The sequence below is a fragment of the Paenibacillus oleatilyticus genome, from assembly GCF_018998565.1.
GTDB lineage: Bacteria > Bacillota > Bacilli > Paenibacillales > NBRC-103111 > Paenibacillus_G > Paenibacillus_G oleatilyticus.
In genome coordinates, this window is record NZ_JAHNZO010000001.1 from 653050 (window position 1) to 710720 (window position 57671).

The 57671-nt window shown below is 55.0% G+C and carries 55 protein-coding genes (2 of these 55 only partly in view); 24 read left to right on the plus strand and 31 right to left on the minus strand.

Annotation, left to right across the window (positions count from 1 at the left end; genetic code table 11):
- The 13 genes from KQX66_RS02795 to KQX66_RS02855 form a co-directional block, all read right to left on the minus strand.
- Nucleotides 1-402 carry the start of a TolB-like translocation protein gene (locus KQX66_RS02795; protein WP_216789379.1) on the minus strand. 1119 nt of this gene lie to the left of the window's left edge, so 402 of the gene's 1521 nt are visible here — the first part of the coding sequence; it begins with the start codon at nt 400-402; its stop codon lies beyond the left edge, outside the window.
- An 18-nt stretch (nt 403-420) separates the two neighbouring features.
- On the minus strand, nt 421-1956 hold the full coding sequence (locus KQX66_RS02800; protein ID WP_216789381.1) for a hypothetical protein: 1536 nt from the start codon (nt 1954-1956) through the stop codon (nt 421-423).
- 397 nt (nt 1957-2353) lie between these two features.
- Complete coding sequence (locus KQX66_RS02805) at nt 2354-4021, minus strand: glycerol-3-phosphate dehydrogenase/oxidase (RefSeq protein ID WP_216789382.1); 1668 nt, start codon at nt 4019-4021, stop codon at nt 2354-2356.
- A gap of 28 nt (nt 4022-4049) precedes the next feature.
- Complete coding sequence (locus KQX66_RS02810) at nt 4050-6536, minus strand: glycoside hydrolase family 31 protein (RefSeq protein ID WP_216789383.1); 2487 nt, start codon at nt 6534-6536, stop codon at nt 4050-4052.
- 24 nt (nt 6537-6560) lie between these two features.
- A complete protein-coding gene (gene glpK, locus KQX66_RS02815; RefSeq protein ID WP_216789384.1) occupies nt 6561-8048 on the minus strand; it encodes a glycerol kinase GlpK in 1488 nt (495 codons plus the stop codon).
- 78 nt (nt 8049-8126) lie between these two features.
- Nucleotides 8127-8948 carry a carbohydrate ABC transporter permease gene (locus tag KQX66_RS02820; RefSeq protein WP_216789385.1) on the minus strand — a complete coding sequence of 274 codons (822 nt, stop codon included), beginning with the start codon at nt 8946-8948 and terminating at the stop codon, nt 8127-8129.
- Nucleotide 8949: 1 nt separating this feature from the next.
- On the minus strand, nt 8950-9849 hold the full coding sequence (locus KQX66_RS02825; RefSeq protein ID WP_216789386.1) for a carbohydrate ABC transporter permease: 900 nt from the start codon (nt 9847-9849) through the stop codon (nt 8950-8952).
- Nucleotides 9850-9889: 40 nt separating this feature from the next.
- Nucleotides 9890-11182, minus strand: coding sequence for an ABC transporter substrate-binding protein (locus KQX66_RS02830; RefSeq protein ID WP_216789392.1), 1293 nt, complete (start codon nt 11180-11182; stop codon nt 9890-9892).
- A 61-nt stretch (nt 11183-11243) separates the two neighbouring features.
- Nucleotides 11244-12107: an AraC family transcriptional regulator gene (locus KQX66_RS02835; protein WP_216789394.1), complete on the minus strand. Its 864-nt coding sequence runs from the start codon at nt 12105-12107 to the stop codon at nt 11244-11246.
- A gap of 641 nt (nt 12108-12748) precedes the next feature.
- The gene (locus KQX66_RS02840; protein WP_216789396.1) at nt 12749-12889 is read right to left on the minus strand and encodes a hypothetical protein; all 141 of its coding nucleotides are present in this window, start codon (nt 12887-12889) and stop codon (nt 12749-12751) included.
- Between the two features lie 64 nt (nt 12890-12953).
- A complete protein-coding gene (locus tag KQX66_RS02845) occupies nt 12954-15068 on the minus strand; it encodes an ABC transporter ATP-binding protein (RefSeq protein ID WP_216789398.1) in 2115 nt (704 codons plus the stop codon).
- Nucleotides 15065-16873, minus strand: coding sequence for an ABC transporter ATP-binding protein (locus KQX66_RS02850; RefSeq protein ID WP_216789401.1), 1809 nt, complete (start codon nt 16871-16873; stop codon nt 15065-15067). The genes KQX66_RS02845 and KQX66_RS02850 overlap by 4 nt, the downstream gene beginning before the upstream one ends.
- 89 nt (nt 16874-16962) lie before the next feature.
- Nucleotides 16963-17286, minus strand: a complete 324-nt coding sequence (locus tag KQX66_RS02855) for a hypothetical protein (RefSeq protein ID WP_216789403.1) — start codon at nt 17284-17286, stop codon at nt 16963-16965.
- Between the two features lie 102 nt (nt 17287-17388).
- Here KQX66_RS02855 and KQX66_RS02860 point away from each other — a divergent pair, with 102 nt between their 5' ends.
- On the plus strand, nt 17389-18372 hold the full coding sequence (locus KQX66_RS02860; RefSeq protein WP_216789405.1) for a metal-dependent hydrolase: 984 nt from the start codon (nt 17389-17391) through the stop codon (nt 18370-18372).
- Between the two features lie 100 nt (nt 18373-18472).
- Here the strand turns inward: KQX66_RS02860 and KQX66_RS02865 are convergent, their stop codons facing one another.
- Nucleotides 18473-18700, minus strand: coding sequence for an alpha/beta-type small acid-soluble spore protein (locus KQX66_RS02865; RefSeq protein ID WP_036693330.1), 228 nt, complete (start codon nt 18698-18700; stop codon nt 18473-18475).
- Nucleotides 18701-18853: 153 nt separating this feature from the next.
- Here KQX66_RS02865 and KQX66_RS02870 point away from each other — a divergent pair, with 153 nt between their 5' ends.
- The gene (locus tag KQX66_RS02870) at nt 18854-19030 is read left to right on the plus strand and encodes a DUF5325 family protein (RefSeq protein WP_161783592.1); all 177 of its coding nucleotides are present in this window, start codon (nt 18854-18856) and stop codon (nt 19028-19030) included.
- A 53-nt stretch (nt 19031-19083) separates the two neighbouring features.
- Here the strand turns inward: KQX66_RS02870 and trpS are convergent, their stop codons facing one another.
- A complete protein-coding gene (gene trpS / locus KQX66_RS02875) occupies nt 19084-20073 on the minus strand; it encodes a tryptophan--tRNA ligase (RefSeq protein WP_216789407.1) in 990 nt (329 codons plus the stop codon).
- A gap of 526 nt (nt 20074-20599) precedes the next feature.
- On the opposite strand from trpS, the gene KQX66_RS02880 reads away from it, so the two are divergent.
- The 5 genes from KQX66_RS02880 to KQX66_RS02900 all read left to right on the plus strand — a co-directional run bounded on the left by KQX66_RS02880 (nt 20600) and on the right by KQX66_RS02900 (nt 25545).
- Entirely contained in the window at nt 20600-21808 is a 1209-nt protein-coding gene (locus KQX66_RS02880; RefSeq protein ID WP_216789408.1) for a permease, read from the plus strand.
- Between the two features lie 35 nt (nt 21809-21843).
- Nucleotides 21844-22812: a TIGR03943 family putative permease subunit gene (locus KQX66_RS02885; protein WP_216789409.1), complete on the plus strand. Its 969-nt coding sequence runs from the start codon at nt 21844-21846 to the stop codon at nt 22810-22812.
- Nucleotides 22813-22910: 98 nt separating this feature from the next.
- Nucleotides 22911-23864 carry an aldose 1-epimerase gene (locus tag KQX66_RS02890; RefSeq protein WP_253956847.1) on the plus strand — a complete coding sequence of 318 codons (954 nt, stop codon included), beginning with the start codon at nt 22911-22913 and terminating at the stop codon, nt 23862-23864.
- Between the two features lie 191 nt (nt 23865-24055).
- Complete coding sequence (locus KQX66_RS02895) at nt 24056-25255, plus strand: CapA family protein (RefSeq protein ID WP_216789410.1); 1200 nt, start codon at nt 24056-24058, stop codon at nt 25253-25255.
- Between the two features lie 128 nt (nt 25256-25383).
- The gene (locus tag KQX66_RS02900) at nt 25384-25545 is read left to right on the plus strand and encodes a hypothetical protein (protein WP_216789411.1); all 162 of its coding nucleotides are present in this window, start codon (nt 25384-25386) and stop codon (nt 25543-25545) included.
- Here the strand turns inward: KQX66_RS02900 and KQX66_RS02905 are convergent.
- Complete coding sequence (locus tag KQX66_RS02905) at nt 25542-26021, minus strand: hypothetical protein (RefSeq protein WP_216789412.1); 480 nt, start codon at nt 26019-26021, stop codon at nt 25542-25544. The genes KQX66_RS02900 and KQX66_RS02905 overlap by 4 nt on opposite strands.
- A gap of 98 nt (nt 26022-26119) precedes the next feature.
- Here KQX66_RS02905 and KQX66_RS02910 point away from each other — a divergent pair, with 98 nt between their 5' ends.
- The 3 genes from KQX66_RS02910 to KQX66_RS02920 all read left to right on the plus strand — a co-directional run bounded on the left by KQX66_RS02910 (nt 26120) and on the right by KQX66_RS02920 (nt 27001).
- Nucleotides 26120-26347, plus strand: coding sequence for an alpha/beta-type small acid-soluble spore protein (locus KQX66_RS02910; protein WP_036693306.1), 228 nt, complete (start codon nt 26120-26122; stop codon nt 26345-26347).
- A 181-nt stretch (nt 26348-26528) separates the two neighbouring features.
- Nucleotides 26529-26726, plus strand: a complete 198-nt coding sequence (locus KQX66_RS02915) for a helix-turn-helix transcriptional regulator (protein ID WP_161782253.1) — start codon at nt 26529-26531, stop codon at nt 26724-26726.
- Between the two features lie 74 nt (nt 26727-26800).
- Nucleotides 26801-27001: an aspartyl-phosphate phosphatase Spo0E family protein gene (locus KQX66_RS02920; protein WP_216789414.1), complete on the plus strand. Its 201-nt coding sequence runs from the start codon at nt 26801-26803 to the stop codon at nt 26999-27001.
- Nucleotides 27002-27016: 15 nt separating this feature from the next.
- On the opposite strand, the gene KQX66_RS02925 is transcribed toward KQX66_RS02920, so the two are convergent.
- Complete coding sequence (locus tag KQX66_RS02925) at nt 27017-27538, minus strand: GNAT family N-acetyltransferase (RefSeq protein WP_216789721.1); 522 nt, start codon at nt 27536-27538, stop codon at nt 27017-27019.
- A gap of 559 nt (nt 27539-28097) precedes the next feature.
- Nucleotides 28098-28481: an O-methyltransferase gene (locus KQX66_RS02930; protein ID WP_216789416.1), complete on the minus strand. Its 384-nt coding sequence runs from the start codon at nt 28479-28481 to the stop codon at nt 28098-28100.
- Between the two features lie 297 nt (nt 28482-28778).
- Between KQX66_RS02930 and KQX66_RS02935 the strand changes: the two genes are divergently transcribed.
- On the plus strand, nt 28779-30038 hold the full coding sequence (locus KQX66_RS02935; RefSeq protein ID WP_216789418.1) for a methyl-accepting chemotaxis protein: 1260 nt from the start codon (nt 28779-28781) through the stop codon (nt 30036-30038).
- Between the two features lie 579 nt (nt 30039-30617).
- Here KQX66_RS02935 and KQX66_RS02940 read toward each other — a convergent pair.
- A complete protein-coding gene (locus KQX66_RS02940) occupies nt 30618-32408 on the minus strand; it encodes a M3 family oligoendopeptidase (protein WP_216789419.1) in 1791 nt (596 codons plus the stop codon).
- A 158-nt stretch (nt 32409-32566) separates the two neighbouring features.
- On the opposite strand from KQX66_RS02940, the gene KQX66_RS02945 reads away from it, so the two are divergent.
- Genes KQX66_RS02945 through KQX66_RS02955 form a run of 3 tightly spaced genes read left to right on the plus strand, consistent with a single transcriptional unit; the run spans nt 32567 to nt 34126 of the window.
- Nucleotides 32567-32758 carry a YycC family protein gene (locus KQX66_RS02945; protein WP_216789421.1) on the plus strand — a complete coding sequence of 64 codons (192 nt, stop codon included), beginning with the start codon at nt 32567-32569 and terminating at the stop codon, nt 32756-32758.
- A 4-nt stretch (nt 32759-32762) separates the two neighbouring features.
- On the plus strand, nt 32763-33008 hold the full coding sequence (locus KQX66_RS02950) for a hypothetical protein (RefSeq protein ID WP_216789423.1): 246 nt from the start codon (nt 32763-32765) through the stop codon (nt 33006-33008).
- A 29-nt stretch (nt 33009-33037) separates the two neighbouring features.
- Nucleotides 33038-34126 (plus strand): GGDEF domain-containing protein, encoded by a 1089-nt coding sequence (locus KQX66_RS02955; protein WP_216789425.1) that lies wholly within the window; start codon nt 33038-33040, stop codon nt 34124-34126.
- A gap of 52 nt (nt 34127-34178) precedes the next feature.
- On the opposite strand, the gene KQX66_RS02960 is transcribed toward KQX66_RS02955, so the two are convergent.
- Nucleotides 34179-34880 carry a DUF2225 domain-containing protein gene (locus KQX66_RS02960; RefSeq protein ID WP_216789426.1) on the minus strand — a complete coding sequence of 234 codons (702 nt, stop codon included), beginning with the start codon at nt 34878-34880 and terminating at the stop codon, nt 34179-34181.
- Nucleotides 34881-34925: 45 nt separating this feature from the next.
- Nucleotides 34926-35321 carry a globin domain-containing protein gene (locus KQX66_RS02965; RefSeq protein ID WP_216789427.1) on the minus strand — a complete coding sequence of 132 codons (396 nt, stop codon included), beginning with the start codon at nt 35319-35321 and terminating at the stop codon, nt 34926-34928.
- Nucleotides 35322-35661: 340 nt separating this feature from the next.
- Between KQX66_RS02965 and ylbJ the strand changes: the two genes are divergently transcribed.
- Together ylbJ and glgP are read left to right on the plus strand one after the other, a co-directional pair.
- On the plus strand, nt 35662-36918 hold the full coding sequence (ylbJ, locus tag KQX66_RS02970; RefSeq protein ID WP_216789428.1) for a dipicolinic acid transporter SpoVV: 1257 nt from the start codon (nt 35662-35664) through the stop codon (nt 36916-36918).
- Between the two features lie 91 nt (nt 36919-37009).
- Nucleotides 37010-39571, plus strand: a complete 2562-nt coding sequence (gene glgP / locus KQX66_RS02975; RefSeq protein WP_253956848.1) for an alpha-glucan family phosphorylase — start codon at nt 37010-37012, stop codon at nt 39569-39571.
- A 12-nt stretch (nt 39572-39583) separates the two neighbouring features.
- On the opposite strand, the gene KQX66_RS02980 is transcribed toward glgP, so the two are convergent.
- The 4 genes from KQX66_RS02980 to KQX66_RS02995 are packed head-to-tail and all read right to left on the minus strand — an operon-like array spanning nt 39584 to nt 43007.
- Complete coding sequence (locus KQX66_RS02980) at nt 39584-40192, minus strand: response regulator transcription factor (RefSeq protein ID WP_216789431.1); 609 nt, start codon at nt 40190-40192, stop codon at nt 39584-39586.
- Nucleotides 40189-41331 carry a sensor histidine kinase gene (locus KQX66_RS02985; protein ID WP_216789433.1) on the minus strand — a complete coding sequence of 381 codons (1143 nt, stop codon included), beginning with the start codon at nt 41329-41331 and terminating at the stop codon, nt 40189-40191. The genes KQX66_RS02980 and KQX66_RS02985 overlap by 4 nt, the downstream gene beginning before the upstream one ends.
- Complete coding sequence (locus KQX66_RS02990; RefSeq protein WP_216789435.1) at nt 41332-42072, minus strand: ABC transporter permease; 741 nt, start codon at nt 42070-42072, stop codon at nt 41332-41334.
- A gap of 29 nt (nt 42073-42101) precedes the next feature.
- Nucleotides 42102-43007, minus strand: coding sequence for an ABC transporter ATP-binding protein (locus KQX66_RS02995; protein WP_216789437.1), 906 nt, complete (start codon nt 43005-43007; stop codon nt 42102-42104).
- 313 nt (nt 43008-43320) lie between these two features.
- Here KQX66_RS02995 and KQX66_RS03000 point away from each other — a divergent pair, with 313 nt between their 5' ends.
- On the plus strand, nt 43321-44004 hold the full coding sequence (locus KQX66_RS03000; protein WP_216789439.1) for a flagellar brake protein: 684 nt from the start codon (nt 43321-43323) through the stop codon (nt 44002-44004).
- A 31-nt stretch (nt 44005-44035) separates the two neighbouring features.
- On the plus strand, nt 44036-44848 hold the full coding sequence (locus KQX66_RS03005; RefSeq protein ID WP_216789441.1) for an NAD kinase: 813 nt from the start codon (nt 44036-44038) through the stop codon (nt 44846-44848).
- Nucleotides 44849-44939: 91 nt separating this feature from the next.
- On the opposite strand, the gene KQX66_RS03010 is transcribed toward KQX66_RS03005, so the two are convergent.
- The gene (locus KQX66_RS03010; protein ID WP_216789443.1) at nt 44940-45623 is read right to left on the minus strand and encodes a YutD family protein; all 684 of its coding nucleotides are present in this window, start codon (nt 45621-45623) and stop codon (nt 44940-44942) included.
- 18 nt (nt 45624-45641) lie between these two features.
- On the minus strand, nt 45642-46517 hold the full coding sequence (lipA, locus tag KQX66_RS03015) for a lipoyl synthase (protein ID WP_054974066.1): 876 nt from the start codon (nt 46515-46517) through the stop codon (nt 45642-45644).
- 157 nt (nt 46518-46674) lie between these two features.
- Between lipA and larB the strand changes: the two genes are divergently transcribed.
- Together larB and larC are read left to right on the plus strand one after the other, a co-directional pair.
- Nucleotides 46675-47613: a nickel pincer cofactor biosynthesis protein LarB gene (gene larB, locus KQX66_RS03020; RefSeq protein ID WP_216789453.1), complete on the plus strand. Its 939-nt coding sequence runs from the start codon at nt 46675-46677 to the stop codon at nt 47611-47613.
- Nucleotides 47610-48680, plus strand: a complete 1071-nt coding sequence (gene larC, locus KQX66_RS03025; protein WP_216789469.1) for a nickel pincer cofactor biosynthesis protein LarC — start codon at nt 47610-47612, stop codon at nt 48678-48680. Before larB ends, larC begins: the two co-directional genes overlap by 4 nt.
- A 136-nt stretch (nt 48681-48816) precedes the next feature.
- Here the strand turns inward: larC and larC2 are convergent, their stop codons facing one another.
- A complete protein-coding gene (gene larC2 / locus KQX66_RS03030) occupies nt 48817-49293 on the minus strand; it encodes a nickel pincer cofactor biosynthesis protein LarC2 (protein ID WP_216789472.1) in 477 nt (158 codons plus the stop codon).
- Nucleotides 49294-49419: 126 nt separating this feature from the next.
- On the opposite strand from larC2, the gene KQX66_RS03035 reads away from it, so the two are divergent.
- The gene (locus KQX66_RS03035) at nt 49420-50496 is read left to right on the plus strand and encodes a M23 family metallopeptidase (protein ID WP_216789474.1); all 1077 of its coding nucleotides are present in this window, start codon (nt 49420-49422) and stop codon (nt 50494-50496) included.
- Nucleotides 50497-50581: 85 nt separating this feature from the next.
- Here KQX66_RS03035 and yunB read toward each other — a convergent pair whose 3' ends face one another.
- From yunB to KQX66_RS03050, 3 genes are all read right to left on the minus strand, one after another.
- Entirely contained in the window at nt 50582-51361 is a 780-nt protein-coding gene (gene yunB, locus KQX66_RS03040; RefSeq protein ID WP_216789491.1) for a sporulation protein YunB, read from the minus strand.
- 165 nt (nt 51362-51526) lie between these two features.
- The gene (locus KQX66_RS03045; protein WP_284439769.1) at nt 51527-54001 is read right to left on the minus strand and encodes a heavy metal translocating P-type ATPase; all 2475 of its coding nucleotides are present in this window, start codon (nt 53999-54001) and stop codon (nt 51527-51529) included.
- A gap of 172 nt (nt 54002-54173) precedes the next feature.
- A complete protein-coding gene (locus KQX66_RS03050; RefSeq protein ID WP_054972207.1) occupies nt 54174-54536 on the minus strand; it encodes an ArsR/SmtB family transcription factor in 363 nt (120 codons plus the stop codon).
- A gap of 207 nt (nt 54537-54743) precedes the next feature.
- Between KQX66_RS03050 and KQX66_RS03055 the strand changes: the two genes are divergently transcribed.
- The 3 genes in view from KQX66_RS03055 to KQX66_RS03065 are tightly spaced (at most 55 nt apart) and all read left to right on the plus strand, a layout consistent with a single transcriptional unit that may run on beyond the window.
- Nucleotides 54744-56465, plus strand: a complete 1722-nt coding sequence (locus KQX66_RS03055) for an alpha/beta hydrolase family protein (protein ID WP_216789493.1) — start codon at nt 54744-54746, stop codon at nt 56463-56465.
- A 55-nt stretch (nt 56466-56520) separates the two neighbouring features.
- Nucleotides 56521-56910, plus strand: a complete 390-nt coding sequence (locus KQX66_RS03060; protein ID WP_216789496.1) for a GntR family transcriptional regulator — start codon at nt 56521-56523, stop codon at nt 56908-56910.
- A gap of 12 nt (nt 56911-56922) precedes the next feature.
- On the plus strand, nt 56923-57671 hold the 5' portion of the coding sequence (locus KQX66_RS03065) for a DUF1648 domain-containing protein (protein ID WP_216789498.1). The gene runs 367 nt beyond the window's last position; the window shows 749 of its 1116 coding nt (coding positions 1-749); the start codon lies at nt 56923-56925; its stop codon lies beyond the right edge, outside the window.

Below are 57671 nucleotides of genomic sequence, written 5' to 3' on the forward strand. Positions count from 1 at the left end.
AAACGAAATATTCGCATTATGTAAAAGCAAAGGCGGCTCGGAAGTAAACCCTATGTCCGTTTCTTGAGTACTCTGCTTGCCTTCTCTGAAAGGCTTCGGCGGCTCTTGGGCTTGGTTAGCCGGTAAAGCCGCTTCCTCAGCCCCATCTGCTTGCTGCGCCGCCTGTTGCGGTTTCACGGCCTCTCCGTCAGCGCTTGTTGTCTGTTGCGATGGTTCAGATTCAACCGATTTCGGCTTTACATCACTTTTTGGTAAAGCTTCCGTTTGTTCCGCAAACTGATCTTGATTAGACGCATATTTTTCCACGGATTTCTCACCCGCGACTGGTGGCTGCACAGCTTGACAAGAGCAGACCGTGATCGAAATCAAAATGATGAACAAATAAATCAGCGGCTTATCCATCCGTCCGACTCCCCCCATTTATTTGGTTACCCCCGATAAGGAAACTTGATAAATCTCAAATTTTCTGGGATAACCGTCTATTCTCGTTTCTTTGGTATACACGAACAAGGAGACATCGTCCGAAAAAGAATGCATGGTTGTGCTGATATATCCGTAATCGACCGGGATACGCTTTTTACCTTCGGTTTCTGCCAGCCACAAGGTCGAAAAAGGAACATCATTACTTATGCTCGATCCCTCCTGAGGCATGGTTGCACTTTGGTTAAAGGCGATCCAGCGGCCATTGTCTGTTATTCTTAAGCTTTCGCGTAAACTGTAGGAATAATCAAATGTCATGAGCGTGTTTGCCGATCGAAAATTAAAATATTGCGGATTTCTGCCAAAGCTCGTCCCATGATCAAAATTCATTTCGCTAAATCCGGCGCCTTGGCTCAAATCCGACGTCAGAGTGAGGCTGCTCAGGCCCACGGGAATCGTTCCAACCCATGTTTCCTTCTTGTCCTGCACGGCAACGTCAAACACCTGGCCATCCCTCCGGATTTGCCGAAATATTTGGGGTGTATCCTCAAAAGGCTTCAGATAGCCGCCAAAGCTCCCCTCAAGCTGAATATGACTTCGGGTACTTATATCAAACAACTGGGGCACGTAGCTCTCCTTCTTTTTATCATAGGTTCCCACTAGTATTTTTTGGCTGTTTGCCGACCAAAGAATAAAGTGGTCCAAGAAAGAATCGAACTTTTCTTCCCAGATTTCATTTTTCGGCAAGTCATAAACAAATAAACTGCTGCCATTGATATAAGCCAGCTGCCGATTGTCATGGCTCCACCTCCATTCCGGAAAAAGCGAATCACTTATGCTCGACACCCGCTTCGATTTATCAGCTTTAACATCGTAAATCATCAATCCTCCACTCTCGTAGTAAGCGATATACTTACCGTCATATGAGAGAACGGCATTTTTGCCATCAACCAGCTTGCGTGGCTCGACCTTCGCGCTGCCGGCTCCCAAATCATTCATAAGTTGAGGGAGCCGGCTGCTCTCCTTCCCCCGCTCCATTGCCCGATGAATGTAATGAATCGCATCGTAAATCAATCCGTTGTCATACATTGCTTCTCCGTATCTCAACAAATTTTCGCCATTGAACTCCAGCTTTAATATTCGTTCCGCCTCCTTCAGGCTTGCCCCCTTGACACCTGAGAGTTGCTGCCTATCGGGAGGAGAGGAGTCAGGCTTTTCCCGTTCGCTTCCAAGGGTATTGCCGCTGCTGCTCGGGTCCTCATTCTTCGGCTGGATCTCATCTCCATTGGATGGAGACTGGGAACTGGAATTGGCATTGGATACTACGGGATCAGGTGCCGCCGGAGGAACCGAGGTAGGACTCGGTGCCGTCCCCGCATCCTTTGGGGCATTCGACTTTTCACTTTCGGTTTTTTCAACAGCGGATTGGGCGGGCAACCCGTTATTATTTATCCGAGTCGTCGTATCTGTGGAACATCCCGCTAACAGTATGCCTGCCAGCACTCCGGGCAAAATATTCCTGCTTGTCCTAATCATCCTAAACATCCTTTCCTGCTGCTAACTGCCCAAATTTACTGGGTATCTTTTAATATTTCGGTAAAAATAGATAGAGAATTTACCCTTATTTCCATCACCGAGCATACAAGGGCAGATTGTCATAATTGATGAGAATATCCGCTAAGTGTGGAATGTATATTTATGCGTTTCAAACATGCTGTTTTTGGAGGCGGAAGTACAAAAAGTGCTTGCCTTTGACTTATCAGAAAGCCAATGGCAAGCACTTTTTGTATGCGATATAGAAATATACAGTAGGTAAAGAGCCTGGTCAATGCCTCTTTCCGATGTTTGAGCATTGAAAATCGTTCCGCCCGCAGCGCACTGGCAGCCCCAAGCAGGCTTTCACGTGAGACCCATGACTGCACAATCTGAATTGTTATCTAACATCTACAGGGACAACAGCCTCGAGAAGCTGCTTCTCCAGCTCTTCCCTGTACTGTCGTGTCTCCTCTTCGCTCCAATGCAAATACTGCTCCATAAATGCAATAACCGGCGTCTTGAATTCATGCACCCATGAGATATTAAAGAGCAGCGCGCCCGTACGCCGGTTAAAGAAATCGATCGGTTTCACCGTCATTTCCTCTTCAATAGCGTAGACAATCATGGCCAGCACGTCTAAAGGAAGCCCGAAGTCCGAACCATTTTTTCCATAGGTAAAAGCCAGCTCGTACAAACGATCAATATTCGAGCCGTATTTTCGAACAAGCTTCTCCGCTTGCTCCTTGCTGAACCCCCGCTTTATGCCCTCCGCCGTTTTCCGCTCGATAAAGGTTGGGAATCGATCCGGTCCGCCTACATGTCCGCCGGAGATCGGCATGGTTTTGGTGACGCAGGGGGTAAATCGGGTTACTCCTTCTTTCTTGAACAAATCGTTCAAAAGATCGACGACCATTTCCGCCATTTTGCGATAACCGGTGAGCTTGCCACCCGCAATGGTAATTAATCCGGACTCCGACTGCCAGATTTCATCCTTGCGGGATATTTCCGACGCCGTTTTACCTTCTTCAAAGATAAGCGGGCGAAGTCCCGTCCAACTGGATTCAATATCCTGAATGCCAAGGTTCAATGTGGGAAACATATAATTAACGGCATTAATGATATAGTTGCGATCTTCGGAAGACATTCTCGGATGAGCGATATCTCCCTTGAAGACAGTATCCGTGGTGCCTACATACGCCTTACCGTCCCGCGGAATAGCGAATACCATCCGCCCGTCCGGCGTATCGAAATAGACGGCTTGCCGCAGCGGAAACCGGGATTGGTCGATCACCAAATGTACTCCTTTGGTCAGCTGCAAATGTTTCTTGGTTTTCGATTGATCCATCTCCCGAAGCGTATCTACCCAAGGCCCGGCGGCATTCACGATTTTGCGGGCAAAGATCTCATACCATGCTCCGTGGATCGTATCCCTGACTTTCACTCCAACAACTTTGCCGTTTTGATAAATAAACTGCTCCACCTTGGCATAGTTTACGGCCTTCGCTCCACGCGCGAACGCTTCTTTCATCACCTCGATGGTGAGACGGGCGTCATCGGTACGATACTCGACGTAGACGCCACTTCCCTTTAGCCCTTCACGCTTGACGAGCGGCTCACGCCGTATCGTTTCCTGAACGCCGAGCATTTTCCGCCGCTCGCTCCGCTTCACTCCCGCCAAAAAATCATAGAGCCTCAGTCCCAGAGAAGTACTGAACTTTCCGAACGTACCGCCTTGATGGAACGGAAGCAGCATCCATTCCGGAGTGGTCACATGAGGGCCATTCTCATACACAACCGCGCGTTCTTTCCCGACCTCGGCGACCATTTTTACCTCAAGCTGCTTCAAATAACGCAGCCCTCCATGGACCAGCTTGGTGGATCGGCTGGAGGTTCCCGCTGCGAAATCCTGCATTTCCACCAGCACCGTGTTCATCCCCCTGGTCGTCGCATCAAGCAGAATACCGGCCCCGGTAATCCCGCCCCCGATGACAAGGACATCGAACGTTTGCTTGGGTAAGGCTTGTAATATTTCTGTCCTTCTGTTACTTGAAAAGGCTTCCCCCATCTTGCATCCCTCCTTCGATGATCACGAGTTAAATGGAAATCAAGTCTTTTATATCGAAGTTAACTGCAATTTCATAATCGGCTTGGCTGTTGTCGTACTTGATTTTTGCCGTTTTAAGCTCCAGATCGTAGTACCAGCCTTCTTCCTTCGCTTTCCACTCGGCGGGATCGAGAAACATCGGAAGCTTTCTGCCCTGCAGCATCACTTGAACCGGAGCAATTTGGTTACATACCAAATCAATGACGATTCGTTTCACTGTGCTGGCGTACGCTCCGTCTTTCTTGAAAGAAATCACGGTGTTTCCATCCGTTTCGACATTGATCGTTGTTTTCAGATAGTCGCCGTTCTTGTAATTGTTCGTTACCCCGTCGTCCTCATACAGAACGAAGCTTGCGTTCTCGGACGGCTCGATCAGCAAATGCAGCTCTTCTATACGGTCGTTATGAATGTTCTGCACATACGGCGCGAGCGGAATAACAGCCCCGCTGCGGATAAACATCGGAATCGAATCTAAGGAAACCTTAAGCCGAATCGTCTGTCCCCCTGCATAACGCTCTCTTGTATGCCAGTCAACCCATTCGCTGCCTTCCGGCAGGTACACCGTTCTCGTTTCCGCCCCTTTTTCCAGAACATTGGCGACCAGGATCGACCTTCCCAGCATGAAATCGAAGCTTTCCTCCCAAGTGGCAGGGTCATGCTGAAATTCATACACCATCGGCCGCATGACCGGAGAGCCCAGGACGGAAGCTTCGTACAGTAAAGAGTAGAAATAAGGGATCAAACGGTAACGAAGCTGAATCGCCTCCCGGATATATGGAGTATACGAAGGATACATCCACGGCTCGGTGACGGTATTGTCCGTGTTGCAGGAATGGATGGAGAACCTCGGTTGGAAAATCCCGTTCTGTACCCAACGGACGAACAGCTCCGGTTCCGGGGCAGGGCCGAAGAAGCCGCCAATATCGCAGCCCTGGTTCGCTACACCGGACAGTCCCATTCCTAAAATAACAGGAATATTGAATTTTAAGCTGTGCCAGCTCGTATTGTTGTCTCCGGCCCAGGTTTGGGCATAACGCTGAATGCCGGCAAATCCGGCGCGGTTGACAATATAAGGTCTCGTATTCGGCGCAGCTTCGGCGATCGCTTCCTTGGCCGCTTGAGCCATAAGATTGGGAAGAAGCGGCCGCAAGGCGCTGATTTCTTTCTTGCCGCCTTCAAACTCACACAACGCATCCGGATTGTTAATTTCATATTCGTTATTGTCGTTCCAGATGGAAGTGACCCCCAAGTTAATAAACGATGCTTTCAACTGGTCCTTCCATAATTGTCTGCCTTTCGGGTTGGTGAAGTCGACGAAAGAAGCTTGTCCTCCCCAATAACGGTCGGTTTGGGATTTGTCCCCCTTATCGTCTTTTATATAGGCACCCGCCTCGTCAAATTGTTTATATAACGGGTGAGTAAGCAGCATACCCGGCTTTATATTAGGGGCCAATGCCGCCCCCTTGCTTCGCATTTGTTCGATAAAGTTTTGCGGATGAGGGAATCGTCGATTATTCCAGTTAAAGACATACCTTTTCCCGTCTTCGCCAGTGGTGTAGCCTGAAGACATGAAGAATCCGTCGCAGGGAATTCCTTCCGCCTTGCATCTATCCAGAAAGTTCAAAATCGCTTGATCCGAATCCCGGTCCAGTTCGGTATAGTACATGGTGGAGCCCATATATCCAAGCGAGTATTGCGCCGGCAAAATCGTTTTGCCCGTTAGATCCGTGTAGTGGCGGACGACATCCTTTATTTGCGGACCGTACATGAAGAAGAGATCCAGTTCCCCGCCGTCCGCGCTAAAATAACTATACTTGTTCCAGTAGCCGCTGCGTTCGCATCCCATATCAAAAGTGGATGCATGGCTGTTGTGATAGAACAAACCCGTTGCAGACTGCGTCTTTCCGTTAAATTTAATATAGAACGGGATGTGCTTATACAGCGGATCCGTATGTTCCGAATCGTAACCGATCGTATCCACGTTATGCATCCGCAGCCTTCTCTTCTTTTTATTCAAATGCCCGCTTTTCTCACCGAAGCCGTAGTAATGGTCTTCATCCGTCAGGTTTGAATAATGATACAATCGGCCGTGCTTATCTTTCACATAGGGGCGCTCTTTCAAATCCTCATGGAGCATTCGGCCTTCCGCATCCGTAATTTCAATGGCAAAAGGCTCCCGGTGTATCATCAGCCGTAATTGATTCGTGCGGAGCAGCAAGCGGGTACCCAAATCTTCATACTGAGCCGGAAGAGCCGCCACTCTCCTGCGATCCTCGACCATCCCATCCATCTTGTCATCCCATGCGGTCATGGTCAGCGTATACGAAGCTTCTTCGGCAAACTGTTCGTCGAAGGTGCAGCGGATTCGGATCACATAATCATTCATCAGATAGATGCGATACTTGGCTTCATCGGTCACGAGGTCCAAATAATGATGCCCTTCCACGACCTGCAATAACTTACTGCTTACTCTCATGATTTACCTCCACATTCCTATCCGTTATTTAAAAGCCCTCGTTGCATGAACGGCTTTTTTCCATCCGTCGTACAAGTTACGACGCTTGGCATCGTCCATATTCGGCATGAAGGTTTTATCTCGTTTCCATTGTTTCACGATGTCCGACTGATCGGCCCAATACCCTACAGCCAGTCCGGCCAAATAGGCCGCACCCAAAGCTGTAGTTTCATTAATTACCGGGCGTTCGACAGGCACATTCAGGATATCGCTCTGGAACTGCATCAAAAAATTGTTTTTTACCGCTCCGCCATCCACACGCAGCGAATGCAAAGTAATCCCCGATTCCTCTTCCATGGCGGCGAGTACGTCCTTGGTTTGATAAGCGAGAGCTTCGAGGGTTGCGCGTATGAAATGCTCTTTGGTGGTTCCGCGGGTAACCCCGAATACCGCTCCCCTGGCATCGCTGTCCCAATAAGGGGTTCCGAGCCCGACGAGCGCCGGTACCACGTACACCCCTTCGGCAGATTCCACACGCGAAGCAAACGCTTCGCTTTCCTCGGCGCTCTTGATCATCCTAAGCCCGTCACGCAGCCATTGGATCGCAGAGCCCGCCACAAAGATGCTGCCCTCAAGCGCGTATTCCACCCGGCCGCCTATGCCCCAGGCAATGGTCGTGAGCAGCCCGTGTTTCGAGTAGACCGCTTTACTGCCGGTATGCATCAGCATGAAGCATCCGGTTCCATAGGTGTTTTTGGCCGCTCCTTCCTCAAAGCACGCTTGTCCGAATAACGCGGCCTGTTGGTCGCCGGCCGTCCCTGCAATCGCAATCTCCCCGCCAACGATTTCCTTATCCGTTACGCCGTAGATGCAGGAGGAGGGCTTGACCTCGGGAAGCATCGATTCCGGAATGTTTAACCGTTTCAGCAGCTCTGTATCCCACTTCAATTCCCGGATATTAAACATCATCGTACGGGAAGCGTTGGAGTAGTCCGTCACATGAACCTTGCCTCCGGTCAATTTCCAAATCAGCCAAGTATCGACGGTACCGAACAATAATTCTCCCCGCTCCGCACGCGCTCTGGCGCCGGGCACCTCGTCAAGAATCCAGGCTGCTTTAGTCGCCGAGAAATACGCGTCGATCAGGAGGCCGGTTTTCTCATGGACCAGGTCCTGCCATCCCTGGGATTTTAACCGCTCGCAGATTGGAGCGGTTTGCCTGGATTGCCATACTATAGCGTTGTAGATCGGCTTTCCCGTCATTTTGTCCCAGACGATCGTCGTTTCACGCTGGTTGGCAATACCGATTGCCACCACTTGACTCGGTCCGATACCTGCTTTCGACAAGCACAATGAGATGACAGAAACGACCGATTCCCAAATTTCTTCCGCATCCTGCTCAACCCAACCGGGCTGCGGGTAATACTGGGTGAACTCCTTTTGCACCGCTGAAACAATCCGGCTGTCATGGTTGAACAATATCGCTCTGGAACTGGTGGTTCCTTGATCTAATGACAATATGAAGCGTTCCATCCCCAAGCTCCCCTAAAAAATCCCTTCACCGACAGAGACAACCGGCCCCTGTGGTGGAAGGGAATTGGATTTTTGCAATTATTTCATCCCGGATGTCACCATACCGCTGACGAATTGACGCTGGAATATGACGAAAACCACAAGCACCGGAATCATCGTAATGACGGACATGGCAAGCAAGCTGCCCCAATCAACGTTAAATTCTCCTATAAAGTTGGACAAGGCCAATTGAATCGTATATAAGGACGGATCGCTAATTCCGATAAGAGGCCACAAGAAATCGTCCCATCGCCACATGAAAGAGAAAATCGCAAGCACCGCCAAGATCGGCTTGCAGATCGGCAGAATGATTTGCGAATAAATCCGCCATTCCGATGCCCCGTCCATCCGGGCCGCCTCAAGCAGTTCATCCGGTACGGTAAGCAAATACTGCCTGATCAAGAAAACGCCTGTCGGCGTGGCTGCCGGCGGAATGATAAGAGCCAGCAGGCTGTTGAACAATCCGAGGAAGCTGAGCACCTTAAAGATCGGGATCATAATGACCTCAAGAGGGATCATCAGGGTAGACACGAACCCGACGAGCAGCACCGCAGCCCCTCTGAATTTATATTTAGCCAGCGCGAACCCTGCCATCGAGTTGATCAGCAGCAGCAGAATCGTTGAGCTGACCGTGACGATCGTGCTGTTGATGAAGTATCGTCCGAAGTTGCCTTTCTGAAAGGCAGCCGTAAAGTGCTCAAAAGTCATCGGCTCCGGCCAAAATCTCGGGGGAAAGCTGTACAAATCATTGTTCGTCTTGAAGGACGAGATGACAATCCAAAGCACTGGAAACAACCACATGGCAGCCATTACAATAAGAAGAATATACAAGACGGCTTTGGCGGATGCCTTCAATTCCACGCTAATCGGAGCCTCCCTTTGACAGTTTGAACTGCAGAGCGGTAAACAGCGAAATAAGAACAAACAATAACACGGACATTGCGCTGGCCATGCCCAGCTCCTGCTTGGCAAACCCGGTTTCGTATATATATTGCACGATATAAGTCGTATCTTTGCCCGGTCCGCCCCCCGTGAGCGCAAACAGTAACGGATATGCCTTAAACGCCTCGATCAGCGTCAGCATCACGACAAGTACGGTCGTAGGCTTGAGCAGCGGAAGCGTAATGCTCCAGAATACCCGAGGCTTGGATGCCCCGTCCAATCTGGCCGCCTCATAATAATCATTCGGTATGGCCTGCAAGCCGGCCATGAAAATGACCATATAAAATCCAAGACGCGACCAAACCGTTGCGATCACCACCGATACATTCGCGAAAAAAGAATCCGATAAAAAATGAATCGGTTCCAGGCCGAACATCGTCATAAAGTAATTCAAAACACCGAAATCGCCGAAAATCCACTTCCACGTCAAACCAACAATGATATACGAAATCATCGTAGGCCAATAAAATATGGAGCGAAATAGTCCTTTAAGCCGGATTTGCTGGATCAGCATCATCGCTACGGCGAGGGATAGGCAGTAAATCGACGGTACTACAATGAGTGCATACAGGGCGGTTTTTCCCAGTGCGCTCCAAAACTCGTTGTTCGAAAAGATCTCTTTGTAATTGTCAAAGCCTATAAACTCCATCGGATTCAATCCGTCATATTCGTGGAAAGAATAAACGAATCCGATTACCATGGGAATCACGATAAAAGTGGTAAAAATCAACAAGTTAGGCAGTACAAACAAATAAGGAATCCATTTTTTAGATTGTCCCGGCTTCCTTATTGTCTTTACGGCAGAGGTTTGTGCAGACATCAGGCTTACTCCTTTCCCTTCAACCGTACCGATGCATGGATTATTTCTTCTCTTCGCCGATGGCTTTATCAATTAATCCCGCAACTTTATCTAAGCCTGCTTGTCCCGTTATTTTTCCAACAATAATTTCCGAGATCGTCTTCTTCAACTCATTGCTGAATTTGGGCACAATCGTTTGCTTGGACCAATCCTCAGCTGCTGCCGGAACGGTGTTGTTCAGTTCGTTCGAGAAAACTTCCATCATCTCTTTACCGAAAGCATAGTCCAGCTTCGCGTTGTCTTTGCGCGGGCTCAGGAACAATGCCTCTTGGGTATATTTCGCATTTACTTCTTTCGTGGTGATATAGTTAATGAAATCGGTTGCTTCCTTCTCCACGCCGGAATTTTTGAATGCCATCGCGAATTTGCCGCCCGGTACCGAGGAACGCTGTTTGGCTTTCGGCATGTACGTTACGCCCCATTCGAAGTTCGAAATATCTTTATAATTGCTAATCATCCAATTTCCTGCCAAATGTGCGGCGACCGTCCCGCTGCGGAACAAGTTATTCGGGTTTTCCCCGCCAAGCCATACGGATGTGGGAGCGATGCCGTCGGTATGCAGCTTTTTGAAGTATTCAACCGCCTGTACACCCGCTTCATTGTTGATTGTGGCTTTTGCTCCATCCGGGCTCATGAGGCTGCCTCCGAATTGGTACAGAATAGTCGACCACCGTTGCGGCGTAAAATCCCACACAAGACCGTATTTAGCCCCGCCTTTTTCCATTACCTGCTTCAAGGCGGCGGAGAACTCATTCCACGTCCAGACATTGTCGGGAGATGACGGCACCTTCACTCCGGCTTTATCAAACAAGGTTTTATTGTAAATCAATCCGTTAGCCGTAACATCCATAGGAGCGGCTACCGCTTTATTATTCACCACATAGAAGGGTTTAAGGGAATCGATGAACTGTCCGGTATACTTCTCCACTCCGCCGTTGCTCTCGCTTAAGTCCACCGCCTGTTTGGCAAATCCGCCAAGCTCCGTCGTACTGATTCGGGCCAATGCCGGAGGCTCTCCGCCTGCGATCATCGTTTTCAATTTCGTCGACAGATCTTTATAAGGGACTTCGATCATATTTACTTTTACATTCGTATTTTTTGCTTCGTAATCTTTGATAATATCTTTCATGATTGCGCCTTCATTTCCATCTGAAAACCAGACAAAGTCCAGCTTTACGTTTTTACCGCCGGCTTCCGCTCCTCCACCCGATTCCTTCTTGGCGCAAGCAGCACTCGTAAGCGTCAACAGAACCATGACCATACCAATAGATATCGCTTTCATTTTCTTATTCATCGCTTCTACCCCTTTTCTTCGTCTGGATAATTGAACCTTTTGCTCTCTGCGGCTCAAATCATTATGCGCCAAAGTCTTTTTTACGGTAACTCTGCGGTGACACCCCGGCGTACTTCTTGAAAGAACGGCTGAAATGAACCGCCGTGTTGAACCCGAGTTTTTCTGATATTAATCCGACCGGCTCATCGGTCGTTCGAAGCATTTTTTTGGCTTCCTCGATCCTTTTACTGATGATATAGTTGTTAATCGTATATCCCGTAACCTCTTTAAAACAGTGACAAATATAATATTTGTTCAAATGCAGTGCCCCCGACAATTCCTGAAGCGAGAAATTCTCCGTAAAATGCTGATTTACATATTGCAAAATGCGTCGAACATTCTCCTGGCTGTGCGATGGCTGTACGGCAGGCGCAATTTCATGCAAACGTTTGGCCTTGCGATAAATGGCAACCAACAATTGAATCAGAAGCGCTTTCAAAATCAGTTCGTATCCGAACGACTCGCGTTCGTTTTCCCGGTGCAGTGCCCGGAAATACGCTTCTACTTCTTTGCGCTCTTCCAATGACCAACGAATCAACCTTCCGCTGGGCGATTCAAACAAAGACATTAGCTTTTCAAACATCTCTCCCGACATCTGCTCTTGCAAAAAAGACTCCGTAAAATTTACATAGCTGCGGATATAGGGAACATCTTTCGACGGATTAACCCTATGAATGGTGCTTCCCCGAAATAGAAGCATATCTCCTGGAGATAGATCGTATATATTATCCCCGATAATATAATTCGCATCCCCGCGTATGAAATAATAAACTTCGAGTCCTTCATGGGTATGAACAGGCCAGTTGTACTGCCAGTCATCTGCGTCCGCCCTTACATACATCCCTAATTTTCGAAGAGCCAGATTCGTGGGCGTATGAATTACCAATTGGGGCCTCCTTTCAACACCAAGCATAACTACAGTGATGTTTTTCACTCAAAATATAACATACTCAAATTGTGCCCACTTAACATATATTGCTCTTAATTTGATATGAATTGTTGAAAACAAACGATACGGTCTTCCAAAAAAAATGTTCAAAAATACCGAAGCCCGGAGTTCTTCATCCACAAACGGAGAATCGATCGGCCTTTATAGCTATTGTATTATACACAAAATTCGACATCGATCGACAAATTTCTAACTAAGGTCATAATACTATATCATTTTGAAGATGGTTTTTACAAAGTCAATCAGAGTAATCTCGTTTCCTTCCTTATCGGTCCCGATCGGATCGTGCAGGAAGTAAAGGACGGCGTAACGGCCCCGAAGTACAAGTCATCAATAGCGTAAAAAAAGTTAGAGCGAGCGCTCATGACTGCTATCTCCCAAAACGTTAAAAAGATCGCCAACCACCTGGCCAAGCTGACCGGATAGGGCGATCTTACTTCTTTAATGAGTCTCCAGGAACATCTGGTAATCGTTACTTTCTTAATATATGGGATTACATTAGAAGGCAATTCAGTAAGGTCAAACCATTTCAACTCATTAGACTTACTAGGCGCCATATTCGCCAGTTCTCCGTTCAATTATCGGCACACCGCATCCGCTGGACCGAACGACTCGACGTCGCAGCCGGAAATGCGCACCGTCCCCCATCCGGCAGCATCGTCGTCAGTATATGGGGTCGTCGTCTTGTCGGTGCCGTTCGGCCCGAGGAGCGGGAACAATTCCCCGTGCCAAATCCCTAGATCAGGTAGGCAGCCTCAATGCATCGAGCGCGTCTTCGATCCCTTACCTTGCCTTCGGCACCGGCTTCTGCTCCTTGTACTGAAGCTCGAACAGACGGTAATAGTACCCGCGCTGCGCGAGAAGCTGGTAGTGGTTTCCGGTCTCTCGGACCTTGCCCTTATGCATGACGATGATCTGGTCGGCATGCTGGATCGTCGACAAGCGGTGCGCTACGATCAGCGTCGTCCGGCCTTCCGAGATGTTCATCAGCGCGTCCTGCACGATAAGCTCCGTCTCCGTATCGATGTTCGACGTCGCTTCGTCGAGAATGAGAATCTGCGGACGGAACGCGATCGCTCGCGCGAACGACAGCAGCTGCCGCTGGCCGAGCGACAGATTGATGCCGCGCTCGCCGAGCAGCGTCTTGTAGCCGCCGGGCAGGCTGCGGACAAATTCGTCCATATGCACCATCCGGGCCGCGGCGACGACCTGCTCGTCGGTAATCTCCGGGTGGTTCAGCCGGATATTCGAGGCGATGTCTCCGGTGAACAGGAATACGTCCTGCTGCACGATGCCGATGTAACGGCGCAGGTCGTCCAGCGGGATGTCGCGGATGTCAACGCCGTCGAGCTTGATGCTGCCTTTTTGAATGTCGTAGAAACGATTGATCAATTGGATGATCGAGCTTTTGCCCGCCCCTGTTGCGCCGACGAACGCCACCGTCTGTCCCGGCTGAATCGTGAAGCTGACATCCTTCAGTACCCAATCTTCCCCGATATAGGCGAACCATACGTTCTCGAATGCGATTTCCCCGCGAATCTCCTTCGGAAGCTGCTTGGGATGCTCCGGGTCAACGATCGCGGGCTTCTCGCCGAGCGTCTCGAAAATGCGCTCCGCGCCGACCATCGCCGTCTGAATCTGGTTGTACTTCTCTGCCAGGCTCTGCAGCGGCTGGAAAAACTGCCGCACGTAATGCGTGAAGGCATACACGATCCCGAAGGTCAAGCCGCCGTCGATAACGCTGGCGCCGCCATACCAGAGAAGCAGCGCGATCGCCAGATTGCCGAGAAAGCCGATCGCCGGCTGGAAGATCGAGTTGATGACCGTTCCCCGCATCCCCGCCCGGTAATATTCCGTATTGTGATGATCGAACTGCTCCCACTGCCGCTCTTCGCGGATAAACAATTGCGTAATCCGGATGCCGGACAAGTTCTCCGCCAGAAACGAATTGAGCCGCGACAGGATCACCCGCGATTTTCGCTGGGCGTCCCGGATGACCGACCGGTACCAGAACGTCAGCACGGCCAGAAAAGGAAGCACCGCAAACGACAGCAGCGCCAGCTTGACGCTGAGCTGCAGCATGACGGCGACGATGCCGATCAGCACAATGACGTCTTTGATCAGGTTGACGACAACCTGCGAATACAGCTGGTTCAGCGACTCCGTATCCTGCGTGACGCGGACGACGAGCCTTCCGACGGGATTGCGGTCGAAGTAGGACATCGACATGCGGCTTAAATGCTGAAAGAGCTGCTGCCGGATGTTGAAAATGATCGTCTGCCCCGTATACTGCAGCAGATTGCTTTGCAGGTAGCTGAGCAGCGCTGCGACGACGACTGCGCTAAGGAAAGCGACGCCCAGCCAAAGAAAGCCGGTGTAATCCTGCTTGCGGAACGCCTCCAGCACGGCGGCGTCCAGCGGCTGGGCGGCGAACGTCTGCCCTCCGGCGCGTACTTCCGCTTTGCCGCCCGCTTCCACGACGGTCGCCTGCTCCGGCTGCTTGGCGATCCAGCCGGCAATGAGCCAGTCTTTGCCGCCGATCCGGACGATCTGAGCCTGCTGCGCTCCAGGCTCCAGCTGGCGGGCCATCCGCCCGGCTGCGTCCGGTTCGAGCCGGACGTAGGCTCTGCCGTTCCACTCCGTCACGGCTCCGTAGCTCCGCAAACGGTCGGCCTGCGACGCTTCCGCCGACAGCATCGGCTTGTGCAGCCCGTTGATATGGCCGTCGATCGCCACCTTAATGAGATAAGGCCGCGCCAGATCGGCGACGACGATCAGAAAAGCCAGCGCGATGCACAGCAAGATCATTCGCCAATACGGCTTGGCGTAGGACAGCAGCTTCGTAAGCAGCTGCGTGTCTTTCATCGTCTTGACGTTTTTTTCCGCGTGTATATTCATGCGCCCGCCCCTCCCCGCATCTGTCGCGAAGAAGCGGCGTCCTGCTCCTGTCCGTCTTCCCGCTCGGCTTCCTGATCCAGCAGCTGCTTATGGTACATGTCGGCGTAAATGCCGCCCCGGGCCAGCAATTGCTCGTGATTGCCGCGCTCGACGATACGGCCTTCGTCCATGACGACGATCTGGTCGGCACTTTGCACCGACGAGATCCGGTGTCCGATAATGATCGTCGTGCGCCGATTCATGACGGATTTGAGCCCTTCGAGGATCAGATCCTCCGTGATCGTATCGACCGCCGACAAACTGTCGTCGAAGATCAGCACCGACGGCTTCTTGATCACGGCCCTCGCGATGCTTACCCGCTGGCGCTGGCCGCCTGAAAGCGAGATGCCGCGCTCGCCGAGCGCCGTTTCGAACTGGTTCGGGAACTCGACGATATTTTCGTACACTTGGGCGATCTTGGCCGCTTCGACGACCTGCTCGTCGCTGTAAGGCTTCGGATCGAATCCGATGTTGTCCCGGATCGTGGATGAGAACAGGAACTGGTCCTGCGGCACGATGCCGATCTGGCCGCGCAGCGTCCGCAGCGGAATTTCGTGAATATCGTGCCCGTCGATAAATACCGTCCCTTTCGGCGGGTTATACAGCCGCACGAGCAGATGCACCAGCGTGCTTTTGCCGCTGCCGACACGGCCTACGATGGCAAGGCTGGAGCCCTTCGGCACCTTAAGGGAGACGTTCCGTAGGGAGGGCCGCTTCGCTTCGGGGTAAGAGAACGTCAAGTCGCGAATCTCGATCTCGCCGCCGATCGTTTGAATCTCCGGCTTTGCGATAACATCGTCCACCACGTCCGGCTGCGTATTGAAGATTTCCAGCAGCCGCTGCTCCGAAGCCTTCCCGCGCTGAAGCAAATTGACGACCCGGCCCAAGCTTTCGATCGGTCCCATAAGCAGCGACAAATACGTATTGAAAGCGACGAATTCGCCGAGCGTAATGATGTCTTTCAGTACCATGATGCCACCAAGCACGACCGAGACGAGAAAGCTGAACCCGACAATCCCGGCGCTGAGCGCTCCGAATAACGAGTTCGAGCGCACGTACCGCCGGTTCATTTCGACAGCCTGCCGGTTGTCCCGGGTGAACAGCTCCCGTTCCGCTTTTTCCTGTACGAATGCTTTGACGACCCGGATGCCCGCGGTAAACTCCTGCACGCGGCTCGTCAAATCGGAGATCGCGGACTGCATATCCTTCGATTGCTGCATGATCCGCTTGTTGAATCGGTAGGCAAGCAGGCTGAGCAGCGGCAGAGGCAGCATCGTCAGCAGCGTAAGCCATGGATTGACCGAGCTCGTCATGGCCGCCACGGACACGACGATCAGAAACACCGCTTCCATCACGTTGAAGTACCCCTGCATCGTCACCTCGCGGATGACCCCGACATCGCTGATCGCGTGCGACATCAAGTCCCCGATCCGCTGATTGTTGAAATATTGCGCCGACAGCTTCTCCCAGTGGACGAACAGTTCTCCGCGCACCCGCATCTCCAACTGCCGCGACAGCCGGAACAAATAAATGCGGGAAACGGACCGGAAGAAAGCAATCCCAAATCCTGCGGCAATCATCCAGACGCCGAAACGGACCGCCTGATCGTAGGTCAGCGCGCCTGTCTGGAGACTGTCCGTAAACCGTCCGAGCAGCCAGGGAATAACCAACTGCAGGATGGACGATATGGACAATAATGCAAAGCCCATTAGGTAAGGCAAACGGTTGCGCTTGATATGAGACCAGAATATATTGTTATTCTCCATCCGTGTTCCTCCGTCGCAATTGAAGACTATTGTAAGGGTACCGCGATCGGAAGGAAGAAACCATGGATATGTTTACCTTATAAAATGGACTATTTGACTTTTTGGAACTGCCAAATATGAATTTTGGCGCTCCCGCCCGGCACCCATTGTTCGAGTGGCGCCCAACGCCTAGGATCGGTTCCGTCCCACGCTCCCGGTTCCGCGGCAACTTCGTCCTTCCGGGTACGAACGGCCCGCATGAACCGGTATTGCTCATCGCTAAGCCCGCTCCACAGCTCCACGAACAGCCCCGGCTGATCCGTTCCCTCATACAGCTCCACCTGGGGGAAATCGTCGCGCAGCCGCTCAGACCATTCTAAGTACGGGAGGCGATAGGAGGCATCAATTCGGTATTCGACAAAAACGATACACATTTTTTTCACAGCCTTTGCTTTATTTTGGACAAGAAAATGATACACTAATAGTAATGGGCTAGAGTAGACTATTGAAAAATTAGATGTTCAGGAGGTTAGTCCATGGACACCGGAACACACCTCGTGATCGGGCTTGGCCTTGCAGGCCTGGCTTATGTCGATCCGGTTGTGGCAGCAGATCCGATGGTTTCGACAGCCGTACTGATCGGAACGGTGGCCGGCTCTCAGGCCCCCGATGCCGATACGCTGCTGCGGCTGAAAGGTAACGCCGCTTACATTAAAAATCACCGTGGTTTATCCCACTCGCTGCCTGCTTTGGTGCTTTGGACGGCGCTCATCTCCGGGATTCTTTGGCTTGTCTTTCCCGCTTTGCCGATGTGGCATGTAACGATGTGGGTGTTTATCGCGGTTGCGTTTCACGTATTCACCGATTTGTTTAATGCGTATGGAACCCAGGCGCTTCGCCCGATTTCGGAGCGATGGGTCTCGTGGAATATCATTCACATTTTCGACCCGGTCATTTTCTCGTCTCACGTGCTCGCTATTTTTATATGGTCGGTGCATCTGATGCGTCCGGAAATTCTGTTTCCTATATTATACGCATTTCTCGCCCTCTATTATATATGGCGCTCATGGACCCATTACCGGCTGGAGTCGGGGCTGCGCCAGCAGGATTCGACTTACGAGCCCGGCGACCGGTATACGCTGATCCCGACGGTCCATCTGCACCAATGGCAGATCGTCAAGCGGAAGCAGGACGGCTCGTTCCAGCTCGGGGAGCTCAAAAACCGCAAGATCAATTGGATCGACCGGGTTTCCTGCGCCGTCCACCCTGCCGTGGAGGCATCCAAGACGCACCCGAACGTCGCTTGCTTCCTGTACTTTACTTCCTACGCCTGCGCCGAGCTGAAGGAGCACGCCTGGGGGTACGAGGTGCGCTGGGCCGACGTGCGCTACCGGCACCGCAAGCAGTATCCGTTCGTCGCGGTGCTGCTGCTCGACAAAAAGCTGAATCCGATGGATTCGTACGTAGGCTGGGTCAGCGAATCCCGGCTCGAAAAGAAGCTTCGGATGGGCGGCGCTTAACAGGCGGGCTCATCCTCCTCTTTTTCTGCTGCCACGGAAAAAAGCTCAAGGATTTCTCCTTGAGCTTGTATTCGTGAAGCTTTGTTCCAAAGCCCTGCGGTTAGCGAGCTGCGCCGCCGGAGATGGCTTGCTCGGCGATTTGGACCAAGCGGCGGGTAATGTGACCACCGATTGCACCTGTGTCGCGGGAAGCCATGTAACCGTAGTAGCCGTCTTGCGGAATTTGAATGCCCAGTTCTTGAGCAACCTCGTACTTCAATTGCTCCAAAGCTTGGTTTGCTTGAGGTACAACTAATTGATTGCTGCTGCGGGATTGTCCTGCACCCATGTTCAGCACTCCTTTCAACGGGATGATGTCTTTGATTTGATGTATTTGCAAGCTTGCAAGCTTATTATGTGTCGTATGTCTGAACTTATACTCCCTTTTGAAAAAATCAATCGGAGTTTCAAATTTTATCGGAAAGGCAGGTGCGGACTCGTCATGACGAAAGGATTAGGGTTGTTTTTTGCCTTCGGGGGCACGGCGCTCCTCGCGTGCATCAGCTTCTTTATGGCCACGGGCAAGCCTTGGCTGGCTGCGCTGTCCGGCTTGGTGTCGGTGCTGTTTATCGGAGCCGGCTTTATCGTGAAAGCCAAACTGAGAAAACGAAACGAATAAAAGAGCTTGCCCGGGACGAAAGAAGATTCGTCCGGACAAGCTCTGGGGATGGGCTACAGAACGACGTAGCCCATTTTTTCTTTTACCCGCTTCAGCATTTGCTCCGCTTGCGCTCCCGCGCGCTCTTTGCCTTGACGCAGAACATCGTACAGCTCGCCCGAGCTGCGGATCTCCGCATACCGCTGCTGGATCGGCTCCAAAGCAGCTACGACCGCTTCGGCCAAATCCTTCTTGAACGGCCCGTAGCCTTGCCCCTCGTACTGCGCTTCGATCTCGGCAATCGTTTTGTCCGCGCACTGGGCGTAGATGCTGATCAAGTTGCTGACCTCCGGCTTGTTTTGCGGGTCGAACTTTACTTCCCGCCCGGAGTCGGTTACGGCCCGGCTTATTTTTTTGCGGATCACGTCGGGGGCGTCCAGCATCGCAATGAAGCTACCGGCGTTCGGGCTGCTCTTGCTCATCTTCTTCGACGCGTCGTCCAGCGACATAATCCGTGCACCCACTTCCGGAAAGTAGCCTTTCGGAATCGTAAACGTGTCGCCGTAGCGCTGGTTGAAGCGGTGCGCCAGATCGCGCGTCAGCTCCAAGTGCTGCGTCTGGTCGTCGCCAACCGGAACAAGAGCCGTATCGTACAGCAAAATGTCGGCGGCCATCAGCGACGGATAAGTGAACAGGCCCGCTCCGACGGATTCCTTGCCGGCAGCCTTGTCTTTGAACTGCGTCATGCGTTCCAGCTCGCCCATATACGTGAGCGTCGTCATCAACCAGCCGAGCTCGGCATGCGCAGAGACGGTCGATTGCAGAAACACGGTCGCTACGTTTGGATCGATGCCTGCCGCCAGGTACAGCGCAGCGACGGCTTCCGACTGGTCCCTCAGCTTTTCCGGCTCCTGCGGCACCGTGACGGCGTGCAGGTCTACCGCCATAAAATAACAATCGTGCGTATGTTGAAGCTTCACGTAATTTTTCAATGCGCCGATATAGTTGCCGAGCGTCAGCTGACCGCTGGGCTGCATGCCGGACAATACTCTCAATTTGGACATTTTGCAGTCCGCCTCCTTTATTTTATTTCGCCTGTAAGCTTCCCGAGAAAAACAAAAAGGCCTCCCGCCGCAAGGGACGAGAGACCGTGGTGCCACCCTAATTTACCCGCAATCGTCTGTCCAAGACAGATCCCACGGGCCTTCAGCCTCCTGTAACGGGGAGGAAACCGGACCGGCCTACCGGCGCGCAACGCTGAATCGAAGCTTACCCGGGCCCGGGTGCGTCTGCGCACGTTCAACCTTCAGCTCAGGGACCCATTCGTTCGGCCGCCGCCCGCCGGTTCGCACCACCCACCGGCTCTCTGCAGAGCTTGCCTGCCGCCTACTTATTCCCGTCATCGCTCTTATTAGACGTCATTGTACCTAAACGCCATCCTCCTTGTCAACCTCGGAATCGGAACAGGAACGTCCACCGCCGCAGCCACGCGCTTTTCCAGCCTTCATAAAGCTTTAAAAACTTGTCCTATGTACGAATCGGAAAGCATACTATATAATAATAATTACGAATAATAAGGAGACATGCCCCTTGCAAACAATCGTCCAACGGTGGGTGACGAACATTCTCGCCGTGCTGTGCATCCTGATGCTGGTTCTCATTTATACGCAAAAGCAGCCGCCGGACTTGTCCTTTTTAAGCAGTGCCGGCATGCAAAATTTCAAGACGCTGTTCATCAGCATTATTCTCGAAGCGCTGCCGTTCGTCCTGCTCGGCGTGCTCGTGTCCGCCCTGCTGCAGATGTTCGTGTCCGAGCAGACCATCCGCCGGCTGACGCCGAAAAATCCGGTGCTCGGCATCCTGTTCGCCTGCGTCGTCGGGATCATTTTTCCGCTGTGCGAATGTGGCATGGTGCCGGTCATCCGCCGGCTGGTGCTGAAGGGAATGCCGGTCTATGTGGCCGTCGTCTTCATTCTCGCCGGTCCGATTATCAATCCCGTTGTGTACGCGGCGACCTTCATGGCGTTCCGTACGCGGCCGGAGATCGCTTATTCCCGGATGGCGCTCGCCTTCGTCGTTGCGGCGGCGATCGGCCTTATCGTGTATCGGTTCGTGAAGCGCAATCCGATCCGCGGGGCGGCGGGCGATCTTAGCGCCAACGGGTACGGAGCTCATCCAAGCGGGCACGACGCCCAGCATAGCGCGCACGAGCACGAGCATACATATAAGCATGGCCATTCCCATGAGCATGACCATGTCCATATGCATCATCATGACCATACTCGCCATCACGGGCATACGCATCCACACAGCCACGCAGACCACGACCATACGCACGATCATTCGCATGCCCATAGCCATGCTGCGCACGATCATGGACATAGCCGCAGCAGCCGTCTGCTCGGCGTCCTCGGACACGCCTCGGACGAATTTTTCGATATGGGAAAATATTTGATTTTCGGCGCGTTTCTGACCGCCCTCATTCAAACGCTCGTCGCGCGAGAAAGCCTCGTGTCCATTGGCCAAGGCGACTTTACCTCCCATCTGTTCATGATGGGGCTCGGGTACGTCTTGTCGCTCTGCTCCACCTCGGACGCTTTCGTCGCTTCGTCGTTTTCCGCAACCTTCTCGACCGGCTCGCTGCTGACGTTTCTCGTCTTCGGTCCGATGCTCGATATCAAAAGCACGCTGATGCTGCTGTCGGCCTTCCGCGCCCGCTTCGTGCTCCTGCTGTCCGCACTGGTGATCATTGTCGTGCTCGCCGCATCGTTGCTGTACGAACGGCTTTTCTTCCTGTAAATTGACATTCAACAAGGCAAAAAGGAGTGTGTGTTGTGAATTCTCGGGTACTGGGCCTGCATCATGCATTGAAAACCGTTATTCTGCTCGGCTTCGCCGTCTACATCGCCTATCTGGTTAAAACCGACGGCATCCTGCTGTACATAGCTCCCCGTATGGTCGACTACGTCAAATGGTCGGCCGTCGCCCTGTATGCCGTCGCCGCCTACCAGCTCTACTTGACGCTTCGCGCCTGGCGCGGTCGGGCCGCCGTCGTCTGCGATTGCGACCATGATCACACCCCGTCGCGGTCGCTGCTCAAAAACATCGTTGTGTACGGATTGTTTTTCTTCCCGCTGCTGCTGGGCTTTCTGCTTCCGGACAGCACGATGGGCAGCAGTCTTGCCGCCAAAAAAGGGATGAACCTCAGCAGCGCCAGCTCGGTGAAAAAGGACAGCGAAGCCGCCGGTGCGGAGACCGGAACCACGAGCTCACCGGCGGGAACTCCCGCAGGTACGGATGCCGCCCCCGCTACTCCAAGCGTTCAAGCACCCGGGACCGAGGCGGCAGCGTCTGCGGACGGGGAGCTTTTTCCCGCGGACAAATTTACCCAGCAGTACGCCAACTATGCGAAGCAGCTCTACAAATCCGATTTGATTACGGTGAAAGAAGATTTATTCATCGAGACGCTGACGTCCGTCGACCTGTATCTCGACCGGTTTGTCGGCAAAAAGCTGCAGCTCACCGGCTTCGTCTACCGGCAGGAGGAGATGAAAAGCAACCAGTTCGTGGTGGCGCGCTTCTCCATCCAATGCTGCTCCGCGGATGCCGCCCCGTTCGGCGTGCTGGCCGAATATGACCGGGCCAATACGTTCGCAGACGACAGCTGGGTTACGGTCACCGGCACGATTCAAAAAACAAAGCTGAACGATACCGACATCATGGTGCTGAAGGTGGAGAACATCGCCAAAGCCGAGCCGGCCAAAGTGCCGTACGTCTACCCGAACTTCGATTTCGGCGCCTGATCCAAACCATTTTCCCGGGTGACAGTCCCCGGCTCCTCTGGTACAATGGAAGCGATTTACGATCGGACTATTTTACCGGGTAAAGGAGAACTTTCGGAATGATGATTAAGCAAATCGACTGGCAGGGAACACCGGCCTACACGCTCGAAAACGACCACCTGATCGTCAGCATTTGTCCATCCGTCGGCAACAACGTCTACAGCATTTGGGACAAAACGCTGGAGCGCGAAATGCTTCGCGTCCCGGCCTCGCCAGCCGCGATGGCCGACGAGCCGGTCCAATACGGCACGCCGATTCTGATGCCGCCGAACCGCATCCGCGATGGCCGCTTCACGTTCGAGGGCCGCAGCTACCAATTCGAGATCAACAACGCGCAGGGCAATCATATTCATGGCGTGATCAAGAGCCAGCCCTGGACGGTACTTGCCACCGGCGAAAAGGACGGGGCCCTCTTCATCACGTCCGTATTTCGTTTGGCCGACGATGCACACGTTCAGCATCAATTTCCGCACGAGCTGGAGCTTGAGGTGACGTACGAGCTGCGGGGCAGTACGCTCCGTCACCTGCTGAAAGCGACTAACCGGGGACAAACGTCTGCTCCGTTCGGCTACGGGCTGCATACTTGGTTTTTACTGGACGGGGAGCCGGAGAACTGGACGCTGCAGCTGCCGGCGAGCGGCATCTGGGAGCTGGACGAAACGAATGTGCCTCTCGGCCATATCGCGCCGCTTAGCGACAGGTACGCGAAGCTGCCCGAAGGCGACGTGCTGAAAGGCCATGACATGGATACCGTGTTCCAGATCGGAGACTATCCATGCCTCGCCGTGCTGTCCGGCCCCAAGGCGGATATCCGGTACAGCGGTTCGGATCTGTTCAAGCAATGGGTCGTTTATACGAAGGGCGAAGCCCGGGATTTCATCTGCCTGGAGCCCTACACTTGGGTTACGAACGCGCCGAATATCGATCAACCGGCCGAGGTGACGGGCTTCCGCGCCATCGAACCGGGAGGCTCGCTGGAGCTGGAAGTAAAGCTTGAAGTTACTTACAAATAACTTGAATATCAAACGGCTAAAAAAGGCTCGCGTGCAGCCCGGAACGAAACCGGGCGACACGGGCCTTTTCGCATGGTTTAAAGCCCCCCGCCCCCCATTCTTTTCCTTTTCCTACATGGGTCGATAATTCCAAGTCCGTACGCAAATATTAGCTAATAGCTTGGAATTCAGCGTTCTGGAGGACCCGCCCAATGGCCAAACGATATTGCCGTTATTCCGCTCTTCTGATTCTTCTGTTCTCGGTCGCGTGTTCTCCTGCGGCCGACCGTAGCGCGCCTCTGGCACCGTCTTCAAGCGAACCTCAGACGGGGACCGACACGAAAGCGACTCCCGCGACTCCCCCATTGCCGTCATCCGAACCGGCTGCCCCTGCGGAACGCCGGGTGACCTTGGCCGCCGCCGGCGACGTGCTCATTCACCGTACGATCTACGAGGACGCGCGGACACGGCTTAGCTACGATTTCCGACCCGTCTTCGAGGCGGTGCGGCCGCATTTGCAGGGGGCCGACGTCACGTTCGCCAATCAGGAGAGTATTACGGGCGGAACCGCGCTCGGGCTGTCCGATTACCCGGCCTTTAACAGTCCGTTCGAGACAGCCGACGCTCTCCGTGACGCGGGAGTCGATATCGTCTCGATGGCGAACAATCATACGCTGGATCGCGGAGAACGGGCGGTGCATCAAGCGATCCGGCATTGGAAGCGGCTTGGCATCGAATATGCGGGCGCGAGCGAGAATGAAGCGGACCGCAAGCGGCTCCGGATCGTGGAGCGCAACGGCTTGAAGCTTGCTTTCGTCGCTTGGACGTACGGGACGAACGGGATTTCCCGGCCCCCGGGCAAGCCTTATTTGGTCCATTTGCTCGAACAGGAGCGTGCATTCCGGCAAGAAATCGCCGAGGCGAAAAAACAAGCCGACGCTGTCGTGGCGAGCCTTCATTTCGGAACCGAATACGCCCGGCTTCCATCGGAGCAGCAGCGAAAATGGGCCCGCTTGGCCGCAGCCGCTGGAGCCGATGTCATCCTCGGCCATCATCCGCACGTGCTCCAGCCGCCGGAATGGATCGATAACGGAAACGGCGGGAGGACGCTCGTCGCTTATTCTCTCGGCAACTTCCTGGCTGCGCAAAAGAGGCCCGCGCCGTATGTGCGGATCGGCGGTATTTTGAAGGCGGAGCTGCGGAAGCCGAGCGGGGCGTCTGGCGGCAAAGCGGCCGTCACGGTCGGCGGAGTTCGCTTTTTGCCAACCTATATCCGGTTTCAGGCCTGGCGGGGATACCGCGTCATTCCGTTGAGCCAAGCCTCGGAGGCAGAGCTTCCCGGCGTACGAGGCATACGGGAGAAAATCGCAGCCCATATGCGGCGGTGGATGCCGGAACTGCTCGTCGATTAGCGGTACAATGACAAAAAGCTGAGCCGCAGGGCGTCAGCCTTTTTCTCCTTTTCGCATCCGGAACACACACCTGCCCCGCTCTTCTTCGTACGATATAGAAAAAGAACGCGGAAAGGCAGGCTGGACAGATGAGCATCAGCAAATCCGATTGGTTCGACGGAATTACCAAATTGTTGACCGAGGACAAACAGATGAAAACCATGTTCAAGGACATGGAAAAACTGGAGAAAGAAATGACCGCTTTAATGAAGCAGATGGAAGCGCTCAAGAAGCCGAAAAATAACAACTAGCCCCGGGCAAGCTGCCGCTTTACCGTTTCGACGGTATCCTTGAAATACGGCCGGTAATCCAAAGGTTCGACAAAACGCAAAAACGTCTCCCCGATCTCCCTTACCTGCTTGGCGTAATCCGACCGATCAATATCATACGTGCCCAATTGGCGAGGGGACCTCCCCTCCCGTTCCTCCACTTCCGTCAATTCCAACTGGTCGTCGGCCTTATGCCGTACGATAAACGAGAACGCCCGGCATTCCGGATCACCACAGCCGCAGCAGAAGAACGGCACGCGCTGCCATTCGTCCGCCGGCGCCCAACGAAACGGCTCCACATCTTCATGAACGCTGAGCAGCAGCGCCGGAAGCCCTACGTCGATGCACAGCGGTTCGTCGACCAGCGTTTCGCCTTCAATCTCCATTTTAACGTCGGCATGCACGATTTGCAGGTCCGCATCGAAGGACCAATTGCTGCACTTCAGTACGAATCCCAATACAATCCCTCCTCGTTCTATGGTCACATTTACCAATTTCCAGTCCGTGTATATTCGTTCGCGTGGAACATACTACCTAGTGAACGGAGGTGATATCGATGGGCGCAGGACAATCCCGCAGCAGCAACCAATTGGTCGTACCTCAAGCTAACCAGGCTTTGGATCAGCTGAAGTATGAAGTTGCTCAAGAGCTGGGCATTCAGATTCCTCAAGACGGTTACTACGGCTTCATGGCAACTCGTGATACTGGGGCAATCGGGGGTCACATCACTCGTCGTCTGGTTCAAATCGCCGAGCAGCAGCTGGCAGGCAAGTTCACAAGATAATGCACGACCTCAATACTTAACCGGGCGGCTCCTTAGGGACCGCCTTTTTCCGTTGCCATTCATTATAGCAAAACTATCATTTGCTTTCTATTTGCTACTTTAGCTATGACTTAAGTATAATGGAGTGCATAGTCCCTCAAAAGGAGGATTGCTTTTGGCTCTCCGGTTCGGGAGAAGCCGTTTGCCTGAATTGCTGGCTCAGACAAACAGGACACAGGCAGATCTAGCAAAGCATTTGGGAGTTACTGAATCTTACATTTCACAAGTCATCAAAGGGAAAAGCAAGCTATCCGTTCTCAAGATGAAGATGGCGGCCGATTACCTCAATTGTTATATGGATGATCTTTTTGAATGGGAATGGGAGACAGGTAAACGGTAAAGAGCAAATTAGGTTTGCTCATTCTCCGGCCACAAACTTAAGTAATAGCTTAAGTCGAGCCAAAAATGGTAACGATGTCCGAGATCAATAAGCTGCTTGCAGACATGCTGAAAGAAATAGAACAGCTTAGAATAGGGCTCAATGCCTTATCCGAAAACAAGACATCCTTGGTAGACCCTGAACTCATCAAGGCCAGTAAAAAATTGGACGATGCTTTGAACGAATACGCCCGCCTGTCCAGCAAATGGCAAGAACCCCCCACCGGCCAAGATTAGTGGGGGGACCGTTTTCTATGAGTGCTTCCGGCAATTAATCGCGTAGAGCCGTACTTCCTCATCCGTATCCGCATATGGGATCGTGCCTTCAAAATGCATTCCCAGCTTTTCCAACAGCTTGGCCGAAGCATGGTTGTCTTTCGTCGTAATCGCGACAATGCGTTTTAGCCCCAGTTCGGATTCGGCATAAGCCATCGCGGCGGAAGCCGCCTCGAAGGCGTACCCTTTCCCCCGGAATTGGGGAAGAAATGCATATCCGACATCGACATCCTCCAAGAAATCCCGTTTTGCAAATCCGCAGATGCCGATCGGAGTGCCCCCATCCTTCAATTCCGTCAAATAAAATCCAAACCCCAAACGGGCATACATATCCAGCGGCACTTTGGTAATAAAGCTCCGCGCGTCATCAAGCGTTCTCACGCCTTTATCGCCGATGTACCGGATCCAGGAAGGATCGTTCATAAGCTCCAGAATAAACGCCGCATCTTCTATGGTCTGGTGGCGAAGAATCAGCCGGTCGGTTTCGAGTACGATCATCATCGTTGCCCCTTTCATTCGCAAAAACACACCCCGCGGTCTTAACGAGGTGTGTCATCAGGTGGATTAGGCTTGTTATTTTTCTTGTCTTGGATGTACAGATCGAGCGCTTCAATCCCTCTGCGCGCAAGTTTAATAAATAAGATTAAACAGTAAATCGAAAGACCGATTAGAATCACATAAATCAACAGTGCGAATATATTAGCAAAATCGACAACTATGTTAATCACCTCCGAATTGTTTATACGCCCACCAATCCAAAAAGTTCCATACGGTCACCTCCTTTAAAATTCAAAAAAACCTCCCCATCAAGGGAGGCTGTAAGTTATATCGAACATTTAGAGCATCAGAAGGATTGAATTTAGTTGAAAACATAAAAAAATTAACAAAAGTTATAATGGGATAAAAAGAAACCTTGGTATGAGTGCAGTAAGCTTGGTCAATAAGAAAAACTTCTATCGAAGTCTATTCATGGATGAACGACCGCGGTTTAGCGGAAGTTTTTCTTGGGATATAGAGTTTGTTCAGCTTTGCTGAAAATTTATAAATTCTATATCGTTCAAAAATCGCGTTTGTTTTTATTGGACTCGCTAACCAAATTCGCCATGTTATAGTTCGATTCGAAAGTCACGCTGGTGCAAAGCAAGTCTTGGCGCATCGCGAATTCAAATTGAATTTCCCCGTGCGTCCAACGTTTCAGCTTCAACGATTCCAGAGCGGTCTGGCGGAACGAAAGCTGATGGCTTTCGGACAGGCCACGCTCTGCCACCTTGATCTCCGTACCCTTGCTCTCCAGAGGAAAATGCCGGATGCCGAACTTCCCGACCATGTTATTTCGAATCTGGACAAAAACCGTCCCCGAGGTAAGCTGAGCCAGCTCCTCTCTCAATTCCCGAAACACCAAATCCAACTGTCTGGCTAAAGGCAACTGTTCTAAAATCACAGAGTTCCTCCTTTCATGTAGTATAATTGGAATATTATGTATATCTGAGGCTCTAGACCCATTATAGGACAATATAACTAAGTTGACAACAAATTTTTTCATAAAATACACGTTAATTCAACAAAATTTTACATCGCAAGGCTCCGTGCGGATGGGACCGCCTTCATCCGAATGACTGAACGGCCGCTCCCGCTGGAAAACTATGGACCAGGCATTCTTCGGGGTGGTATAATTACCCATACAGCCAGGGCGATGACGTAAGCATTTTATCCTATACTTCAAAGGAGTCGTTAATTTATGAACTGGTTTCTGGGCCTTTCGTTCAAGAAGAAGCTGCAAATCGGCTGCTACACCCTCGTTATCGTCTATTCCGCCGCCATGCTTCTGCTTATTTTCGAATCCTCCTTAAGTCCCATTCTCGGGTTCGTGTTTCTGGCTGTGATGGCAGGACTCAGCTATCCTTTTATACGCTGGTTGGAGAGAGCGCTTACAGAACCGATTAGCGACATCTCCCGCGCCGCCCTGAGCATCTCCAAAGGGGATTTCTCGCAAAAGATCCTCATCCGCTCCGACGACGCCCTTGGCGAGTTGGGAACGGCCTTTAACCGTATGACGGAGAAGCTGCGCGAGCTTCTGCAGGAAACGGGACGCGCCTCGAAGCATGTCTTTGACTCCAGCAGGGATATTTATTTTAAAAATGAGAAGATGAAAACAGTGCTTGAGGAAGCGTCCGTCGCCGCCGGAGAGCTTGCGGCCGGAGCCAATCAGATTTCGGAAGAGATCGGCGGCGTCTCCTCGGCGACGAAGGATATCGAGCAGCGGGTAACCAAATATACGGAATCGACCCGAGAGATGAACTCGCGGGCCAGACAAATGATAACGCTCGTGGACAAAGGACTTCAGTCGGTGGAAACCCAGAGCGAAGGCATGCGCAAAAATGTCGACGCTACGGCCAACGTATCTCAAACGATCGATTCGCTCGCCCGGCAGACCGGCAGCATCTCGCAAATGACCCGAACCATCTCGGACATTGCCGAACAAACGAATCTGTTATCGTTGAACGCTTCCATCGAAGCGGCACGCGCAGGCGAGCACGGCAAAGGCTTCGCCGTCGTCGCCCAGGAGGTCCGGAAGCTGGCGGAGGAAGCCACCGCCTCGACCAAAGAGGTGTTCGGTCTTGTTCGCAGTATCGAACAAGGGATCAAGCACGCGCTTGCGTCCATGGCCGAGAACGAGCAGATCGTCGCGGAGCAGACGAAGCTTATTGGCGAAACGGAACGGGTCTTCGCGGAAATCGTCAGCAGCGTCCGGTTCATTTCCGAGCAAATCGCCGCTTTCGCCGATGGGACGGAGCAAATGCTGGCCGGAGCCAAGCATATTTCGGCTACGATGGAAAATATTTCGGCCATTACGCAGCAATCCGCTGCCGGGACCGAGGAGGTATCCGCTTCGATGATCGACCAGATCTCGGCTGTACAAGCCATCGTGGCCCAGTCGGAGGAAATGACGAAGCTGGTGACGAAGCTTCAGCAGACGATGAGCATCTTTAAATTGTAGCGTTAGGCGGGGCTTTTGGCGCGGGTGGGGTATCTACTTCCGGTCGCTGTTGTCATCGGGAAATTTTAATTGGAAGCCGCTTATCAGCGGATATTTCCCGAAGACAAAGGCGAAGCTCTCGCTCCTCCAGTAGATACCCCACCTCCGTATGTGTCTCTATTTCAGTCAAAAAATCAATCTCTCTGAACACTCAAAAATCTGGCTCCTGCGGACCCGTTTATCTATTGTTCAGCTCTAGGAACCCTATTAAAATAACAAGCCCCGCCTAAAATAGGCGGAGCCCAGCTCTTTTGAGGAAACCAGAATGGAGAAAATCTCAGACCAATAGAGGTGGGGTATATCCCGTAAGAGTTTGCGTCCGCCTTTGAGACACGTGAAAGTACCACTAATTCTAATCAAGTTCACGGGTAGATAGGGGGTCCCCGGAAAGTAATCGGAATAAGCTTCTAAGAGTTACTTCACTTTCCGGGGGAGGGCAGCGGCTGGAGGGATATACCCCACCGGCATATGCAGAGAATTTCTATGCGAAGCGGGTTTTTCAAAAAGCAAGCCCCGCCTAAAAAGAGGCGGGGCTAAAGATTACTCCGTTAAGCGCAAGAACTCGTTGACGTCCTCGATCGTGACGTCCATCGCCTGCTGCCAGAAGTCCGGCTTGCGCAGGTCGACGCCCAGATGCTTGCTCGCCAGATCCTCGACCGTCATCCGTCCGGTATCGCGCAGCAGCGCGATGTACTGATCTTCGAACGCCGCGCCCCGGCGAAGCGCTTCGGCGTACAGACCGGTGCTGAACATATAGCCGAAGGTGTACGGGAAATTGTAGAACGGCACGTCCGTCAAGTAAAAGTGCATTTTCGATGCCCAGAAGTGCGGATGATACTCGGCAAGCGCATCCCGGTACGCCTTCTTCTGAGCGGCCTCCATCAATTCGTTCAACCGCTCGATGCTCACAAGCCCGTGGCGGCGCGCCTCGTAAAAGTCCGTCTCGAACAAGAACCGGGCATGAATGTTCATATAGAAAGCGACCGAGCGCTGAATTTTATCCTCCAGCAGCGTTAAGCGCTCTTCATCGGTCGCGGCCGCCTTCACCGCTGCATCGGAGACGACCATCTCGGCGAACGTAGAAGCCGTCTCGGCGACGTTCATTGCATACTCCTGAGCCAACGCCGGCAGATCGTTCATCACATGCTGATGGTACGCGTGTCCGAGCTCGTGCGCGAGCGTCGATACGTTCGATGCGGTGCCCGCATACGTCATAAAGATGCGCGTTTCTTCGGAGATAGGAAACGACGTGCAGAATCCGCCGGGACGCTTGCCTGCGCGGTCCTCCGCTTCGATCCAGCTGTTCTCGAACGCCATCACAGCGAATTCGGCCATTTTCGGGCTGAAGCGGCGGAACTGCTCTACGATGAGCTGCGCGCCGTGGTCGTAGCCGAACGTGGTATTCCCTTGGCCGACCGGCGCGTCGACATCGTGCCATGCCAATTTCTCAACGCCCAGCAGCTTGGCTTTCCGCTCCAGGTAACGGACGAACACGTCTTTGCTCTGCTCGATCACGCCCCACATCGCATCCAGCGTTTCCTTCGACATCCGGTTGATGGTTAGCGGCTCCCGATGAATCTCATCCCAGCCCCGGCGCTCATACAGCTTAAGCCGGAAGCCGCCCAGATGATTGAGCGCGTCGGCGCAGTAATCGGCATGCTTCGCCCATTCCCGCTCCCACAGCTCGAATACCCGCTGCCGTACGCTGCGGTCCGGGCTGTACATTTTGTTGGCGGCCTGTCCGGCCGAGAGCTCCGTTACAGTCCCGTTTTCTTCGAACGGGATGCTGAACTTGCTCACCGTCGTATTGTACAGCTCGCCCCAACCGTGATAGCCGTCTACGGCAAGGTCGTGGATAAGCGCCTCCTGCTCCGGCGGCAGCTTCTCCGAGGCGAGCCGGCGCCGCTCTTCCAGCGGGTAAGCGATTTCACCAAGCTCCGCGTGAGCAAGCAAGCCTTGCCAAGCCGGCTCGGGAATGCGGCGCAGGAAATCGTCGAAACGCGTCAAGGCGGAAGCGAAAGCGGCTTGAATCGACTTCACCTGCCCAGTGAGCTGGACCGCACGCTTGTCGTTTTGATTTTCCGCCGTCAGGCAGCCGGTGAACGACTCCGCTTCGCGTATTTTCAATAAGGCCGTTTGCACCAACACAATCACGGGGAGCAGCGATGCCGATTGCTCTGGCGTTTCCGGTACGGCCAGCCCGCTTAACGTCTCGTCCAGCTCGGAGATGTTCGATTGCAGCTCTTTCAAAAATTGAATAAAAGCATCAGACCCGCTGCCTCCCGGAAAAAAACGCTCCAAATTCCAGGTTTGCGGCAAAGGATTACGCATGGATAAACACCTTCCTTATTTATACATTATGTATCTCTTTCCATTAAACCACAATTTGGCGCAAAACCAAAATGCTGCGGCCCCATTTTTTGGTTGAATTTTAGGTCTCGGATATGATTAAATGGAGACTGTAGATCTATAGACTGGAGGGACTGCGAATGAGACCTTTGCAGATTTCACCTGAGACGGCGCAGAAACTCGCGAAGGAATTGAACGTTCCGATCGAACACCTGATGCATATGCCTCAGCATATTCTTTTGCAGAAGCTGGCCGAGCTTGCCGGACAGACGAAGGACAATTCTACGGCTCCGGCACCGGATAAAAATTCCGGCAATTCCGGCCGGGAGTAGACCTATGATACCTTTTGAGAATACATGGCCCTATGAACGGATCGGACAAGACGTGTATGTGCACAGCTGCCCCTTTTGCCACGCTGCCAATGTTTTGCTGCCGCTCAAACCTAAAGACCTCTCGGAACTTCGCGAAGGCGTCAAAAAACTGCTCGTCTTCCCCTGCTGCCGAAATAAAGAGACTCTGGTCGATGCCGACCAAGATTATTTGCTTGCGGGCCGTCCGCTGCGCCGATACGGCAAAGAGTAAGCGTTCCCGCCTTCCCAGGAGACATCTTCATGGATTTCATTGCGCTTACGCATGCTTGTACCTTGATAGCGCTCAGCTATATGGCACTTAAGATACGCAATCTGCTGGTTATCGAACGCTTACAAGCAATAGCCGTGCCTGTGCTGACGGGAGCCGCCAGCATCGTGATGATGCTCTTGCCCTTGCCGGGGGACTCCCTGTTCAGCGACTTGAAATTCGCGCCGATCGTCATGGCCGGCCTTCGCTTCGGCTGGGTCTCCTCACTGCTGTCTACCTTGCTTCCTGCGGGGTACATGCTGCTGGAGCACAAGCCGGACTGGGGCATCGAAGCCGTTCAGGCGCTTCTGCTGCCCGCCATCATCAGCTCGCTGTTTCATCGTAAAGAATACGATTCCGGTTATTTTTTCATTCGAATAACCGACGGGTGGAGCATCTGCGCGATTCTCACCGTGGTACGCCTGGTTTCGCATGTCCAGCTGGAGACGGCCCAAACCTCGCTGTTCTGGCTGTCGCAGCTGCTGATGCTCGTCTTCTCGGGGCTGGCGGTCATGGCCTTGATTTATATGTTCAACGACGAGAACAAAATCTGGATGATGCAGCGGAAGCTGGAGCTGGAAGCGAAGCAGGATAACCTGACCCGGCTCCCGAATCTGCGCGGCTTTATGGATATCGCCAAGCGGACCGTCCGCAGCCGGCGCATCGCGATCATGATGATCGATATCGACAATTTCAAACGGTACAACGATACGTTCGGACACCTGCACGGAGATCAGCTTCTTCGGGAGGCCGGACAGTTGCTGAAAACAGCCGTCCATGAGCAGGACTACATCGCCAGATACGGTGGAGAAGAATTCATTGTCTTAAGCCACATGACGGATGAAACCCAGCTGTCGCACTATGCGGACTGGCTGCGCCACACCATCGAAGAGTACCGTTTTTACGGGGATTCCGTGGCCGGAACGACGATTTCGATCGGCATCTCCATTTCCCGCATGCCGGGAGACGAGCTCCGCCGGCTTATTGCCGAAGCGGACGAGGCGCTGTACGACTCCAAGCAATCGGGCAAAAACCGCTATACGTTCTACCGGACGGATCAATCGCAGCAAAAAAACGCTTGAAGCATTCTCGGATCGATGCCGGGAAGCTTGAAGCGTTTTTGAGTTGAAGACGTCAGGTCAATTCCTGGGCCTCGGGTTCGAGCACGACCGAATCCGCAAGCATATCCTCACGGGTCACGGCCCATTGCTCGCGGCATGCCCGAATCATGCCCGCATCCATGATGCGCTTGTCGTTGATGACGCGCGAGAACCATTTGACCGCTTGGTTATACTGCTTCAGCCGGCGGCTGAGCTCCCCCATTAGGTACATGAGACGGGCATTGTTCATCTCCGCCGCTTCCGTCTCGAATGCCCGCGTATACTCATCCAGCGCATGCTGCAAAAACCGGGCTTCCTGCTCCTTGTCGTTCCGGTAGCGGTAAAGCCAGGCGATATGGTGCAGCAGCCCGGCGGTAATGCGCCCTTTATCGTTGACCGTCTGGGCCGTAACGAGCGCAAGCTTGTAGGCGTAGAGCGCCTCCTCCCACGTCCGTTCGCCCCCGTAGTCCTTGTACGTCCAATGATCGGCGACTTTTTCAAGGAATGCCGTTTTTTGCGCGGGCGTCAGCCGGTCCTTGGAATTCTCCGTCCCCGCAAACCCGCAGTGGGGGCAGATGCGCACGACATAATAATCGGGGTTAATGTCCTTATAATGAACGCAGAAATCGGTGTCGGTGCCGGACGCCTTCTTGAAGCTCGGGCGGACGCGGGACGTTTGAAAGACGGCGTCGCAGTGATGACATCTGACGCTGATTTGAAATAAAGGTTCGACCACGGAACACACTTCCTCAGCTTCGTTTTCTGGTTTCGATAAGCTTCGTTAGCTATTGCTATGGCTGTTGACAAAATGATACGCCGGGCCCTTCAGCCGCTCCAGTACGGCAAGCCGAAGCTCCCGTTCCATCCCCGTTTCTTCCAGCGCCTCCGCCATACAGCCGAGCCAGGCGTCCGCACGCTCCGGCGTGATCGGAAACGGCAAATGCCGCGCACGCATCATCGGGTGCCCGTACTGCCCGGAATACAGCGGCGGTCCGCCGAAAAATTGCGTCAGGAACAAGTACTGCTTTTCCATGACCGGCGTAATGTCTTCCGGGAACAGGGGCCCCAGCAGCGGATGCGCCTGCACCTTCGGGTAGAACGCCTCCACAATGCTGCGGATGGCCGCCTCCCCGCCGATCGCTTCGTAAAACGTCAACTCCCGTTCTTCCCGGGTCATGCAGTTCATCTCCCAACGAAAAAAGATGCTAAGCTGCCTTGCACCTTAGCATCGTTATTTTGTAAAACGCTTTATACATCCTCTTCGCCCGACGTCATCAACGTCTCCCTAATGACATACACAAAAGCGCATACGAGAATTCCAGCAATGATACCCATCATCTGAAATCACTCCCATTCTCATATTGGTACTATTGTACCATACATAGCTCGAAAATTCAGCCTTTTTCTGACGGCCCGGCAACTTTTTCGTCTCCATGCCGGCGCGTCCGGGAGGCATGTCTCCCCGCGGCGGCTCATATATCAGAATGACAGGCCTTTCTCGAAAGGAAGTGGTACCTTTGCTTGGCAAACGAATATCCGTCCATATCGCCGCATCGCTCGCCGTCCTGCTGGCCTGCTTGATGCTCACTTTCCCCGCCGAGGCGTTTCACGCCTCGCTGAAAGGATTATCCATCTGGTGGGACGTGCTGTTTCCGGCGCTGTTCCCGTTCTTCGTTATCGCCGAAATCATGCTCGGGCTGGGTATCGTGCATTTTTTCGGCATGCTGCTCGATCCGATGATGCGGCCGGTATTCCGCATTCCCGGCATCGGGGGCTTCGTCATGGCTATGGGCTTCGCCTCCGGCTATCCGATCGGCGCGCGCCTGACGTCGCAGCTGTGGACGCAGCGGCTCGTCAACCGGGAAGAAGGCGAGCGGCTGGTCGCTTTTACGACATCGTCCGACCCGATTTTTCTGATCGGCGCCGTAGCCGTCGGTTTTTTCCACGATGCCGCGCTTGCGGGCGTGCTTGCCGCGGCGCATTACGGCTCGGCTCTGCTGATCGGCCTCCTGATGCGGTTTCACGGCAAGCCGGGGAAGCACGCAGACGAATACCGCCAGCAGACGTTCACGTCTCTCCTGGAAGCCTCCCCCGGCCAGCCGCTGTGGCGCCGCGCTTTCGAAGCGATGCACCATGCCCGGATGAACGACGGCCGGACGCTGGGCACGATGCTGCAGCAGGCGTTGGCCTCGGGGCTGTCGATGATATTCGTGATCGGCGGGCTCGTCGTCTTTTTTTCCGTCGTCATGGAAGTGATGGCTTCCGCCAAGGTAATGAGCTTGTTCGATGCGGCCATCGAATCGGTGCTGGGCGTCTTCGGACTGCCGCTCCCGCTCGCCGAAGCGGTAGCGAGCGGCTTCTTCGAGGTGACGCTCGGGGCCAAAGCCGCGGGTTCGGCAGCCGGCGTCCCGCTGGTGTATCAGGTGGCAATCGCTGCCTGGGTGCTGTCCTGGGCGGGACTTTCGGTGCATGCGCAGATCATCAGCCTGCTGCACCATACGAACCTGCGCTACGCGCCGTTCGTCGCGGCCCGATTCGTCCATGGCCTGCTGGCAGCCGGGCTTGTCATCGCTTTGTGGCGGCCGCTTGCCCCTTATCATGCTGCGCTTGCCGCCTTTTTCCCCGTGCCGGATATGAACCGCCCGCTGGAGACGCTGGCGCAGCACACGCTTCCGGCGGCCGGACTTACGTTTGCTGCGGTGCTGGGCGCATCGCTGCTCCTATCCTTCTGCTTTCTTATAGGGAAAAGATGTATGAAGCGGATTCGATCATAAGATACTACTAGGAGCCAACAGAAGCGTATCCGGTTCCCTGCTTCCGCAGTCGAGGAACCAAATTCAGGGTCGAGGTGAAACGATGTATACGATGTTCCATCGAAGAGATTTGGCACTGCCGCCTGCGATCGGGCGTTTGACCGAGCTTGCTTTCAACCTGTGGTTCAGCTGGAACGACGGGGCCAAAGAGCTGTTCGCGGCGATCGAGCCGAAGCTGTGGGACCAGTTTCGGCACAATCCCGTACGTTTATTGACGGAAACGGATGCGGCCGTGCTGAAGGAACGGTCGGAGGACGAAGCCTTCCTCCAGCGATACCGTGACGTCATGGCCGAGTGGGACGCATACCGGGAGGCGGAAACGTGGTTTCAGAAGGAATACCCGCAGCATACCCGCCAGGCAATCGCTTACTTCTCGGCGGAATTCGGCTTTCATGAATCGCTTCCGATTTATTCGGGAGGGCTTGGCGTTCTGGCCGGGGACCACTGCAAATCGGCCAGCGACTTGGGTGTACCGCTGGTCGGTATAGGATTGCTTTACAAGAAAGGCTACTTCGATCAAAAGCTGGATACGGAGGGAGGGCAGCTGGCCGAAAATATCGCCTACGACTTCAACAAGCTGCCGATCGTCCCCGCCTACGTTCCCGTGCTGGAAGGCCAAGCGCCGGCCGAAGGTCAAGGGAACGGCGCGCCTCCGCTGCGCGAGTTGACCGTTGACGTGCCGCTGGCCGAACGGACCGTCCGCTTGAAGGTATGGCAGGTGCAGGTCGGCCGTGTGCCGGTCTATTTGCTCGATGCCGATCTGGAGGAAAACAGCCCCTGGGACCGCGAGCTGACAGCTCAGCTGTACGGCGGGAACCAGGATATCCGGATTGCGCAGGAGGCGCTGCTCGGCGTCGGCGGCGTCAAAGCGCTGCGGGCGTTGGGGATTCCGACCGGCACGTTTCATATCAACGAAGGGCATGCGGCGTTTCTATCGTTTGAGCGAATCCGCGAGCAGCTTGACAAAGGCCTGCCGTTTCACGTCGCGCTGGAGGTCATCCGCGCGAGCACCGTATTTACGACCCATACGCCGGTACCGGCCGGACACGATGCGTTTCCGCTCCCGATGTTCGAATATTATTTCAGCCGCCTGTTCACCGATTATCCGTCCGCCCGGCGGGAATGGACCCTGCTTGGGCTCGACGAACCGAAGCAGCTGTTCAACATGACCCACCTTGCCTTGAACACCTCCGCGCTGCGCAACGGGGTCAGCAAGCTGCACGGTCACGTGTCGCGCGAGATGTTCCGGGCCTTCCACGGCGGCATCGACGTCCCGGAGGTGCCGATCGGGCACGTGACCAACGGCGTCCACCTGAACACATGGCTCGCCCCCGAGCTCAAGGAGCTGTTCGGCCGCTTTTTGCCGGGGACATGGCTGCGCCATCAAGCCAATAAAGACTCGTGGAAAACGGTCGATCTGGTGCCAAGCGAATCGCTCTGGTCCGTTCATATGGAGCTGAAGCAGCGGATGATCCGGCTCGCCCGCGCCAACCTGCGCGAGCAGCGGCGCCGCAACAGCCTGCCGGCGGACCGGATCGAGGAGGTCCGGAACTACTTATCACCCGACGCGCTGACCATCGGCTTCGCCCGGCGGTTCGCGACGTACAAGCGGGCCAATCTGATTTTCAACGATTTGGACCGGCTGGACCGTTTGGTGAACGATCCGAACCGTCCGGTGCAGTTCGTCTTCGCCGGCAAGGCACACCCGGCCGACCATCCCGGGCAGGAGATGATCCGCGAGATCTACAGAGTGTCCGAGACAGACCGGTTCCGCGGCAAGATCGTGCTGCTTGAAAATTACGACATGAACATGGCGCGCCACCTGGTGCAGGGGGTGGACGTGTGGCTCAATAACCCGCGGCGGCCGTACGAGGCGAGCGGCACCAGCGGCCAAAAAGCCGCGATGAACGGCGTCATCAACTTCAGCGTGCTGGACGGCTGGTGGGAGGAAGGCTACGACGGCGCCAACGGCTGGAGCATCGAATCGAGCGACGGGGCGGATGCCGGTACGCAGGAGCGCGAGAACACCGAAGCGATCTACCGGCTGCTCGAAACGGAGATCGTGCCGCTCTATTACAATCAACGCCCAATCCCGGCCCAATGGATCGCCCGGATGAAGCGCTCGATCCGCACGCTCGCGCCGGTGTACAATTCGGACCGGATGGTCATGGAGTACGTGAACGAATTTTACGTCCCCGCCTTGAAGCGGACGCAGCATTTTGTAGCCAACCGCTATGACGAAGCGACCAAAGTCGCCGATTACAAAAGGTTTATCCGCAAAAACTGGCATTACGTCCGCGTCGCCGAGCTGAACGATCCGCAAGCCCACCCCAACGCGACCACCCCGAAGGAGGTTACGGCTACGGTGAAATTCGGACCGGTATGGTATAAGGATACGGCGGTCGAGATCGTCTATTACGAGGAAAAAGCGGACCGCTGGGACCCGGTGATCGTAACGATGGAGCCCGTACGCGAGCTTGGAGACAATACCGTGCTGTACCGGGCCACGATTCCCCCTCATCTTCAGCACGGCCCCCATTACAGCGTGCGCGTGTATCCGGTAAGTGCGAACTTCGCCCGCCGCTTCGAGCTGCCGCTGGTGACGACCTTTTAACGGAACGCCGGGTCACGTCTCGATCCAGCCTTTGTTTTGGGCGATCGTCACCGCATCGATCCGGTTTTTGGCTTCGAGCTTCTGCATGATTTCGGAAATATAGTTGCGCACCGTGCCCGGAGATAAAAACAAGGCGCCGGAAATTTCGCCCACCGTCGATCCTTTGGCCAAGTGCCGCAAAATAGCCTGCTCCCGCTCCGTGAGCGGGTTTTCTTGTTCCCACATCGAGTAGGCGAGCTCGGGACTGATGACCCGGCCGCCCGCATGAATGGTGCGCAGCGCGCCGGCCAGCTCGGATACGGGGGCGTCCTTCAGCAGATACCCCTGTACCCCCGCCCGGATCGCGCGTTGAAAATAGCCGGTCCGGGCAAAAGTCGTCACGATGACGACTCGGCACCGGCTTCCCTCCGCTTTCAAGCGCTCGGCCACGTCGAGTCCGCTGAGCACCGGCATTTCAATGTCCATGACGCAAAGATCGGGGGCCAGGCTCAGGATAAGCCGCAGCGCCTCTTCCCCGTCCCCGGCTTGACCGACAACCTCAATATCTTCTTCCATCGAGAGCAGCGTGCTCATCGCACCCCGCAGCATGCCCTGGTCTTCCGCAATGACGATTTTCATCATTTTTCCTCCGTTTGCTGCCGTTTAACAACGTTCGGAACGGTAATGGTCAACGTCGTTCCCGTCTCCTCCCGCTTGGAGAACTCCAGCGTCCCTTCAATGAGCGACAGCCTCTCCTTCATCCCCAGCAGGCCGCTTCCCGCCTGTCCGAGCTTACTTCCAGCGCCGTCAATCCCGACGCCGTCGTCATGCACCTTAAGCACATAGGAGCCGGATTTCTCCATCAGCTCCACCTTGCAATGCTTCGCCCTGCTATGCTTGACCACATTGGTCACGGCTTCCCGAAAGCACATGCTTAGGATGTTCATGACGACGGGGGTGGTCCGAATCCGCTCCGCATCCCCCGCCGTCTCAAAGCCGATCCCGGCCGAGCTCAAAATTTGCCCGGCCTGCCGAAGCTCGTCTACGAGATGCACCGCCCGCATATCGGAGATGAGCTCCCGGACCTGCTTCAGCACAGTTCTCGACGTCGTCTGGATATCCTTTGCTTCCTGCACCGCCCTTTCGGGATCGTGCGGGATGAGGCGCTCAACCAGTTCGCCCTTCAGTGTAATCAGAGACAGCGTATGACCGAGTGTATCGTGCAGGTCTCTCGCGATCCGCTGGCGCTCCTCGTTTTTGATCAGCCGCTCAATCTCGTCGTTCGCAGAACGCAATTGCTTGCGCAGCTGTTCCGCTTTCCGGTGGGAGTTCATGGCGAAGGGCAGAATGGCAAGAATGATCAGGCTGGGAATAAAGTCGAGATGCACCGCTTCGCCCGCTTTTTGATAAAACAAATACATCGTCAAGACGAAGGCCGCCACCATGTACGCGACGGTAAACGCCACTTTGCGGACGGTAGGAAGCATGCCGATCGCCATGATGCAGTAGAAGCCGAAATATAAAAAAGAGGGGTTATACACGTACCCCAAAATCGCGACGGAGGTAATCTGAATCAGCGCATAAACGAGCCGCCCCTCCGTGTTCCAAAGCGCCTGCCGGAAGGCAAGCGCCAGGATGGCTACAGCCGCGTAGCCGATCCACGCTTTCTGGAAAGGCAGCTGCAGCAAGTAATATAGAGGGATCGTCATATTGATGACCCAAATGAATCCGAAATGCTTCATATTCTCCGGAAATAACCGGAATGGCAAACGCAGCTTCATTTACACCGCTTCCTGTTTTTTGGCGAGATAAGAAGATAGTAACACAAAAACGATCAAATACGCAGCCAAAACGGTCAAACTGGTCCATTCGGGCAGATGGCCGGCAATGAGCGACCAGGTCCCGTTTCCGAAATTGTAAGACGGCGTCCAAACGGCGATCGCCTTCATCAGCGGCGGCATCGCATCGACGGGCATCCAAAGGCCGCCGATCAGCGACAGTCCGATTTGCAGCAGACTGGCGATCACTTGGGCGAATTCCGCCTTTTTGACCATGCCGACGAGCGTGCCGAGCGCAAGGAACGTGAGCGAACCGATCAGCAGCCATAAGCCGCAGCCGACCCATTGAGCTGCGCTGAGCTGAACCCCTTTGATCAAGCCGCCCGCCAAAAACATCACGGCGATAATCGCCGCATTCACAACCGACATAGAGACGATTTTGGCGCCGACGTACGCACCGGAAGGCAGCGGCGTCACATGCAGACAGCGCACCCAGCCTTGCGCCCGCTCCTGGGACATGCGGACTCCTAACGTATTAATGCTGATGGACAGCAAGCCGAAGGCCGTCATCGACATGAGATAATACGTCTTCCAGGCGGTTCCGCCCGCACCGGAGTCACCCCCGGCGGAGTTCGTAAAAATAAGATAAAACAGCATCGGAACGCCGATGGAAAATATAACGACCTTTTTGTTGCGAAGCGAGCGCAGAAGCTCTGCCTTGCATTGGGCGATAAACATGTTCATTTTCGTATCCTCCTGTGCTTCCGAGTGCTTTAGACCGTTGCTTCCGATTCCTGCAAGCCGACCAGCGATTGAAAAGCGTCTTCCAGCCCGCCCTTGTGCGTTTCGATATCCTGAATGTCGAGATCGCTGCGAATCAGCGCATATAACATGCCATCCGTATCATTGCCGTACAGCTTCACGCGGCGGCCCGTCCACTGCACGTCGGTGACGCCGGGCAGGTCCAGCAGCCGGTTGGTCATCACATTCGATCCGGCGGTGAACGACACGTGCCGGTTGCCGGCGCTTTCCTTAATTTCGGCCAATGTTCCGTCGGCAACGATTCTGCCCTGGTTGACCACGACGACCCGGTCGGCGATGCTGTCGGCTTCCTCCAAATAGTGGGTCGTCAAAATAATCGTCCGCCCACTGCCGGCAAAGGAGCGGATCGTCCGCCAAAACAACTGCCGCGACGTCACATCCATCCCCACCGTCGGTTCGTCCAGGAAGATCAATTCCGGATCGCCGGCCATCGCCAGTGCGAAGCCCAGACGCCGCTTCTGTCCCCCGGACAGCGAAGTGGCGTACTTGCCCCGGTCGTCTTCGAGCCCGGAAATTCGCAGCAGCTCTCCGGTCGATAACGGGTTTGTATAATAGCTGCGGAACAGATTGATCGTCTCCTCCACCTTCAGACTGTCGATCACGCTTACCTCCTGCAGCATCGCGCCGATCCGGTTGCGGACGGCCCGATCCCGCGGACTGCCGCCCATCAACCGTACGGTGCCTGCCGTGGGGGCGGTCAGCCCCAATATCATGTTGACGGTCGTCGATTTACCTGCGCCGTTGGGCCCAAGCAGTGCGACGATGCTGCCCTGCTCGATATGCAGCGTCATGTCGTCCACGGCTTTTTTCTCGCGGTATTGCTTGGTTACATGTTCGAGTTCGATCGCGTACTTCATGATTTCATCACCTTTGCTGTTCGGGTTAACTTCCTTGGTTAAATCATATAATTCCGCGGCCTGAGGCTGTAGTTATTCGTATCATCTCTTTCGGGTGATAAATATCATCTCGTGCTCGGAACGGCACAAAACAATAGAGCCTGCTCTCCGACCGAAAGCGTCAGGAGGGCAGACTCGCGCGCGCAAAGCCGGGAAGACGCTGGAACGAACTCGAACTCCGCGCTTCCGGCATTGTGTTATTTTACATTATTGATTATTATGGATGTAAACGGTAATGAAAGTTTCAGAAAATCATACCGTGTGGTGATAACTGATGAACTGGTCCTTGGCCTTGGCAAACGAAACGGTTGTTTTCCCCAGAAGCTGCAGTCTCATCGTGGTAGGCGAAACCAAAGAGGGCTCGCCCTTTTGCTACGAGGACAGCTTTACGCTTCTCAAAGCTTCCGCGGAGCAACTGACGGTCACGCTCGATGCCGCGTCGATCCATCCGCTGGAGAAGCTGCATCATGTATGCTTTATTGAATTTTCTTTCCGCGAGCAGGGCATTCTGTATTATGCTTTGGTTGATTTGCTGCATTTGGAAACGAAGCGCAATGTATGCACGTTAACCTTAACCGCGCCGCTGGAGCTGAAGCAGTCGCAGAAAAGGCGCTATCCGCGTATTGCCCTGCCTACCCGCACGCCGGTCACTTCCCGGATCGTCGGGGTACGGGAGCAAATATCGCATCAGAACGTGGCGTTTACGGGACAAATCCTGGATTTGTCCAGCGGAGGGATGGCGTTTATGACGTCAACCCGCGTGTTTTGCCCGCTCGAATTGGAATTATCTTTTGTTCTTCCCGGCATTGCCCAGAAGATTACGGTCTATGGGGAAATCGTGCGCGTGGCCCATTTCAGCAGCGATGCTTACCGGGTAGCCGTGCAGTTCCATCGTGTTCCGGACAGCACTGCCGCGCTTATGGAGGAGTATTGCTCCGCTTCGGGAGCCGACAGCTGACGAAAGCGGATAGTTATAGGAGGATAACCGGTTGAAATACAATGTGATACACCGTGGCGATGACATCTCCATCCAATTGATGCACAGGTTTCACGAATTGATCCGTCAGTACGGGCTCATTCACGAAGAAGCGTCCCCCGATATCGTACTGTCTATTGGCGGCGACGGGACGCTGCTTCATGCGTTTCATCAATATAAGGACCAGCTCGATCACATTGCATTTACCGGGATTCACACCGGAAGACTCGGTTTTTTTGCCGACTGGAAGCCGGATGAAGTCGAGCTGCTTGCCCAGCTGATGGGCGAGAGCGCCAACCAAAACGACCTGCGTGCCGTCAAATATCCTTTGGTCGAGATCCAGATCACGACTCGGCAAGGGATTGAAACGGAGCTTGCGCTGAACGAATTTACGCTGAAAGGCGTCGACGCCACGCTGGTTGCCCAGCTGCATATTAACGACGAGCTGCTCGAGACGTTCCGCGGCGACGGCATCTGCATCTCCACGCCGTCGGGAAGCACCGCCTACAACAAAAGCTTGGGCGGCGCCATCGTGCATCCGTCGCTCGATGCCATTCAGATTGCGGAGATCGCTTCGATCAACAATCGCGTATACCGTACGCTCGGTTCGCCGATCCTGCTGCCGAAGCATCATCACTGCGACATTTATCCGCGCGCGAACCAAAATATTTTGCTGTCGCTCGATCACTTGTACATGCAGCGCAACGATATCATCTCGATCCGCAGCCTGGTCGCCGCCGGCAAAAAGGTCAAGTTCGCCCGTTTCCGCCCGTTTCCGTTCTGGAGCCGCGTACGCGAGGCGTTCATCGGCTATGACATGGTCTGATCACGCTGCAATGGGCTGGTGTAAAAAGACCCGGTGTCCCGTCCTCCCCGCACTTTCGCAGGGAGACGGAGCATCGGGTCTTTATTTGTCGTTACGCCTCTACACGAGACGATTCCGGCTTGGGCTTCGGCGGATTTTGGGAGGGCTGTCCGCCTTTAGGCTTGGACGCGTGCCCCTGCCTGTTCTGGCCTTGACCTTGATGCCGCCCTCCTGATCTTCCCTCGCCCTGCCGCGCAGAACCGTGCTGCGATTTGGACTGGTTTTGGCCGCCGGAGTGCTGGCCTTGCCCGTGGCGGGAGCCATACGATTTGCCGGACGGATTGTACCGTTGATGCTGTGGCGTGCGGGGGGCCGCAGCAGCGGCCGTGTCCTCATGCCGGTGCACGGAAGCATCGGCCGTTACAGCGGGCTGTGCGCCTTGTTCCGTCCCTGCGTCTGCCTCGGCTGCCGGACTATCCTCGTAGAAGTCCCCGGGTGCCCCGGTCGGTTCCACTCCGCTCTTGTTCGGCACCTTCTCAATGATGAAATAGGCACAGCCAAAATTGCAGTACTCGTTCAAATAATCCTGAAGCGTGGAGATCATACTGTCCTTCGTCGCTTTCGGATGGTTGTCCTTAAAAAAACCGCGCAGCCGGAGCTGGCTGTAGCCCCAGTCGCCTACAATATAATCGTACCGCTCCAGCACCTCGCTGTACCGGTCGCGGAACGCCTCGAAACGCCAGCCGTTCTTATGGTCAACGACTACTTCGTACGTTTTGCCCGCAATATGAATCACCGTGTCACCTCCCCAAGTTTACGACTGCTTCGCCGATTGGACCTGTTCATGCGCATGATACGAGCTGCGGACGAGCGGACCGGACTCCACATGGCTGAACCCGCGTTTCAAGCCCTCCTGCTTCAACTCTGCGAATTGCTCCGGCGTGTAGTACTTGGACACCGGCAAATGCTTGAGCGAAGGCTGCAAGTATTGGCCTATCGTCATAATGGAGCAATCGACGGCGCGCAAATCGTCCATTGTCTGTAAAATTTCGTCCCACGTCTCTCCTACGCCGAGCATGATGCTCGATTTTGTCGGAATCGAAGGGGCAATCCGCTTGGAGCGCTCAAGCAGCTCCAGCGAACGACGGTATTTGGCCTTGGCCCGCACCTTATCGGACAGCCGCTCCACCGTTTCCACATTGTGGTTCAAAATATCGGGCTTCGCTTCCAGCACGGTGCGAAGCGCCTCCTCGTCCCCTTGAAAATCGGGAATGAGCACTTCGACCCCGGCCAGCGGCAAACGCCCCCGAATCGCCCGGATCGTCGCGGCGAACACCGAAGCCCCGCCGTCCTTCAGGTCGTCCCGCGCGACGGAAGTCACGACGACATGGCGCAGGCCCATCTGCTCCGACGCCTCCGCGACGCGCTCCGGCTCCTGCAGATCCAGCTCCGTCGGCATCCCGGTATTGACGGCGCAGAATCGACATGCCCGTGTGCAGATGTCGCCCAGAATCATAAAGGTGGCGGTCCGGGCCGCCCAGCACTCATGGATGTTCGGGCATTTCGCTTCCTCGCATACGGTGTGCAGCGTTTTGCCGCGCATCATGTTTTTCAGCTCTTTGTAGTTGTCTCCCGTCGTCAGCTTGATTTTCAGCCACTCGGGCTTGCGTTCTATTTGATGAGTCGCCATGGATGCACTCCTGTTCCGCAGCAAGCTTTTCTTGCGCTTGGATTTGAAGCTATTATATCACGAATAGGCTAACAATCCACTTTCGAAATTACTTTGGGAGTTGAAATATGGTACACTGAAGTAAGGTTTTTGGGAGCGGGAGGTTCGAGCATTCACGATGATGAACATCGACAACATACTGAAGCTGGTACAATCCGGCGATCTGGACATCGCCGAAGCCAAACGGCTGCTGGAGGAAGGGCTATCCGGGGCGCATACCGCCCCGGCCGGCCGGCCGGAAACGATAATACAGGCCGGAAGAACGCCGGAGCAGCCGGCAATTGATAGAACGGTAAAAGACGCCGGGCAAAAATCAGCCGAAGAAACGCCGATGCGCCGCAAGGCGTCCTTCCTGTCGCTTTCGGAGGACGCTGTGGACGACAGTCTCGGCTACGCGCAGCTCGATCTGAGCCGTCCGGCACGGACCGGCTTCCCCGAGGTCATCTACGGGGAAAGCAAATCGGCGGAGCAAATCGCCGCGATCTTCGAGCGGCTGGCCGCCCATACGGACCGCGTGCTGGCGACGCGCGTCGATGCGGATAAAGCCGCCTATGTCATGCAGCGCATTCCGGGAGTGAAGCATCACCCCGAGGCGCGGGCGCTGACTTGGCTGCGAAGCGGCGAAGCCGTGCCGGACGGCGACAGCTACATCGCCGTCGTCTGCGCGGGCACGTCGGACGTGCCTGTGGCGGAGGAAGCCGCCGTGACGGCCGAGTGCCTGGGCTCCCGCGTGGAGCGCGTCTACGACGTCGGCGTGGCCGGTATTCACCGGCTGTTCCGCCGGCTGCCGGTTATCCGCGGAGCGAGCGCGGTCGTGGTCGTCGCCGGGATGGAAGGGGCGCTCGCCAGCGTCTTGGGCGGCCTGGTGTCCGTGCCGGTCATAGCGGTACCGACGAGCGTCGGCTACGGCGCCAGCTTTCAAGGCGTCGCCGCGCTGCTATCCATGCTCAACGCCTGTGCGCCCGGCATTTCCGTCGTCAACATCGACAACGGCTTCGGCGCCGGATATAACGCCGCATTAATCCACCAAAACGGGACAAAGAGGGATGAAACGTGAAAATCTTGTATTTGGACTGCTTCTCCGGAATCAGCGGCGATATGACGCTGGGCGCGCTTGTGGACGCCGGCGCAGACCGTCACTATATCGAAGAAGAGCTTCGTAAAATTCAGATCGAGCCGTTCTCGCTGGAATGGAGACGCGTGAACAAGCGCGGCATATCCGCGCTGAAGCTCGACGTCGTGCTTGATCCGCATACGCCGCCGGCGCACCATCGCCATTACTCGGAAATCGTGGAGCTGATTCATCGTGCCGGCTTCAACGAGCGCGTCGTCAAGCTGAGCCTCGCGATTTTTGAGAAAATCGGGGTAGCGGAAGCGAAAATACACAACATCCCGATCGATCGCGTTCATTTTCACGAAGTCGGCGCAATCGATTCGATCGTCGATGTGATCGGGGTAGCCTTGGCCATCGATTCGCTGGAGATCGAGAAAATCTTGTCCTCCGCCGTACCGCTCGGCTCCGGCACGGTGCATTGCGATCATGGCATTTATCCGGTGCCGGCCCCGGCTACGCTGGAAATGATGAAAGGTCTGCCTATCGCGCCGACCTCGTACTCGCTGGAGATGACGACGCCGACAGGCGCGGGCATCGTCTCCGGACTCGTCGACGAATTCGCCAAAGGCCTTCCGCCGATGATCGTGGAGTCGATCGGCTACGGGGCCGGAACGCGCGATTTGCCGAACCAGCCTAACGTGCTGCGCGTCGTCGTCGGGCAAGCCGATCCCTATTTGAACAAGTGGCAGGTGCACCACGAAGAGTTCTCGCACGAGCACGTGCACGGACATCATCAACCGGAGCACCATCATCACGAGCACTCGCACGAACACGAGCACGGGCACCATCATCACGGACACTCGCATGAGCACGGCCATGAGCACCATCATCATGGGCACTCGCACGAGCACGGCCATGAGCACCATCATCATGGGCATTCGCACGAACACGGCCATGAGCATGGGCACGAAAAACATAGCCATGACGATCACTCGCACGATGAGGAGCATCCTCACGTTCACCACAAGCATGACAATGACGGTCCGGACGATACTTGCATACGGCAATAGGTAAAACGAGCGGCTTTTCCTCCGGGAAAGGCGGCTTTTTCACTCTCTACTTCCCTACGGTAAAACGACCAACGGACGGCTTCCGCCGGCAGATACTGCGTAAGGTCTGCTTCGACAGAGTCGTCCGTTGGCTTGTTTAAGCGCGGCCGCGCTCCATAAACCGCCGCCGCACCTCATCGTACACTTGCTTGAGCGGCACGCCGTGCGTTTTGGCCGCCTGCTCGCATTCCTTAAACTCCGGGGCGAACTGGACGAGCTCTCCCTGATGGAACCCCGCTTTTACCTGAATGGACCCCCAGGGCGTATCGACCCTGTGAAGCTCTCTTCCCAGGCGGTGGCAAGAGGCCCGCAAATAACGCAAGCCAAGCGTCGTCGTTTCCCTGAAAATGACGTCCTCCATTCGCTTCGCGCCGGCATCGTCGGTCAGTACGTTCAGCATGACGCCGGGACGTCCTTTTTTCATTATAATCGGAATCCAGTATACGTCGTTGGCCCCCTGCTCCAGCAGCAGGTCGGTCACGTACGAACAATATTCCGGATTCATGTCGTCGATATTAGCCTGCAAAATAAGCATGCGGTCATCTACATGCTCTTCCCGGTGATCAAACGGCATCCGGCATCCCCCCCATGCCTTCATCATATCAAACCGGACAAGGGATAAAAAGGCAGCGTCCCGCACATGCTACAGTTAAATGAAACCAGCGTATCGATACCCGAACGAAGGAGGCAGCTATATCGTATGGCGGCATCCCACGCACGATGGTTAACCGCAGCGGCTTTGTGTGCCGCTCTGCTCGTTGGTCCGGTATGGGGGAGCCTGGAAAACCGGGGGTTCGCCTATGCTCCCGCAGCCCAAACTCCTGCATTCCCGAAAGCAAGCAAGACGGTGAATGGAATGAAAGCCGTGTTGGCCGAGCGCAAGGATCTGTTCGACAAAGTCAGTGCGGTTACCGGCATTCCCTGGTATTATTTGGCCGCAGTCGATCAATACGAACGGACGATCAACCTGGCCAAAAAGCGCCCGGCCCCTGACGGACTAGTCGCCATTTATTTTACCGATCTGCAGTGGGGCGGCATGCTCAACCCCGACCACGAGGACAAAAATGTGAAGAGCATTCAATGGTTCGGAGGAATCGGCAGGGACGGCTCCGGAGATGGCTTGGCGGACCGGATGAACGATGTTGACCGGCTGTATGCCATGGCTGCCAACATGCTCAAAAAAGGGAGCGCCGAGGAAGACCTCCGCATCGGACTTTGGGACTACTACCAAAATACCCGAAGCGTCGAGCGGATTCGGCAATTCGCCCGTATCTACGCCCATTTCGATACGCTCGACTTGTACGAGCACTGCTTCGTGATGCCGCTTGGCGCCGATTATTCCTACCGCAGCACATGGGGGGCCAGCCGCGGCTGGGGCGGATACCGCATCCACGAAGGAACCGACATCTTCGCCGGTTACGGCGTTCCGGTGCGCAGCGTCACGTACGGCGTCATCGAAGTGATGGGCTGGAATCCATACGGCGGCTGGCGCATCGGGATCCGCGATTTGAACAACGTGTATCATTATTACGCGCATTTGTCCGGCTTTAACAAAAAAGAAGTGCAGCAGGGCAGTATCGTGAAGCCCGGCCAAGTGGTCGGTTGGGTCGGCAGCTCCGGCTATGGAAAGCCCGGCACGTCCGGGAAGTTTCCGCCCCATCTGCATTACGGATTATACCGAGACAATGGGCTGACGGAATGGTCTTTCGATCCGTACCCCCACTTGCGCAAATGGGAGCGGGAAGAACGTATGCGGCGCAAGACAACCACGCCGTGACGGAGCTTCCTTTTGCCTAAGGGGTATACATTTGCAAATGATCCGGTGCGCAAACGCGGAAGCTTCCGCGAATCCCGTACCGGATTTATTTTTTCGGCTCGACGGACGACTCCTTGCTTCGCGTCTCCGAAGCGTCGGGCTTGGCCGCCGGAACGTTTACATTCGGGAGCGAGATCCCCGGGGGCAGCGGCCCCGACTGGCCTACCGGATTGCCGCGGCCGTCAAAATAATAGGTAGGCACATCCCCGACCACAAGCGAGTAGGATACGGGCAGCTCCGTTTCCACCACTTCCGGCGCGGAATCGAATGGAATAATGACCGTCATTTCGACCGTCACATGAACGTATACCTCCACCAAAATCATATTGATGCCGGCGCTCTGATAGCGCGTATTCAGCTCCACCTTGGCCGTGCCCGCAGGCACGAGCCGGATCGGAATATTCGGCCCGAACGAAGCGAGGAGCGGCGAATGCATCGCCTGACCGAGCGGGATATGCTCCGGAACGGAGCCTACGGCTTCGAGCTGCTTGGTGACAATATTGACCGTATCGGCGGTAATCCGGCTATGCTCCGCATAATTCAACATGAAGCCCGTAATTTTACCGCTGTTGTCGGTACGCCAATCGATCAGCTTCTCGAAATTGGTGTTCTGCGCCATCCGGTCCGCGATCGCCGAATTGATCGCCTCCGTCGCGATCTGCTTCACGCGCACCCGCGCCAAATGCACCAGCGGTTCCTTTAAATTTCGCTCGACGTACAAATAAGCCTGCATGCAGAGAAGCAGCAGAACGACCAGCACGATCAACAGCGTGCGCTTCAGCTTGCTTTTGCCCGAGGGGCTGCTTCTCCATCTGCGCCTCAGCACCGCGGCTCCCCCTTCCCCGGCCTGTACGGCCCGTCTGTTACAGCCTATGCGGGCTAGCCGGGAAAAAGACGGAGCGGATGGAAACGTGCGGCACGGCTTTCAGGCTGAAGCACAAAAAAACCGCCTTTCGCAGGGAAAGGCGGTTGGACATGGAGCCTCGCGGCTTTACGGCTTGATGCGGAGCAGCCGCATGCCGTTGGCGATCACGATAAGCGAGCTGCCCGTGTCGGCGAGCACCGCCAACCAGAGCGTCGAAGCTCCGAAGAAGATGAGAGCGAGAAAGACCGCCTTCACAAGCAGGGAAAAGGCGATATTTTGCTTAATAATCCGCAGTGCGCGGCGGCTTAGCTGTACTGTGTACGCCAGTTTGGACAGATCGTCCGCCATCAGGGCGACATCGGCCGTTTCAAGCGCCGTGTCAGTACCGGCCGCTCCCATCGCGATGCCTACGGTTGCCGTGGCCAGTGCAGGCGCATCGTTGACGCCGTCCCCCACCATCGCGACATACCCATGCTCGTTCATCAGCTCGCGGACGGCGGTTACTTTGTCCTGCGGCAACAGCTCGGCGCGATAGGCGATCCCGCCCAGCTTGGAGGCGGTCGCCTCTGCCGTTCCCCGGTTGTCGCCGGTCAGCATCACCGCTTGACGAATGCCTGCGGCGCGAAGCTGCTCCAATGCCGTGCGGCTGTTCGGACGAAGCTCGTCGGAGGCCGCGAATACGGCCCAGGGCTCCTCCACGGTGCCCAGCACCATGACGGTATTTCCTTGGCTTTCCAGCCGCTCCAGTTCCCCTTGCAGCGAGTCCAGGGAAATCCCCAGCTCTTGGACGAACCACCGGGGGCTCCCGATAAAGAATAAGCTGCCGCCGACTTGCGCTTTGGCCCCCCGGCCGGGCACGGCGGCAAAATCCGCGATGTCCGCAAGCGGCACGCCCTCCCGCTTCGCTTTCCTGACGATGGCCTCGCCGACGGGATGGCCTGACCGCGCCTCGATCCCTCCTGCGACCGTCAGTACCTCTTCCGCGGTTCTTCCCCCCAGCGGAATGCATTCCGTTACTTCGGGCACGCCCGCCGTCAACGTGCCGGTTTTGTCGAAGGCGACGGCCTCTACGGCGCCGAGCCGTTCCAAATACGCGCCGCCCTTAATCAATACGCCGTGTCTCGCCGCATTGCCGATCGCCGATACGATGCTGACAGGCGTAGAAATGACCAAGGCGCACGGGCAAGACACGACGAGCATCATCAGCGCGCGGTAAAACCACGGCTCGAACGGCTGGCCGAGCGCCAGCGCGGGAATCACCGCAATGCCAAGCGCAATAAGGAGCACGGCGGGAGTATAGTATTTGGCAAACGCGTCGATGAACCGCTGCGACGGCGCTTTCTGCGCCTGGGCATCCTCGACCATGCGGATGATGCGGGACAGCGTGTTGTCTTCCACGCGCCGGGTTACCCGGATTTCCAGCGCCCCTTCCCCGTTGATCGTGCCGGCGAACGCTTCGCTGCCCGTTTCCTTGAGCACCGGAACGGATTCGCCCGTAATCGGAGCTTGATTCACCGACGAAGTTCCTTGGACGACCATCCCGTCCATGGCGATTTTTTCGCCGGGCTTCACGAGCAGAATGTCTCCGACTTCGATCTGCCCCGTCGGCAGCTTCATCTCGCTGCCTTGCCTGCGGACCAGCGCCTCCTTGGGCGACAAATCCATCAATCCGCGGATCGACCTTCGGGTCCGGTCCATCGTGAAAGCTTCGAGCGTCTCGCCGAGCGAGAAAAGCACCACGACGGCGGCCCCTTCCTCCCACTGCCCGATGCAGCCGGCGCCGATCGCGGCTACGGTCATCAGCAGATCCATGCCGATTGTCCCCGACTTGAGCCCGTATATGCCGGTACGCGCGATGCGGAAGCCGCCGATCACCATGGCCGCGGCGTATAGCAGCGTGACGGCTGACTCCGGCGCGACTTTGGTTAAAGCAAGCAGCCAAGCAACCAAAAACACCGCTCCGGACACCGCCGTCGGCACCGCTTTTTTGTTGCGTTTCCAGAACGGCAGCTCGCCAGGGGTCCCGGACAGCACACCGTTGTCGGCGATGGCCGTGTAGCCCGCCTGCCTTACCGTCTGCATGACGGCTTCCCCGGCCGTCCCGTCATGGATGACGGTCATTTTGGCGGCCCCGTAATTGACCGAAGCGATCTGAACGGTCGCCAGCGCCCCGACCCGTTTCTCCAGCTTCCGCGCGCAATCCGCGCAGTCCATTCCTTCGATGCGGTACACGCTGGATATCGCTCCGGCCGCCGCCGCTTCCGCAGCAGCCGCCGCCAGGGCGGCGTTGGCCGCATCCTCCGCCTCGTGGCCGCTTCCGCAGCCGCAAGCACCGTGATCGTGGCTATGATTGTGGCCGTGGCTATGGTCATGATCGTGATGTTCCCCGCAGCCGCAGGCGTCATGGCTGTGGCCGTGATCGTGATGGTGGCTGTGATCATGACCATGCTCGTGATCATGGCCATGATCGTGGTCGTGTCCGCAACCGGCATCATGCGTATGCTTGAGCTCTTGGCTGTGCTGGGGATCGCCGTTTCCATGAACGTCAGGCTTGCTGCCGTGCGGTGCTCCGGACCCGCAGCAGGATGGTTTGCCGGACATATCTCCATCTCCTCTATACAATACATGATTAATTGTTCATACGTTTATTACCATCTTATGTCATCCATTGCAGATCTGTCAACCGTCGTCCGCCCTTCTTTTGAAGCAGCAATGAAAAAGAAATATAAAAAAGCAGGAGGATCTCCCCCTGCTTTAGTATGCTCACTTACCGCTAGCCGTGCTTGACGTGCTGCAGCATCTGGACAAATATTTGCTCGATGTGCTCGTCGTCGAGCGAGTAGAATACCGTCTTCCCTACTTTGCGCCGCTTGACGATGCGTAAATTGCGCAAATAGCGGAGCTGATGCGAAATCGCCGACTGCCCCATTTCCAGAACCAAGGTCAGGTCGTGCACGCAGAGCTCTTTTTGCAGCAGCGTATATATGATCTTCACCCGCGTCGGATCGCCCAGCGCTTTGAATACGTCCGCCAGTCCGGCCGCCGTCGCTTCCGGGATTAGACTTTCCTTCAAATCTTCAATCTGAGAGGTGCCTTCACAGGTCTCATCGCATTGATCTTGCAGCACTTTTTCCAAGACATAACACCGCCTTCATCCTAATCAAGCTTATCCGTTGTTCCCATTATAACAGAAAACCGAACGGGTTGTCGGATCGCCTTCGAGCTTAGTAGTAATAATTATAATTTAGCATCTTCAATTTGCAACCGCTCCTTGACTCTCTATGGTTATCTGTTATATATATAGTATAACAGTTATAACTGCGAACTGGGGGAGGAACAGCATATGAGCAAAAAACGATGGAATCACAGCATGCAACAATTGGCCGTCGGTTCGCTGCTTGCAGCGGCGATCGTCCAACCGGTAAACGCCCTGGCGGAAAGCGTACCTGCGGAGCAGAAGAGCGCCCAAGAAGCGGCAGCAGCCACGAAAGCCGATTCCGGCTCTTCCAGCACACTCGTACGGATGGTCCCGCTGCGTGCGGTCGCCGAAGCCATCGGCGCGGAGGTCGAATGGGACGCGGAGAACAGGCTGGTTACCGTCACCCGCGGCATAAACCAGCTCTCCGTAAAAATCGGCGAACGGAACGCAAAAGTCAATGGAATCCCATCGATCTCCATGACGGAGGAAGCCACTATCGTTAACGATACGGCATTGATTCCGCTGGAGACGATCCGGAAAACCTTTGGAGTCTCCGTCGATTGGGACGACGCAAACGGGCTGACCATCGATCCTTCCGATGTGACCGCAGCGGGGAGCCACTTCGTTTACCTGCTGCAAAGCGGTCAGTTTCAAGCGGCAAGCCGGATGCTGAGCGACAAGCTGCGGGCGGGACTGCCGGAAGCGAAGCTTGCGGGGTACTGGACCGGCAATACCGGCATCTTAGGGACGCCGAAACGGCTCATCTCGCTCAAGCGGGAAATTACGGCGGTCCAGCGCAACGCCCTGCTCGGCTATATGACGGAAAAATCGACGCCGCTGGGCATCGCCGTCCGGTTCGACGCAAACGGCAAAATCGACGATATTTTCATGCCGCTTCCTCCCGCAGGCGATTACAACGAGCCTGACTACGACAAGCCGGAGCTTTATTCGGAGGAGGAAGTGACGGTCGGCGAAGACGAAGCGCCGCTCCCCGGCACGTTGACGCTGCCGAAGGGCGAAGGGCCGTTCCCCGCCGTCGTGCTCGTACACGGCTCCGGGCCGAACGACCGCGATGAAACGCTCGGCAGCTACAAGACATTCCGCGATCTGGCCGTCGGTCTGGCCGCCAACAACATCGCCGTGCTCCGTTACGAGAAGCGGACGCGGGTACACACGCTCAAGAGCGCGCTCCATCCGGCTTTTACCGTCAAGGAAGAAACGGTTGACGATGCGATCGCCGCGGTGCATACGCTGCAAAAGGACCGCCGCATCGATGCGAAACGAATCTTCGTCCTCGGTCACAGCCAGGGCGGGATGCTGGTCCCGTCCATCATCGAATCCGACACGCAGAAAAGCATTGCCGGAGCCATTGTGATGGCCGGCCCTTCCCGACCGTTAGAGGACATTGTTCTGGAGCAAAATAAACAGGCGCTCGCATGGGCGAAGGAAGCGGGGCAGCCGACCGAAGGGCTGGAGCAGCAGGTGAAAGCGATGGAGCAGCAAGTCGCTCTTTTGAAGGACCCGCAATATTCCACGGCGAACGTACCGAAAGATTTTGCGCTGGGCAATCCGGTCTGGTGGTTTGACTTCCGGAATTATCGGGGCGGCGAAATCGCCAAGCGGCAATCGACGCCGCTCCTCATCCTGCAGGGCGACAACGATTTTCAAGTGACCGCAAACAATCTGGACGGCTGGAAGTCCTCCCTGTCTGCGCGCCAAGACGTCGTTTACAAGCTTTATCCGAAGCTGAACCACGGGTTCGTCGAGTCCGACCAGCCTTCCACCGGTAAGGAATACGCCCTTCCCGGCAACGTGCCGTCCTACGTGATTGACGATATCGCCGGGTGGCTGACAGGCAAAAACTAATTTTTAGGCAGGACTACGGGGTTAACCCCGGAAGCCCAAGGTACGAGGGGATTTCATGATTATTAAATTGGATTTACAATCGGAGACTCCAATTTATGCCCAGTTGATGAACCAGATTCTCGAAGGCATCGCGAGCGGCGCCTTGAAGCCCGGCGAGGCGCTTCCCTCCGTGCGCAGTCTCGCTTCGGATATCGGCATCAATCTGCATACCGTGAATAAAGCCTACACGCTCCTGAAGCAGGAAGGCTTCATTCAAGTTCACCGCCAAAAAGGGGTTGTCGTCCAACCGGACGGCATGCCCCAGGTAACCGAGGCGTATAAACATAAATTGCGCGAGCAACTGACGCCGATCGCAGCCGAAGCCATCTGCCGCGGCATGCGCGAGGAGGAGCTGCTCGGGTTTATCCAGGGCATTTTCAGCGAAATCAAAGGTGCCGGAAACTAAGGAGGGGGCTACATGCATATTGGAATCGCGTCGCTGGTCGCGGCCATTTTTGTGCCGGTCATTGTGATGCTGGCCGGTTTACCGTATTTTACAAGAACGACGAATCATTTCGGCGTATCGATCGATTCGCGGCACTATCACGATCCCGAGCTGCAATCGATGCGCCGCCGCTATGCCCGGTGGAACGGGGCGTTCGGAGCCGTGCTCCTCATCGTCTTGATGTTGGGCATACAGCGGACGAACGAGACGCAGCAGGGGATGTTCATCATCGGCGTCACCTTGGCGCTTATGGCGGCGTCGACGGTCAGCTTTCTCGTTTATTATAACAAAATGAAGCGGTGGAAGGCTGCGCGTCCCGCGGAAAACGCCAGCGCCCGGTTCATTGCCGTCGATACCTCGTTCCGGAACCGGAAAACGACATATTCCGACTGGTGGTATCTGGTTCATCTGGCTTTCGTCGCTCTGTGCGCCGTCATCGCTTTGTGGAATTACGACAAGCTTCCAGACGTTCTCGTGTCGCGGTACGATATGCAGGGCAGCCCGACAGCCACCCAGCCGAAAACGTATTGGAACGTCTTTTTCCCGAACGTGATGCAGTTGGTCCTGATCTTCATCTTCGCGTCCATCAATACGGTGATCCGCAAAAGCAAACAGCAGATCGACGCGAATGCGCCCGAGCAATCGCGCGAGCAGAACATCCGCTTCCGCCGGATCTGGTCTCTCGTGTTAATGGTCATGGGCTTCTTGATGCTCGTGCTGTT

Excerpts from the sequence above, each read along its gene's own strand:
- KQX66_RS02955 (WP_216789425.1), top strand. The coding sequence starts at position 33,038 with ATGGATTTCATTGCGCTTACGCATGCTTGTACCTTGATAGCGCTCAGC.
- KQX66_RS03035 (WP_216789474.1), top strand. The coding sequence starts at position 49,420 with ATGGCGGCATCCCACGCACGATGGTTAACCGCAGCGGCTTTGTGTGCC.
- KQX66_RS02870 (WP_161783592.1), top strand. The coding sequence starts at position 18,854 with ATGACGAAAGGATTAGGGTTGTTTTTTGCCTTCGGGGGCACGGCGCTC.
- KQX66_RS03060 (WP_216789496.1), top strand. The coding sequence starts at position 56,521 with ATGATTATTAAATTGGATTTACAATCGGAGACTCCAATTTATGCCCAG.
- KQX66_RS02920 (WP_216789414.1), top strand. The coding sequence starts at position 26,801 with ATGTCCGAGATCAATAAGCTGCTTGCAGACATGCTGAAAGAAATAGAA.
- KQX66_RS02990 (WP_216789435.1), bottom strand. The coding sequence starts at position 42,072 with ATGAACATGTTTATCGCCCAATGCAAGGCAGAGCTTCTGCGCTCGCTT.
- KQX66_RS02900 (WP_216789411.1), top strand. The coding sequence starts at position 25,384 with ATGAGCATCAGCAAATCCGATTGGTTCGACGGAATTACCAAATTGTTG.
- KQX66_RS02950 (WP_216789423.1), top strand. The coding sequence starts at position 32,763 with ATGATACCTTTTGAGAATACATGGCCCTATGAACGGATCGGACAAGAC.
- trpS (WP_216789407.1), bottom strand. The coding sequence starts at position 20,073 with ATGTCCAAATTGAGAGTATTGTCCGGCATGCAGCCCAGCGGTCAGCTG.
- KQX66_RS02825 (WP_216789386.1), bottom strand. The coding sequence starts at position 9,849 with ATGTCTGCACAAACCTCTGCCGTAAAGACAATAAGGAAGCCGGGACAA.
- KQX66_RS02995 (WP_216789437.1), bottom strand. The coding sequence starts at position 43,007 with ATGAAGTACGCGATCGAACTCGAACATGTAACCAAGCAATACCGCGAG.
- KQX66_RS02805 (WP_216789382.1), bottom strand. The coding sequence starts at position 4,021 with ATGGGGGAAGCCTTTTCAAGTAACAGAAGGACAGAAATATTACAAGCC.
- KQX66_RS02850 (WP_216789401.1), bottom strand. The coding sequence starts at position 16,873 with ATGGAGAATAACAATATATTCTGGTCTCATATCAAGCGCAACCGTTTG.
- KQX66_RS02855 (WP_216789403.1), bottom strand. The coding sequence starts at position 17,286 with ATGTGTATCGTTTTTGTCGAATACCGAATTGATGCCTCCTATCGCCTC.
- KQX66_RS02890 (WP_253956847.1), top strand. The coding sequence starts at position 22,911 with ATGATGATTAAGCAAATCGACTGGCAGGGAACACCGGCCTACACGCTC.
- KQX66_RS02865 (WP_036693330.1), bottom strand. The coding sequence starts at position 18,700 with ATGGGTGCAGGACAATCCCGCAGCAGCAATCAATTAGTTGTACCTCAA.
- KQX66_RS02985 (WP_216789433.1), bottom strand. The coding sequence starts at position 41,331 with ATGAAGCTGCGTTTGCCATTCCGGTTATTTCCGGAGAATATGAAGCAT.
- lipA (WP_054974066.1), bottom strand. The coding sequence starts at position 46,517 with ATGGCGACTCATCAAATAGAACGCAAGCCCGAGTGGCTGAAAATCAAG.
- larB (WP_216789453.1), top strand. The coding sequence starts at position 46,675 with ATGATGAACATCGACAACATACTGAAGCTGGTACAATCCGGCGATCTG.
- KQX66_RS03000 (WP_216789439.1), top strand. The coding sequence starts at position 43,321 with ATGAACTGGTCCTTGGCCTTGGCAAACGAAACGGTTGTTTTCCCCAGA.
- KQX66_RS02845 (WP_216789398.1), bottom strand. The coding sequence starts at position 15,068 with ATGAATATACACGCGGAAAAAAACGTCAAGACGATGAAAGACACGCAG.
- KQX66_RS02940 (WP_216789419.1), bottom strand. The coding sequence starts at position 32,408 with ATGCGTAATCCTTTGCCGCAAACCTGGAATTTGGAGCGTTTTTTTCCG.
- KQX66_RS02860 (WP_216789405.1), top strand. The coding sequence starts at position 17,389 with ATGGACACCGGAACACACCTCGTGATCGGGCTTGGCCTTGCAGGCCTG.
- KQX66_RS02800 (WP_216789381.1), bottom strand. The coding sequence starts at position 1,956 with ATGATTAGGACAAGCAGGAATATTTTGCCCGGAGTGCTGGCAGGCATA.
- KQX66_RS02925 (WP_216789721.1), bottom strand. The coding sequence starts at position 27,538 with ATGATCGTACTCGAAACCGACCGGCTGATTCTTCGCCACCAGACCATA.
- glpK (WP_216789384.1), bottom strand. The coding sequence starts at position 8,048 with ATGGAACGCTTCATATTGTCATTAGATCAAGGAACCACCAGTTCCAGA.
- KQX66_RS03055 (WP_216789493.1), top strand. The coding sequence starts at position 54,744 with ATGAGCAAAAAACGATGGAATCACAGCATGCAACAATTGGCCGTCGGT.
- larC2 (WP_216789472.1), bottom strand. The coding sequence starts at position 49,293 with ATGCCGTTTGATCACCGGGAAGAGCATGTAGATGACCGCATGCTTATT.
- KQX66_RS02945 (WP_216789421.1), top strand. The coding sequence starts at position 32,567 with ATGAGACCTTTGCAGATTTCACCTGAGACGGCGCAGAAACTCGCGAAG.
- KQX66_RS02830 (WP_216789392.1), bottom strand. The coding sequence starts at position 11,182 with ATGAATAAGAAAATGAAAGCGATATCTATTGGTATGGTCATGGTTCTG.
- KQX66_RS02810 (WP_216789383.1), bottom strand. The coding sequence starts at position 6,536 with ATGAGAGTAAGCAGTAAGTTATTGCAGGTCGTGGAAGGGCATCATTAT.
- KQX66_RS02910 (WP_036693306.1), top strand. The coding sequence starts at position 26,120 with ATGGGCGCAGGACAATCCCGCAGCAGCAACCAATTGGTCGTACCTCAA.
- KQX66_RS02965 (WP_216789427.1), bottom strand. The coding sequence starts at position 35,321 with ATGACCCGGGAAGAACGGGAGTTGACGTTTTACGAAGCGATCGGCGGG.
- glgP (WP_253956848.1), top strand. The coding sequence starts at position 37,010 with ATGTTCCATCGAAGAGATTTGGCACTGCCGCCTGCGATCGGGCGTTTG.
- KQX66_RS02980 (WP_216789431.1), bottom strand. The coding sequence starts at position 40,192 with ATGATGAAAATCGTCATTGCGGAAGACCAGGGCATGCTGCGGGGTGCG.
- KQX66_RS02935 (WP_216789418.1), top strand. The coding sequence starts at position 28,779 with ATGAACTGGTTTCTGGGCCTTTCGTTCAAGAAGAAGCTGCAAATCGGC.
- KQX66_RS02895 (WP_216789410.1), top strand. The coding sequence starts at position 24,056 with ATGGCCAAACGATATTGCCGTTATTCCGCTCTTCTGATTCTTCTGTTC.
- KQX66_RS03045 (WP_284439769.1), bottom strand. The coding sequence starts at position 54,001 with ATGTCCGGCAAACCATCCTGCTGCGGGTCCGGAGCACCGCACGGCAGC.